The 56,047-nt window shown below is 71.6% G+C and carries 51 protein-coding genes, 1 tRNA gene and 1 pseudogene (2 of these 53 running past the window's edge); 28 read left to right on the top strand and 25 right to left on the bottom strand.

The window, feature by feature from the left end; all coding sequences use genetic code 11:
* Together ACFY3J_RS03520 and ACFY3J_RS03515 are read left to right on the top strand one after the other, a co-directional pair.
* On the top strand, positions 1–523 hold the 3' portion of the coding sequence (locus tag ACFY3J_RS03520) for a pseudouridine-5'-phosphate glycosidase (RefSeq protein ID WP_384180462.1). It extends 383 nt beyond the left edge of the window; the window shows 523 of its 906 coding nt (coding positions 384–906); its start codon lies beyond the left edge, outside the window; its stop codon occupies positions 521–523.
* Positions 520–1,476 carry a carbohydrate kinase family protein gene (locus tag ACFY3J_RS03515; RefSeq protein WP_384180459.1) on the top strand — a complete coding sequence of 319 codons (957 nt, stop codon included), beginning with the start codon at positions 520–522 and terminating at the stop codon, positions 1,474–1,476. The genes ACFY3J_RS03520 and ACFY3J_RS03515 overlap by 4 nt, the downstream gene beginning before the upstream one ends.
* A gap of 25 nt (positions 1,477–1,501) precedes the next feature.
* Here ACFY3J_RS03515 and ACFY3J_RS03510 read toward each other — a convergent pair whose 3' ends face one another.
* The gene (locus ACFY3J_RS03510) at positions 1,502–2,431 is read right to left on the bottom strand and encodes a methyltransferase domain-containing protein (protein WP_390840108.1); all 930 of its coding nucleotides are present in this window, start codon (positions 2,429–2,431) and stop codon (positions 1,502–1,504) included.
* A gap of 155 nt (positions 2,432–2,586) precedes the next feature.
* On the opposite strand from ACFY3J_RS03510, the gene ACFY3J_RS03505 reads away from it, so the two are divergent.
* Positions 2,587–3,678 (top strand): magnesium and cobalt transport protein CorA, encoded by a 1,092-nt coding sequence (locus ACFY3J_RS03505; RefSeq protein WP_390840106.1) that lies wholly within the window; start codon positions 2,587–2,589, stop codon positions 3,676–3,678.
* 137 nt (positions 3,679–3,815) lie between these two features.
* On the opposite strand, the gene ACFY3J_RS03500 is transcribed toward ACFY3J_RS03505, so the two are convergent.
* Complete coding sequence (locus ACFY3J_RS03500) at positions 3,816–4,457, bottom strand: uridine kinase (RefSeq protein ID WP_384180453.1); 642 nt, start codon at positions 4,455–4,457, stop codon at positions 3,816–3,818.
* 70 nt (positions 4,458–4,527) lie between these two features.
* Between ACFY3J_RS03500 and ACFY3J_RS03495 the strand changes: the two genes are divergently transcribed.
* The gene (locus ACFY3J_RS03495; RefSeq protein WP_390840104.1) at positions 4,528–5,232 is read left to right on the top strand and encodes a DUF2293 domain-containing protein; all 705 of its coding nucleotides are present in this window, start codon (positions 4,528–4,530) and stop codon (positions 5,230–5,232) included.
* Between the two features lie 246 nt (positions 5,233–5,478).
* Complete coding sequence (locus ACFY3J_RS03490; RefSeq protein WP_384180449.1) at positions 5,479–6,966, top strand: glutamate synthase subunit beta; 1,488 nt, start codon at positions 5,479–5,481, stop codon at positions 6,964–6,966.
* Between the two features lie 69 nt (positions 6,967–7,035).
* Here the strand turns inward: ACFY3J_RS03490 and ACFY3J_RS03485 are convergent, their stop codons facing one another.
* From ACFY3J_RS03485 to ACFY3J_RS03475, 3 genes are all read right to left on the bottom strand, one after another.
* Entirely contained in the window at positions 7,036–7,824 is a 789-nt protein-coding gene (locus ACFY3J_RS03485; protein ID WP_390840102.1) for an SAM-dependent methyltransferase, read from the bottom strand.
* A 91-nt stretch (positions 7,825–7,915) separates the two neighbouring features.
* Complete coding sequence (locus tag ACFY3J_RS03480; protein WP_141361951.1) at positions 7,916–8,188, bottom strand: DUF397 domain-containing protein; 273 nt, start codon at positions 8,186–8,188, stop codon at positions 7,916–7,918.
* Positions 8,189–9,049 (bottom strand): helix-turn-helix domain-containing protein, encoded by an 861-nt coding sequence (locus ACFY3J_RS03475; RefSeq protein ID WP_384180445.1) that lies wholly within the window; start codon positions 9,047–9,049, stop codon positions 8,189–8,191. It lies immediately after the preceding gene.
* Positions 9,050–9,295: 246 nt separating this feature from the next.
* On the opposite strand from ACFY3J_RS03475, the gene ACFY3J_RS03470 reads away from it, so the two are divergent.
* Positions 9,296–9,925: an ATP-binding protein gene (locus tag ACFY3J_RS03470; RefSeq protein WP_390840100.1), complete on the top strand. Its 630-nt coding sequence runs from the start codon at positions 9,296–9,298 to the stop codon at positions 9,923–9,925.
* On the top strand, positions 9,916–10,365 hold the full coding sequence (locus ACFY3J_RS03465) for a hypothetical protein (protein ID WP_384180441.1): 450 nt from the start codon (positions 9,916–9,918) through the stop codon (positions 10,363–10,365). Before ACFY3J_RS03470 ends, ACFY3J_RS03465 begins: the two co-directional genes overlap by 10 nt.
* Positions 10,366–10,398: 33 nt before the next feature.
* On the opposite strand, the gene ACFY3J_RS03460 is transcribed toward ACFY3J_RS03465, so the two are convergent.
* Positions 10,399–10,584, bottom strand: coding sequence for a hypothetical protein (locus ACFY3J_RS03460; RefSeq protein WP_141361935.1), 186 nt, complete (start codon positions 10,582–10,584; stop codon positions 10,399–10,401).
* 249 nt (positions 10,585–10,833) lie between these two features.
* Entirely contained in the window at positions 10,834–11,022 is a 189-nt protein-coding gene (locus ACFY3J_RS03455) for a DUF397 domain-containing protein (protein ID WP_225074183.1), read from the bottom strand.
* Between ACFY3J_RS03455 and ACFY3J_RS03450 the strand changes: the two genes are divergently transcribed.
* From ACFY3J_RS03450 to ACFY3J_RS03430, 5 genes are all read left to right on the top strand, one after another.
* Positions 11,021–11,227 carry an ATP-binding protein gene (locus ACFY3J_RS03450; protein ID WP_384180438.1) on the top strand — a complete coding sequence of 69 codons (207 nt, stop codon included), beginning with the start codon at positions 11,021–11,023 and terminating at the stop codon, positions 11,225–11,227. The two genes, ACFY3J_RS03455 and ACFY3J_RS03450, sit on opposite strands and share 2 nt — an antisense overlap.
* 164 nt (positions 11,228–11,391) lie before the next feature.
* Positions 11,392–12,333, top strand: a complete 942-nt coding sequence (locus ACFY3J_RS03445; protein WP_390840097.1) for an ABC transporter ATP-binding protein — start codon at positions 11,392–11,394, stop codon at positions 12,331–12,333.
* Positions 12,330–13,688, top strand: coding sequence for an ABC transporter permease (locus ACFY3J_RS03440; RefSeq protein WP_390840095.1), 1,359 nt, complete (start codon positions 12,330–12,332; stop codon positions 13,686–13,688). Before ACFY3J_RS03445 ends, ACFY3J_RS03440 begins: the two co-directional genes overlap by 4 nt.
* Before the next feature lie 3 nt (positions 13,689–13,691).
* Complete coding sequence (locus tag ACFY3J_RS03435; protein WP_390840093.1) at positions 13,692–16,451, top strand: alkaline phosphatase family protein; 2,760 nt, start codon at positions 13,692–13,694, stop codon at positions 16,449–16,451.
* Positions 16,452–16,710: 259 nt separating this feature from the next.
* Positions 16,711–17,169 (top strand): GNAT family N-acetyltransferase, encoded by a 459-nt coding sequence (locus ACFY3J_RS03430; protein ID WP_390840211.1) that lies wholly within the window; start codon positions 16,711–16,713, stop codon positions 17,167–17,169.
* 215 nt (positions 17,170–17,384) lie between these two features.
* On the opposite strand, the gene pip is transcribed toward ACFY3J_RS03430, so the two are convergent.
* Positions 17,385–18,347, bottom strand: coding sequence for a prolyl aminopeptidase (pip, locus tag ACFY3J_RS03425; RefSeq protein WP_384180430.1), 963 nt, complete (start codon positions 18,345–18,347; stop codon positions 17,385–17,387).
* A gap of 60 nt (positions 18,348–18,407) precedes the next feature.
* Positions 18,408–19,106 carry a uracil-DNA glycosylase gene (locus ACFY3J_RS03420; protein WP_390840091.1) on the bottom strand — a complete coding sequence of 233 codons (699 nt, stop codon included), beginning with the start codon at positions 19,104–19,106 and terminating at the stop codon, positions 18,408–18,410.
* Positions 19,107–19,161: 55 nt separating this feature from the next.
* On the opposite strand from ACFY3J_RS03420, the gene ACFY3J_RS03415 reads away from it, so the two are divergent.
* Positions 19,162–19,656: an RNA-binding S4 domain-containing protein gene (locus ACFY3J_RS03415; RefSeq protein ID WP_384180426.1), complete on the top strand. Its 495-nt coding sequence runs from the start codon at positions 19,162–19,164 to the stop codon at positions 19,654–19,656.
* A gap of 56 nt (positions 19,657–19,712) precedes the next feature.
* Here the strand turns inward: ACFY3J_RS03415 and ACFY3J_RS03410 are convergent, their stop codons facing one another.
* Positions 19,713–20,174: a DoxX family protein gene (locus ACFY3J_RS03410; RefSeq protein WP_390840089.1), complete on the bottom strand. Its 462-nt coding sequence runs from the start codon at positions 20,172–20,174 to the stop codon at positions 19,713–19,715.
* A gap of 96 nt (positions 20,175–20,270) precedes the next feature.
* Entirely contained in the window at positions 20,271–20,966 is a 696-nt protein-coding gene (locus ACFY3J_RS03405) for a class I SAM-dependent methyltransferase (RefSeq protein WP_390840088.1), read from the bottom strand.
* Positions 20,967–21,109: 143 nt separating this feature from the next.
* On the opposite strand from ACFY3J_RS03405, the gene ACFY3J_RS03400 reads away from it, so the two are divergent.
* Positions 21,110–21,376: a DUF6343 family protein gene (locus ACFY3J_RS03400; RefSeq protein WP_390840086.1), complete on the top strand. Its 267-nt coding sequence runs from the start codon at positions 21,110–21,112 to the stop codon at positions 21,374–21,376.
* Positions 21,377–21,422: 46 nt separating this feature from the next.
* Here the strand turns inward: ACFY3J_RS03400 and ACFY3J_RS03395 are convergent, their stop codons facing one another.
* From ACFY3J_RS03395 to rpsA, 4 genes are all read right to left on the bottom strand, one after another.
* The gene (locus ACFY3J_RS03395) at positions 21,423–21,785 is read right to left on the bottom strand and encodes a tetratricopeptide repeat protein (RefSeq protein WP_141361911.1); all 363 of its coding nucleotides are present in this window, start codon (positions 21,783–21,785) and stop codon (positions 21,423–21,425) included.
* 50 nt (positions 21,786–21,835) lie between these two features.
* Entirely contained in the window at positions 21,836–22,471 is a 636-nt protein-coding gene (gene coaE, locus ACFY3J_RS03390; protein WP_384180419.1) for a dephospho-CoA kinase, read from the bottom strand.
* An 88-nt stretch (positions 22,472–22,559) separates the two neighbouring features.
* Entirely contained in the window at positions 22,560–23,498 is a 939-nt protein-coding gene (locus ACFY3J_RS03385) for a PAC2 family protein (protein WP_141361907.1), read from the bottom strand.
* Positions 23,499–23,676: 178 nt separating this feature from the next.
* Positions 23,677–25,167: a 30S ribosomal protein S1 gene (gene rpsA, locus ACFY3J_RS03380; protein WP_384180416.1), complete on the bottom strand. Its 1,491-nt coding sequence runs from the start codon at positions 25,165–25,167 to the stop codon at positions 23,677–23,679.
* Between the two features lie 317 nt (positions 25,168–25,484).
* Here rpsA and ACFY3J_RS03375 point away from each other — a divergent pair, with 317 nt between their 5' ends.
* Together ACFY3J_RS03375 and ACFY3J_RS03370 are read left to right on the top strand one after the other, a co-directional pair.
* Positions 25,485–26,372, top strand: coding sequence for a class I SAM-dependent methyltransferase (locus tag ACFY3J_RS03375; protein ID WP_384180414.1), 888 nt, complete (start codon positions 25,485–25,487; stop codon positions 26,370–26,372).
* Positions 26,373–26,428: 56 nt separating this feature from the next.
* Positions 26,429–29,413, top strand: a complete 2,985-nt coding sequence (locus tag ACFY3J_RS03370) for an ATP-dependent RNA helicase (protein WP_390840083.1) — start codon at positions 26,429–26,431, stop codon at positions 29,411–29,413.
* A 120-nt stretch (positions 29,414–29,533) separates the two neighbouring features.
* On the opposite strand, the gene ACFY3J_RS03365 is transcribed toward ACFY3J_RS03370, so the two are convergent.
* The gene (locus ACFY3J_RS03365) at positions 29,534–31,300 is read right to left on the bottom strand and encodes a lytic transglycosylase domain-containing protein (protein ID WP_390840081.1); all 1,767 of its coding nucleotides are present in this window, start codon (positions 31,298–31,300) and stop codon (positions 29,534–29,536) included.
* A gap of 284 nt (positions 31,301–31,584) precedes the next feature.
* Here ACFY3J_RS03365 and ACFY3J_RS03360 point away from each other — a divergent pair, with 284 nt between their 5' ends.
* Positions 31,585–32,520 (top strand): DUF4184 family protein, encoded by a 936-nt coding sequence (locus tag ACFY3J_RS03360; protein WP_384180408.1) that lies wholly within the window; start codon positions 31,585–31,587, stop codon positions 32,518–32,520.
* A 30-nt stretch (positions 32,521–32,550) separates the two neighbouring features.
* Here the strand turns inward: ACFY3J_RS03360 and ACFY3J_RS03355 are convergent, their stop codons facing one another.
* Both ACFY3J_RS03355 and polA read right to left on the bottom strand, forming a co-directional pair.
* Positions 32,551–32,931, bottom strand: a complete 381-nt coding sequence (locus ACFY3J_RS03355) for a hypothetical protein (protein WP_384180406.1) — start codon at positions 32,929–32,931, stop codon at positions 32,551–32,553.
* A gap of 505 nt (positions 32,932–33,436) precedes the next feature.
* Complete coding sequence (gene polA, locus ACFY3J_RS03350) at positions 33,437–36,163, bottom strand: DNA polymerase I (protein WP_390840079.1); 2,727 nt, start codon at positions 36,161–36,163, stop codon at positions 33,437–33,439.
* A 201-nt stretch (positions 36,164–36,364) separates the two neighbouring features.
* Here polA and ACFY3J_RS03345 point away from each other — a divergent pair, with 201 nt between their 5' ends.
* From ACFY3J_RS03345 to ACFY3J_RS03310, 8 genes are all read left to right on the top strand, one after another.
* Positions 36,365–38,644 (top strand): FdhF/YdeP family oxidoreductase, encoded by a 2,280-nt coding sequence (locus ACFY3J_RS03345; protein WP_384180401.1) that lies wholly within the window; start codon positions 36,365–36,367, stop codon positions 38,642–38,644.
* Between the two features lie 84 nt (positions 38,645–38,728).
* On the top strand, positions 38,729–39,214 hold the full coding sequence (locus ACFY3J_RS03340; RefSeq protein WP_141361891.1) for a PaaI family thioesterase: 486 nt from the start codon (positions 38,729–38,731) through the stop codon (positions 39,212–39,214).
* A 463-nt stretch (positions 39,215–39,677) separates the two neighbouring features.
* Complete coding sequence (locus ACFY3J_RS03335; protein WP_384180399.1) at positions 39,678–40,310, top strand: Tat pathway signal sequence domain protein; 633 nt, start codon at positions 39,678–39,680, stop codon at positions 40,308–40,310.
* 287 nt (positions 40,311–40,597) lie between these two features.
* Positions 40,598–41,830: a branched-chain amino acid ABC transporter substrate-binding protein gene (locus tag ACFY3J_RS03330; protein WP_384180397.1), complete on the top strand. Its 1,233-nt coding sequence runs from the start codon at positions 40,598–40,600 to the stop codon at positions 41,828–41,830.
* A gap of 112 nt (positions 41,831–41,942) precedes the next feature.
* Entirely contained in the window at positions 41,943–42,872 is a 930-nt protein-coding gene (locus ACFY3J_RS03325) for a branched-chain amino acid ABC transporter permease (protein WP_225074208.1), read from the top strand.
* 5 nt (positions 42,873–42,877) lie between these two features.
* Positions 42,878–44,710: a branched-chain amino acid ABC transporter permease gene (locus ACFY3J_RS03320; protein ID WP_390840076.1), complete on the top strand. Its 1,833-nt coding sequence runs from the start codon at positions 42,878–42,880 to the stop codon at positions 44,708–44,710.
* Between the two features lie 3 nt (positions 44,711–44,713).
* Positions 44,714–45,652 carry an ABC transporter ATP-binding protein gene (locus tag ACFY3J_RS03315; RefSeq protein WP_384180392.1) on the top strand — a complete coding sequence of 313 codons (939 nt, stop codon included), beginning with the start codon at positions 44,714–44,716 and terminating at the stop codon, positions 45,650–45,652.
* A complete protein-coding gene (locus ACFY3J_RS03310) occupies positions 45,649–46,365 on the top strand; it encodes an ABC transporter ATP-binding protein (protein ID WP_384180390.1) in 717 nt (238 codons plus the stop codon). Before ACFY3J_RS03315 ends, ACFY3J_RS03310 begins: the two co-directional genes overlap by 4 nt.
* An 87-nt stretch (positions 46,366–46,452) precedes the next feature.
* On the opposite strand, the gene ACFY3J_RS03305 is transcribed toward ACFY3J_RS03310, so the two are convergent.
* The gene (locus ACFY3J_RS03305; RefSeq protein WP_384180388.1) at positions 46,453–47,124 is read right to left on the bottom strand and encodes an ANTAR domain-containing response regulator; all 672 of its coding nucleotides are present in this window, start codon (positions 47,122–47,124) and stop codon (positions 46,453–46,455) included.
* A 106-nt stretch (positions 47,125–47,230) separates the two neighbouring features.
* On the opposite strand from ACFY3J_RS03305, the gene ACFY3J_RS03300 reads away from it, so the two are divergent.
* Positions 47,231–47,303 (top strand) — tRNA-Leu (locus ACFY3J_RS03300).
* A 28-nt stretch (positions 47,304–47,331) separates the two neighbouring features.
* Here the strand turns inward: ACFY3J_RS03300 and pyk are convergent.
* Both pyk and ACFY3J_RS03290 read right to left on the bottom strand, forming a co-directional pair.
* The gene (gene pyk / locus ACFY3J_RS03295; RefSeq protein WP_384180386.1) at positions 47,332–48,768 is read right to left on the bottom strand and encodes a pyruvate kinase; all 1,437 of its coding nucleotides are present in this window, start codon (positions 48,766–48,768) and stop codon (positions 47,332–47,334) included.
* A gap of 158 nt (positions 48,769–48,926) precedes the next feature.
* Entirely contained in the window at positions 48,927–49,646 is a 720-nt protein-coding gene (locus ACFY3J_RS03290; protein ID WP_384180384.1) for an SIMPL domain-containing protein, read from the bottom strand.
* A 137-nt stretch (positions 49,647–49,783) separates the two neighbouring features.
* Here ACFY3J_RS03290 and ACFY3J_RS03285 point away from each other — a divergent pair, with 137 nt between their 5' ends.
* A complete protein-coding gene (locus ACFY3J_RS03285; RefSeq protein ID WP_384180382.1) occupies positions 49,784–51,607 on the top strand; it encodes a bifunctional metallophosphatase/5'-nucleotidase in 1,824 nt (607 codons plus the stop codon).
* Positions 51,608–51,642: 35 nt separating this feature from the next.
* Here ACFY3J_RS03285 and ACFY3J_RS03280 read toward each other — a convergent pair whose 3' ends face one another.
* From ACFY3J_RS03280 to ACFY3J_RS03270, 3 genes are all read right to left on the bottom strand, one after another.
* On the bottom strand, positions 51,643–53,061 hold the full coding sequence (locus tag ACFY3J_RS03280) for a lysine N(6)-hydroxylase/L-ornithine N(5)-oxygenase family protein (RefSeq protein WP_384180380.1): 1,419 nt from the start codon (positions 53,059–53,061) through the stop codon (positions 51,643–51,645).
* On the bottom strand, positions 53,058–54,446 hold the full coding sequence (locus ACFY3J_RS03275) for a pyridoxal phosphate-dependent decarboxylase family protein (protein WP_390840073.1): 1,389 nt from the start codon (positions 54,444–54,446) through the stop codon (positions 53,058–53,060). The genes ACFY3J_RS03280 and ACFY3J_RS03275 overlap by 4 nt, the downstream gene beginning before the upstream one ends.
* A 185-nt stretch (positions 54,447–54,631) precedes the next feature.
* Positions 54,632–55,462, bottom strand: coding sequence for an NAD(P)H-binding protein (locus tag ACFY3J_RS03270; protein ID WP_384180376.1), 831 nt, complete (start codon positions 55,460–55,462; stop codon positions 54,632–54,634).
* An 83-nt stretch (positions 55,463–55,545) separates the two neighbouring features.
* Between ACFY3J_RS03270 and ACFY3J_RS03265 the strand changes: the two are divergent.
* Positions 55,546–55,740: pseudogene (locus ACFY3J_RS03265) on the top strand (hypothetical protein); the annotation flags it as partial.
* Between the two features lie 49 nt (positions 55,741–55,789).
* Here ACFY3J_RS03265 and pepN read toward each other — a convergent pair.
* A protein-coding gene (gene pepN, locus ACFY3J_RS03260) for an aminopeptidase N (RefSeq protein WP_384180374.1) crosses the window boundary here: on the bottom strand, positions 55,790–56,047 show its end. The gene runs 2,256 nt beyond the window's last position; only the last 258 of its 2,514 coding nucleotides appear in the window; its start codon lies off the right edge, out of view; its stop codon occupies positions 55,790–55,792.

Here is a 56,047-nt window from a genome sequence, read left to right as displayed (position 1 = left end):
CGAGTGGACGGTGACGCAGGACGAGTCCGCCGACCTCGGACTGCTGGCGCGTACGCGGATCACGGTCGTGTGCGCGGGGGTCAAGTCGATCCTGGACGTGCCGGCGACGTTGCAGCGGCTCGAGACGCTGGGGGTCGCGGTGGCCGGGTACGGCACGGACCGCTTCCCCGGGTTCTACCTGTCCGACTCCGGTCATCCGGTGGACTGGACACTGCGGACACCGGAGGACGTGGCCGCGGTGATGCGGGCGCAGAACGCGCTGCGGGCGCCGGAGTCGGCGCTGATCGTCGCCAACCCGGTGCCGCGGCAGGAGCAGCTGGATCCCGAACTGCACGCGCGTGTGCTCGCCGACGCGCTGCACGCGTGCGAGGAGGAGGGCGTCACGGGGCAGGCGGTCACCCCGTTCCTGCTCGACTACCTGGTGCGGCACACCGACGGCGCCTCGCTGCGCGCCAATCTGGCGGCGGTGCGCGGCAACGTACGGCTGGCGGCGCTGATCGCGGCGGCGTGGGCCCTGCCGTGACGGGCCCCGCCGTGACGGACGGCGGGGGCGGGGCGCTGCTGGTGGTCGGGGACGTCGTGACGGATGTCGTCGTACGGCATCGCGGCCCCCTCGCGACCGGCACCGACACCTCCGCCGCGGTCCGGATGCTGCCCGGCGGGGCGGGGGCCAACGTGGCCTGCTGGGCGGCCCACAGCGGGTGCCGGGAGGTCCGGCTGCTGGGGCGGGTGGGCGCGGAATCGGCGGTCTGGCACGAACGGGCGCTGATCGCCTCGGGAGTGCGCCCCCACTTGGTCGTCGATCCCGGGGCGCCGACCGGAACGGTGGTCTGCCTCGTCGACTCCTCGGCGGCGGCCGAGCGCACGTTCCTCACGGACAGCGGGGCGTCGCTGCGCCTTGAGGCGGGTGACTGGTCCGACGCGCTGCTCGACGGGGTGGCCCGGCTGCATCTGTCGGGCTACCTGCTGTTCTCCGGTACGGGCCGGGCGCTGGTGGCGAGCGCCGTCGCGGCGGCCCGCGCGCGTGGCGTGCCGGTGAGCCTGGATCCCGCGTCGGCCGGGTTCCTCGTCACGCTGGGCGTGGACCGGTTCCTCGCGCTCATCGAGGGGGTGGACGTGCTGCTGCCGAGCCGCGACGAGGCCTGCCTGCTGACGGGCCTGCCCGACCCGGCGGACGCGGCGGCCGAGCTGAGCCGCCACGTCCCGCTGGTGGTCATGAAGCAGGGCGCCGCCGGGGCACGGGTGGCACACGCGGGTGCCGTCCGCGCCCACGTACCCGCGGTGCCTGCCACCGCGCGGGACACCACCGGCGCGGGCGACGCCTTCACCGGCGCCTTCCTCGCCGCCCTTCTGGCCGGCGCCGCCCCCGAGACCGCGGCAGCCCGGGGATGCGCGGCGGGCGCGCTCGCGGTGGCGCGGGTGGGCGGGAGGCCTCCGAGAGCCCGGTGGCGTTCCGATGCCTCCGAGAGCCGGTGACCTCACGGTCGGCGGCCCCCAGGTGCTACGGCTTGGTGCCCCAGGCGGAGATCATCGGTGCTGTGGTCAGGTCCATGGTGCCGGAGGCCACGTTGGCCAGGTGCTGGTCGATCTCCTCGTCGGTGGCCAGGCCCGCGGTGACGAGGCGGCTACGGATCTGCCGGACCGTGGCCGACTCCAGGGCGGTGCAGGCCGGGGAGGCGACCGGGAAGTAGGCGTCGGCCTCCACCTGGCGCAGGCCGGCCTCGCGCAGCAGGCGCGGGAGTCTGCGGCCGTAGGACAGGTCGGCGCCGCGGTCGGCCAGCAGGCGGCGGAAGCCGCGGCGCAGCCGGTTGGCCAGTTCCTCCGCCGGGCCGTGTTCGTCCGGGCAGAGCAGGGGCTGGAGGGCGGGGTCGGCGTCCTCCAGCAGCAGCCGTCCGCCGGGGCGCAGTGCCTTGATCATCGACCGCAGTGCCCGTTCCCGGTCCGGCACGTGGACCAGGACGAGCCGGGCGTGCACGAGGTCGAAGCCCTCACCCGGCGGCTCCTCGGCGCCCACGTCGTGCACCCTCACCTCCACCGGCGGGCGGGCGGCCTTGGCGACCAGTGAGGTGTCGATGTCGGTCGCGACGACCGTGCCGGTGGGGCCGACCCGCTCGGCCAGCCAGGAGACGACGGAGGTGCCGCCGGCGCCGACCTCCCAGCAGCGCCACCCTGGTCCGACGCCGAGTCCTTCGAAGTGACGGAACGTCGTGGGATCGAAGAGGGTCGCGAAGGCGTCGAAGCGCTCGCCGGCCTCGGTCTGCCGGTTCTCGAGCAGATATCGGCCTCCCCCCGGGCCCTCGCCCCGGCTCTCCGGCTGACCCGCGTCCCGGCTCTCGGGCTGACCCGCGTCGCGGCCGCCCTCGTTCCCGTCCTTGTCCTGGTCGGTGTCCGCGCCCCAATGCCCGTCCGGATGCCCGTCGCTGTGCGTCATACCGGGATCATCCCAGCCTCCCCCGGCGCCTGCCGTGCCCGTCCACAGGCGGGAACAAAGCGGAATGTGCGGTTTCCACAGGCTTACCCGGCGCTCACGTGAGCCTGGCAGACTGGCTCGACCAGGCGGCAAAAGGTGCACGCAAGGAGATCCGGATGTCCATGGCGGGGAATCTGCGGAAGGTGGCTCGGCTGGCCCGAGGGCGGCGCCGGGTCGACCTGAGCCATCCCGCCCGGTCGCCGCTGGGCTCCTCCGTGGTGAACTGCGTGGCCTACCAGGACGGCGAGCGGGTTCCGGAGGCCGGTGATCTGGTGGAGGCCGTGACGCGGGTGCGCAAGGCCCGTGACGGTTTCGTCTGGCTGGGACTGCACGAACCGACGGACGTGGAGTTCGCGGGCATCGCGGACCTCTTCGACCTGCACCCGCTGGCGGTGGAGGACACGGTCAAGGCGCATCAGCGCCCGAAGGTGGAGCGGTACGGCGAGACGCTGTTCGCGGTGTTCAAGACGGTGTGCTACCTCGAGCACGAGAAGCTGACGGCGACCAGCGAGGTGGTCAGCACCGGCGAGATCATGGTGTTCACCGGGGAGGACTTCGTGATCACCGTGCGGCACGGCCGGCACGGCTCGCTCGGTCCGCTGCGCGAGGAGCTGGAGTCCGATCCGGGGCAGCTCGCCAAGGGGCCGGCGGCGGTGCTGCACGCGATCGCGGACCATGTGGTCGACGACTACCTGAGCGTCACCGACTCGTTCCAGGAGGACATCGACGAGGTGGAGGCCGAGGTGTTCGCGGAGGACGGCGCGCGGGTCGATCCGGGGCGGATCTACCAGCTCAAGCGGGAGCTGCTGGAGCTGAAGAGGGCCGTCGTGCCGCTGGGCCGCCCGCTGGAGGAGCTCTCCGCCCGGCCGATGAAGGTGATCGACGCCGAGATACAGGCGTACTTCAGGGACGTCCTCGACCACCAGACCCGGGCCAAGGAGCAGATAGCCGCCTTCGACGAACTGCTGAACTCGATTCTCCAGGCCCACCTCGCGCAGGTGACGGTGGCGCAGAACGAGGACATGCGCAAGATCACGGCATGGGCCGCGGTGATCGCCGTGCCGACCATGGTGTGCGGGGTGTACGGCATGAACTTCCGCGTGATGCCTGAGCTTCACTGGCGGTTCGGCTATCCGCTGGTCATCTGCCTGATATCGGCCGTGTGCGTGTCGCTGTACCGCGGCTTCCGCCGCAACGGCTGGCTCTGAGCCGCCGGCCCGCCCCGACAGACGGCTGACTCGGGAACTGGGTGGCGTCGCAGGGACCCGCCGCCGGGACCGGGAGCCACGACCGGGACCGGGTGCCGCAGGGACCGACGGCCCGCGGTGATCAGGGGCGCCGGGGCTCAGCCGTTCCAGGCCGGGTGCCGAGGGTCGTCGGCGCGTACCAGGACATCGGCGGTGCCGGCCGGGTCGGTCTCGGCGTCGTAGCGCTCGAAGGCGGGCAGCGTCCAGTGCTCGGCCTCCGGGGTACGGCGGCGCAGGGCGCCCGGGGAGAGGAGGACGTGGACGGTCAGGTCGAAGGGGAACCAGTGACGCAGCAGGAGGGGGCCGTGCAGCAACAACAGGGCGCCGGGCGGGAGCTGGACGTAGGCACTGCGGGTGGCGCGGTCGGTGACCGGGTCCCGCAGGTCGGGCAGGACGCGTCCGTCACCGCCGGGTTCGAGCGGGCCGAAGACCTCGCGCCACAGGGCGCCGGTGTCGAGCCAGCCGTTGTAATAGGACTCCTCGTCCCGGTGGCCGTGTTCCAGCCGGAGGGAGGCCGGGCGCAGGAAGCCCTCGGTGCCCACGACCAGCGCGGGGCGGCCGAGCGGCCGCAACGCCTCGGCGACGCGGTGCGCCAGGTCGCCCGGGAGGGCGGCGGGGGCACCGTCGAAGGCGATGCGAGGCCAGGGGCTGCCGTCGGCGGGCTTCAGGCCGAGCAGGCGCTCGGCGAGGAGGTCGCCGAGCCGTTCCCAGGTGATCGCTTGAAGACGCACACGGCCCATGATGCGTCAGGGCGGAAGCGGGGTGCGGCGGGAGGAGCGTCCGGGTACGCGCCCAGGGAATGTACGTCGTATGGCCCCGCGTACGGCCGCGCTCCCGGTCCCCCGGCCGGCCGACGGCCTCCTCGTCCTCCAGCCGCTGCGGCGCAAGCACTGTGCCACGTGCCGGCGCGGCCCGCTGCCGCTGCTCGTGCTGGAGGAGGGGGTGCCGCGGTGCCTGGACTGCGCCGACCTGGGGCACCTCGTCTTCCTGCCGCGCGGCGACACCGCGCTGACGCGCCGGTCGCGGGAGGAGAGCGCGCTGTCGGCGGTGGTGGTGCGGTTCAACCGGCGCAGAAGCCGGTACGAACGGCAGGGCGTCCTCGTCGAGGAGGCGGCACTCGCCCGCGCGGAGCTGCGGTGCCTGGCGGATGCCGAGGCGCGGCGCCGTCGCCGCGCGCGCGACGCACGGCGGCGGGCGGCCGAGGACATACGGTTCGCGGACGCGTTCGCGGCGGAGATCCTGCGGCTCTTTCCCGCCTGCCCTCCGGACCGAGCGCGGGCCATCGCCGGGCACGCCTCCCTGCGCGGCAGCGGAAGGGTCGGTCGCAGCGCGTCGGGGCGTGCCCTGTCCGAGACCGCGGTCACCTCGGCGGTCGCGGCCTCCGTACGCCACCTGGACACGCCCTACGACCGGCTGCTGATGAGCGGGGTGGCGCGGCCCCAGGCTCGGCAGCGGATCAGGGCCGACGTGGACTCGGTGCTGGGGGCCTGGCGGGAGCAGAACCCGAGCGCGTAGCACCCGCCCGAGCCGGCGGCTCCGCACGTACCGCACCACGGACAAACCCAGCTCCGCGCCCCGCACCACGGACAAGCCCAGCCACACACACCGGCACCACGGACAAGCCCAGCCACACACACCCCGCAGCACGGACATACCCGGCTCCGCGCGCCCCTCGCGACGGGCATACCGGGCTCGGCACCTGGGGCCCGGCGGTCGTATCGTGGCCGGAAAGAGGTGGTGCCCGAGGCAAGGGGGACGGCCATGGCCGATCCCAAGGGTTTCATGACCACACCCCGCCAGGAGTGGCCCCGCAGGCCGGTCGAGGAGCGGGTGCGGGACTGGCACGAGGTGTACGTGCCGGGCGGGCTGCTTCCGATCATCAGCAAGCAGGCCGACCGGTGCATGGACTGCGGGGTGCCGTTCTGCCACGAGGCCTGTCCGCTGGGCAATCTGATCCCCGAGTGGAACGACCTGGTGTCCCGGGAGGACTGGCGGGCGGCCGCCGACCGGTTGCACGCGACGAACAACTTCCCCGAGTTCACCGGGCGGTTGTGTCCGGCGCCGTGCGAGGCGGGGTGCGTGCTGGCGATCAACCAGCCCGCGGTCACCATCAAGAACGTCGAATGCGCGATCGCCGACCGGGCCTGGGAAGAGGGGTTCTCTCCGCCGCGCCCGCCGGACCGGCTGTCCGGGCGGACCGTCGCGGTGGTCGGATCGGGGCCGACCGGGCTCGCCGCGGCCCAGCAGCTGACACGCGCGGGACACACGGTCGCCCTGTACGAGCGGGACGACCGGCTCGGCGGGCTGATGCGGTACGGCATCCCCGCGTTCAAGATGGAGAAGCACCATCTGGAGCGGCGGTTGGAGCAGATGCTGGCCGAGGGGACGAAGTTCCGGACGTCGACGGAGGTCGGGCGGGACGTCGGGGCCGGGGAGCTGCGGGCGCGCTACGACGCCGTGGTGATCGCCACGGGTGCCACGGCCTGGCGTGAACTACCGGTACCAGGGCGAGAGTTGGCCGGAATCCATCAGGCGATGGAATACCTGCCGCTGGCCAACCGGGTGTGTGAGGGCGACGTGGAGACCTCACCGGTGTCCGCGGCCGGCCGGCACGTCGTGATCGTCGGCGGCGGAGACACGGGAGCCGACTGCCTGGGCACGGCGGTGCGGCAGGGCGCCGCGTCCGTGACCCAGCTGGACATCTACGCCCAGCCGGGCGCGGAGCGCGACGACGACCTCGAGCCGTGGCCGACCTACCCGAAGATCTACCGGCTGTCGCCCGCGCACCAGGAGGCGGGCGACCTGGGCACGGCGCCGGTCGCGGACGCCGACGCGCGGCTGTTCGCCGCGTCGACGCTCCGCTTCGCCGGTGACGCCGACGGGCATGTCCACGAGCTGCACCTGACCGAGGTGGACGCGGCACGGCGCCCCCTGCCGGGCACCGAGCGCACGCTCCCGGCCGATCTGGTGCTGCTCGCACTGGGTTTCTCCGGCCCGTCCCAGGAGGACGGCCTCATCGACCAGTTGGGCCTGCGGCTCACCCCGCGTGGCACGATCGCCCGCGACCCCGCCTTCGCGACCAACGTCCCGGGCGTGTTCGCCGCCGGGGACGCCGCCCGCGGCCAGTCGCTGATCGTCTGGGCCATCGCCGAGGGCCGCGCGGTCGCGGCGGCCGTGGACCACCACCTGACGGGCGTCTGGAGCCTCCCGTCCCCGATCGGCCCGTACGACCGTCCGATGCGGGTGTGATGCCGGCGGCGCCCCACCCCGGCCGACGGCGCCCCACCTGGTCGGCGGGGCGCCGCGGACGTCACTCCGTCATGGCTTCCGAGCCACCGCCCCGTAACCCGGGATGACTCCGTCGTCCTGGCCCGGGACCGGTTCGCCCAGCTCCGGGTGCCACTTGTGGACGACCTCCACGCCGGGTTCGACGAGTTCCAGGCCGTCGAAGAAGCGGGTGAACTCCTCGCGGGTGCGGAGGGCGAGGGTGACGCCTCCCGCCTTCAGTTTGGCCGTGGCCGCCGCCGACTCCTCCGGGGTGAAGTCCGAGGTGGCGTGGGTCATCATCAGGTAGCTGCCGGAGGGCAGTTCGGCGAGGAGACGCGCGACCAGGTCGTGGGCGCCGTCCTCGTCGGTGATGAAGTGGAGCAGCGCCACCAGGGACAGGGCCACGGGTTGGCCGAAGTCCAGGACCTTCCCGGCGCCCTCCAGGATCGTGGCCGGGTCACGGACGTCGGCCTGCACGTACTCGGTGATGCCCCCCGGGGCGCTGCGCAGCAGGGCCGCCGCGTGGGCCAGCACGATCGGATCGTTGTCGCAGTAGACGACACGCGCGTCGGGCGCGACCGACTGGGCTACCTGGTGCAGGTTCGGCTCGGTGGGTATGCCCGTGCCGATGTCCAGGAACTGCCGTACGCCCTGGCCGGCCAGCCACCGCGTCGCCCGGTGCATGAACGCGCGGTTGACCCTGGCCATCACCGGCACCCGCGGGTCGAGTGCCAGCATCTGCCGGCCCAGTTCCTCGTCGACCGGGTAGTTGTCCTTGCCGCCGAGGTACCAGTCGTACATCCGCGCGGGGTGCGGCTTGCTGGTGTCGATCTCGGTCATACGGCACCTCGTAAGCATCTGGAATGAGCAGTGGTCATGATCAAGTCAGTACCAAGATTAGGGAGTTGAGTTAGCCAACAGACAGGGTTGTTCAGGTCAGCAGGAAGTCCGCCTCTCCGGCCTTCGCGCCCTCGATGAATGCCGTCATCTCGTCGGTCGTGTAGATGAGGGCCGGTCCGTCCGGGTCGGTGGACTGACGGACCGCGATCCGGCCGTCGTCCAGCTTCATGGCCTCCAGGCAGTTGCCTCCATTGCCCCCGCTCCACGGCTTGTGCCAGCCCTCGCTGCCGAGTTCACCGGCGGGCATGCCGTTGTAGATCCCGCGGCGCAGCCGCGGCTTGGGCTGGGACGTGATGCGTTCCATTCACAGCTCCTTGCGGAAATCCCGGAGGATCTCCTTCGTGCGATGTGCAGTAGCGGCCTGCGCCGCCATGCGGTCCATGACCTCGAGGTGGCTCGCCACCTCCTGACGCGCGTCCAGGTAGACCGCGCCGGTCAGGTACTCGCTGTAGACCATGTCCGGCAGTTCGGGCATGGCGAATCGGAACAGCACGAAGGGCCCGTACGTGCCGGCGTGCGGCCCCGCGGAGAACGGGGCGACCTGCAACGTCACGTTGGGCAGTTTCGCGGCTTCCAGCAGCCTGTCGATCTGAGCACGCATCACCTCGGAGCCGCCGACCTGCCGGCGCAGCGCGGTCTCGTCCATCACCACCCAGACCCTGGGGGCGTCCGGACGGGTGAGCAGATCCTGGCGTTGCATGCGCAGCGCGACATGGCGCTCTATGTCCTCGGGGCTGGTCTGGCCGACGGCGCCGGACTTGAGCACTCCGCGCGCGTAGTCCTCGGTCTGGAGCAGTCCGGGGACGAAGTGCGGCTCGTAGGACCGGATGAGGGCGGCGGCACCCTCCAGGCTGACGTACATCGAGAACCAGCCCGGCAGGATGTCGTGGAACCGCTGCCACCAGCCCGGCTGGTTGGCGTCCTCGGCCAGCCGCATGAAGGCCTCGGCCTCCTCGTCGGAGACGCCGTACGCCTTCAGCAGCAGTTGGAGGTACGGGATTTTGAGGGCGACCTCGGCCATCTCCATCCGGCGCACGGTGGCGGGGGCCACGTGCAGGATGCGGGCGGCCTCCTCACGCTTGAGCCCCGCGCTCTCCCGCAGGTCCAACAGGCGCCGGCCGAGCACGACCTGCCCAACTGTGGGCGCGGACCGCGGCTCGCTCACACTCCACCTCCACTGACCCAAGAGCGAACTGTAAGGACGGACGTGAGGATTCAGGAGGTTCCCGTCATGAATCCCGCACATCCCTCGGAAACCGTTCGAAAATCCGGCGGACCCGGCGCTCTCAACTGGCGCCGCTCGACGTGCTGTTGCGAGCAGTGTGCCATGGCCTCCGAGCGCGTCACCAACACTCTGCAATTTTCAGAGTGCCACTTGCCAAGTGTTCACGGCGGGGCGATAGTGGCAAGCGTGATTCCGTCTCCGCCCTTAGGAACAGACGCCGCCGCGAGCCCGCTGAGCCGCGGCGCGAGTACGGGAGCGGGCCCCGGCGGGGCCGTTGCCGAGCGCCGGTTCCGTTTCGAGCTGGCCGCGCATCCCGGTTCCCCCGCGCGGGCCAGGCGCCTGACCCGGACCCGGCTGACCGGCTGGTCCGTGTGCGAGGACACCTGCGACGCGGCGGCCCTGGTCGTCTCCGAGCTGGTCACCAACGCCATCGTGCACACCGCCAGCAGGCAGATCGTGTGCGAGCTGCAGGACGAGGACGAGCTGGTGCGCATAGCCGTGCGCGACGAGGGATGCGCGCCGGGTGAGCCGCAGCCGTCGCCGCGGCAGCCCGAGGAGGAGCACGGGAGGGGGCTGCTCCTCGTCGACGCCATGTGCCTGGCCTGGGGAGCCCATGAGCAGGGCACCGGCCTGGTGGTGTGGGCAGAGCTGCCGCGCCGTTCCGCGCCAGCCCGGAGCGACCTGGGCTGGGGCGCCCGCCCCAAGCCGGCCCCTGCCCGCGACACGGACGACAAGAACGGAGCGCAGGCTCACGGCCAGGCGTACCGGCAGACGCATCGGCAGGCACATCACGGAACGGGGACCGCATGGCTGTGACCGGCGCCGGCTCCTTGGGCGGCTCGGGCCAGTCGCTCAACCTGGACACGCTCGTACGCCTGGGGCGCCTGCGCACCCACGGCGCACCCCGGCGGCTGTCCGTACCCGAGGGCATGACCGTCCCCCTGGGCTGCGACGCGGTCGCGATCCCCGCCCGCCTCGGCCCGAAGCTCATGCCCCGGCTGCCCCGCGTGGGCTGCGTCTTCGCCGACCGAGCGCACTGGTGGTGGATCGTCCCCGCGGACTCCGACTACGCACTGCGCTGGCCCGCCCCGGCCCACTACTCCCCGGGCGCGACGCTCCCCGCCTCGCCGACGCCGCCCATGCTCGTGCACCGCCCGGCGGGCACGATCCCCTACACCCCGCCGATCCCCCTCTATCTGGCCCTGTGCCGGATCACCGGGACGACACCGGCCTGGTCCCGCACGGTCAGCGCGTAACCGACAGGACCGATCCGGTCGCCGGCTGCCGGGTCACGCCTTGGCGCCACCGCCGGACTCTCCGCCCCGGACGATCACCAGGAACGTGTCTGTCGCGAGGTCCATGACAACCTCGGCGGGCAGGCCTTCCAGACGCCGCGCATGCGCGAACTCCTCCGCCGGCCACGACCCGCGCGGACCGCCGGCGGGAAAGCGCTCGAGCACCGTTCGCCCGTTCACCCTGCACCTCCACGTTCAATGCTGTACTTGCAGATTTAAACGCCTCGCAGGGGGCGAACGCCTCTCCTGGTGACCCTACTGAGACGTACGTGACATCAGTTCACCACCAAGGGTGCGTCCCACTTCACATTTCCGGGCGGTACGAGCACCATCCGCGCCGATCCGCGTACACCCCGTGTTCACCCTTGCGCCACGCGGACACGCCAGTGCCCCGTGACCCAAGGCGAGGGTCACGGGGCACCGCCACCCTCAGTGCCGAGCGGCGAACCCGACGAATTCGGCCCAGGCCTCCGGCTCGACGATCACCGCAGGACCGGCCTTGTCCTTCGAGTCGCGCACGTGCGTGGCGCCCGACCAGGAGGCGACCTCGACGCACTCGCCGCCTTCGCCGCTGCTGTAGCTGCTCTTGACCCAGGCCGACTCGGGTACAGCGTTCATGTCTCTCCCAGCAACTTCTCACCTGCGCGTCGAGGTCACGGACACCCGCACCGAGCGACTGCCCACGCGCGGGGAGCCGTGTCCTGACGGGGAGTCGGGCCGCGGCCTGCTGCTCGTCGAGGCGCTGTCGGACGACTGGGGTGTGGCTCCACGGCCCGCCGGTCCGGGCAAGACCGTATGGGCGGAGTGTGCCTGCCCCGTATGACCGGCATGCCGTGCGGGCCCCAAGTGGACCCCATACGTGCCGACTTGGCGGACGTTGTCGTGGGCACGATCTCTGCATTCCGTTCCATGAGCGTTCAACTCGTCGTCCCCGCACGGGTCGTGTGCCGTCCCTACGGTCCTTGAGGCCTGTGAAGGAAGGGACTCATGGACACACTCCTCGCGATCCGGGCGCGTGGGACGACCAAGTGTTTCGGCGATGTCGTCGCGCTCGACGGCGTCGATCTGACCGTGGAGCGGGGAAAGATCCACGGCTTGGTCGGACCGAACGGCGCCGGCAAGACGACACTGCTCGGCCTGCTGCTGGGTCTGGCCGTCGCCGACAGCGGGTCCCTCGAAATCCTGGGGACGCCGGTCGGGCGGGCGCTCGCGGCCCCCGACGGTGTCGCCGGGTTCGTGGACGGGCCCGGCCTCTACCCCTCGCTCACCGCACGGCAGAACCTCGCCGCGCTGGCCGCTCTGCGCGGCCTCGACGCGCGGACGGCGGGGATCGACGACGTGCTCGACCAGGTCGGGCTCACCGATGTCGCCGACGACCCGGCCCGCGGCTTCTCCCTCGGGATGCGTCAACGGCTGGGACTCGCCGCGGCCCTGCTCACCAAGCCCCGGCTGCTCGTGCTCGACGAACCCGCCAACGGCCTCGACCCGGCCGGCAAGAAGCACGTGCACGGTGTCCTCACCCGGCTCGCGGCGGACGGGACCTGCGTCGTGCTGTCGAGCCACCGCATGGAGGACCTGGAGGCGCTGTGTTCCGAGGTCACCATCCTGGCCACCGGCCGGGTCGTCTTCTCCGGCCCGCTGAGCAAGCTGGCCGCCGAGAACCGTGAACTCGACTACCGGCTGCTCACCTCCGATCCCCGGACCGCCCGCCGACTGGCCGCCGGCACGGCCGGGATCCGCGTCGCCGATGGCGCCGGGGCACGGCACGGCGCCGAGACGCTCGTCGTACGCGCGCCGGTGCCCGCTCTCGACGAACTGGTGGTGCGGCTCGTGGGCGCGGGCATCGCGTTGCGCGAACTCGCCCCCGTGGTGTCGCCGTTGGAGGCCGCGTTCCTCGCCCTGACCGAGCAGCAGGAGGCCGGCCGATGACCGCGACCGCCACGCACGAGCACGTCGCCGGTGCCCGCCACGTCCCGGTGGCCCGCGCCTACCGCTTCGAACTGGTCAAGCTGGTCTCGCAATGGCGGATCCGCCTGCTGGTCCTCGCCTGCTGGATCGTGCCGGGACTCTTCGTCGCCGCGGTGAGCCTGCAGAGCACGCTCCCCTCCGACACACTCTTCGGCCGCTGGATGCACGCCACCGGATGGGCCGGACCGCTGGTGATGCTCGGTTTCGCGGGTACCTGGGCACTCCCGATCCTGACCTCGGTGGTCGCCGGGGACGTGTTCGCCGCCGAGGACCGGCTCGGCACCTGGCGCCATCTGCTCGTGGCCGTCCGTTCGCCCCGGCGGATCTTCGCGGCGAAGGCTCTGGCGGGTCTCACCGTCATCCTGCTGCTCGTCGCCGGACTGGCCTGTTCCAGCACGGCCGGGGGCGTCCTCGCGGTCGGCAACCAGCCGTTGGTCGGCCTCGACGGCCACCTGCTGACGCCGGCGGACGCCGCCGGCAAGGTCCTCCTCGCCTGGCTCTGCGTGCTCGCCCCCACCCTGGCTCTCGCCGCGATCGGACTGCTCGGGTCCGTCGCGCTGGGGCGGTCCCCGATGGGACTGCTGCTGCCCGCGCTCGCCGCGCTCGCGATGCAGCTCGCCCAGATGCTGCCGCTGCCGGTCGCCGTGCGCCTCGCCCTGCCCGGCTACGCCTTCATCGCCTGGAACGGCCTGTTCACCAGCCCGGCGCAGCTCGGCCCGCTCCTGATCGGCACCGTGGTCGCCCTGGTGTGGGCGGTGGCCGCCACGGCCCTGGCGTATCTGCTCTTCCTGCGGCGCGACTTCACCAACCCGGCCTACGACGGCTCCGGGCGGCGCGCGATCACCACCGGACTCCTGCCGCCGGCCGGGCTGACCGCCCTCACGGTCGCGGTCGTCGCCGTGGCGACACCGTCGGCGGGCTCCGGAATCGAGCAGGACAAGGTGCAGCGGTCGGTCGCCACGGCGTTCGCGCACCTCTACCGCATGCAGACCGAACAGCTCAACCGCCCAGCCGTCACCGAGGCGCAACTGCGGGTCTCGGCGGCGTGCGACAAGGGCGGCGGCCAGGTCGCCGCACGGGGGCCGGGCAACGACTGGCGCTGCGTCGTCACCTGGCATCTCCCCGGCGTCGAGGCCCCGGGGACAGCCATCTACCAGCTCGACGTCACCGCGGACGGCCGGTTCGTGGCCGACGGCGACGGACCGAAGGAAGTGAACGGCTACTTCCTGGTGCGGACCCCGACCGGGGACACACCGAACCCGCTCTGGCAGTTCGACGGCAGCGTCGAGCTGCTCAAGACCACTTCGAAGGGATGATCCATGCAGGTAACTCGGCGCCGCCGGCATGTCGGGGAGAAGCAGGTCGGCTTGCTCGGCAGACACTTCAACCGCCGGACCTCGCTGGTGACGGCGTGCATCGCCACGGCCGCGCTGGTCGTCTCCGGTACCGCTTTCGCCGAGACGCACCAGTTCGGCACCCAGCAGGTCGGCCAGATGACCGATCAGGGCCTGGTCGTCTCCAGTGACCAGTACATCGCCCCGTACGGCGACCGCCTCGTCATCGACAACGGCAAGATCATGTCGTCCTCGGTCAGTCCGGACGGCACCCACGTCGCGGCCTCGGTCACCGACGGTGGAATGGCGCTCGCCATCGTGGACCTGAAGAACTGGAAAGTGCAGCAGCTCGTCGGCAACAACGCGTCGGCGAATCCGCGCATCAGCGGCAACGACGTGGGCCAGGAAGGCCCCACGTACTCGCCCGACGGCTCGCAGCTGTGGCTGGGCCAGGCCGACGGCTACACCAGGTTCACCGTGAACCCGGACGGCAGCGTCGCCAACCCGACGTCCGTCAAGATCCCGGCGGACGGGTCCAAGCGCGCGCTGGTGGGTGCGGCGGTGTTCTCGGCCGACGGCTCCACCGTGTATTCCGCGGTCAACGGCCAGAACCGGGTGGTCGCCATCAACGCGGCTACCGGGGCCATCGAGCGGAGCTGGGCCGTGGGCAACGCCCCGCGTGGCATGGTCCAGGTCGGCACCAAGCTCTACGTCAGCAACGAGGGCGGGCGTCCGGCGAAGCCCGGCGACACCACGATCAACTCGTACGGCACCCAGGTGCCGGCCGACCCGAAGACCGGTGCCACCACCACGGGCACGGTCAGCGTCATCGACCTGGCGGACCCGACTGCCGCCGTCGGAAGCGTGGACGTCGGTCTGCACCCGACCGCCATGTACGCCAAGAAGGGGGCGGTGTTCGTCACCAACACCGCCACCAACGACGTGTCGGTCATCGACACGCGCCGCAACAAGGTCGTGCAGACCATCGCCACCCAGCCGTGGCCGGAGGCGTCGGTGGGCTACCACCCCAACGCGGTGACGCTCACCGACGACGGTCATCTGCTGGTGACGCTCGGCGGCGCCAACGCGGTCGCCGTCTACCGGTACACGTCCGCGCAGGAGCCGGTCAGCTACGTCGGATTGCTCCCGACGGACTACGTCCCCGCGGAGATCGCCACCGTCGGCAACGAGGTGGTGGTCTCCAACACCCGTGGTATCGACGCCCGCCGCCCCACCAACAGCGCCGGGCACGGCACCCACGACACGACGTCGAGCGTGCAGCGGTTCACGCTGCCGGACGACCACGTCATCAAGTCCGAGACGGCCAAGATCTTCAAGCGGAACGGCTGGACCAACGGCTCGGTCAAGCTGGCCCGGGGCAAGGGCCTGGGCCGGACCCCGGTGCCGGTCCCGACGAAGCTCGGCGACCCCTCGACGATCAAGCACGTCTTCATGATCGTCAAGGAGAACCGGACCTACGACCAGGTCTTCGGCGACATTCCGCAGGGCAACGGCGACCCCTCACTGACGCAGTTCGGCGAGAACGTGACGCCGAACCAGCACGCGCTGGCCAAGCAGTTCGGGCTGTACGACAACACGTACGACATCGGCACCAACTCGGCCGAGGGTCACAACTGGCTGATGCAGGCCGACAACCCGGAGTACACCGAGTCCTCGGCCGGTGAGTACGTGCGCAGCTACGACACCGAGGACGACGCTCTCGGCCACCAGCGGACCGGCTTCCTCTGGAGCGGTGCGCAGGCGGCGGGCAGGACCGTACGAAACTTCGGCGAGTTCCACCAGTTCCTGACCAAGCCGGCGGACGCGACCTGGCAGAACCTGTACTGCGACAGCAAGAACATGGAGGCGACCGGTCAGGACACCGCCTACACCCTGAAGTCGTCCTCCCCGATCCCGTCGCTCAACGACGTGTCGGTACCCGGCTTCCCGAAGTACGACCTCAGCGTCCCGGACGTCTACCGGGCCCAGATCTGGAAGCGTGACTTCGAGAAGAACGGGCCGGCGAACCTGAACATGTTCTGGCTCTCCAGCGACCACACCGGCGGTCCGGCGAGCGCGGCCGCTCAGGTCGCGGACAACGACCTCGCGGTCGGCAAGATCGTCGACACGATCTCGCACAGCAAGTACTGGAAGGACTCGGCGATCTTCGTTGTCGAGGACGACTCCCAGGCCGGCCTCGACCACGTCGACGGCCACCGGGCCCCGATCCAGATCATCAGCCCCTGGGCCCAGCACGGCACCGTCGACAGCCGCTACTACTCACAGATCACGATGATCCGCACCATCGAGCAAATCCTCGGGATCCACCCGATGAACCAGAAGGACAGCGCGGCCAGCCCGATGCGTGGGGCGTTCACCGAGCAGCCGGACTTCACGCCGTTCACCGCTCTGCCCAACCGGACCCCGCTCACCGATGGTGTGAAGACCGCGCCTTCCTGCGGTCTGGACACCCCGGCGCCGCAGAACCCCAAGGCAGCGGCCGTGGCGCCGGCGACGGTGCCGGCGGACCAGCAGGCGGTCGCGGCGAAGTGGGACAACTGGAAGTCGAAGCAGCGGCTGACCGGTCCCAACGCCAAGCCCGACTTCGCGAACCCCGCCCAGATGAACCACTTCACCTGGTACGAGACGCACGGGTGGAGCAAGCCGTACCCCGGCGAGAAGAAGATCTTCGCGCCGGAGGACGTGCCGGGCGCGTACATCCCGTCGCCGGAGTCGGACGGCTGACGGCTGACGGCTGACGGCTGACGGCTGACGGCTGACGGCTGACGGCTGACGGCTGACGGCTGACGGCTGACGGCCGCATGATCGCGTGATCGCGTGAAGGGGCCCCTGACCGGCGGCGATGCCGGTCAGGGGCCTTTGCGGCTCCGCTGAACCACGTCCAGGTGCCGGTGATAATTCGGCTGCGCCGTCGAGGGCGGGGGCGCATGATCGGGAAGTCGGCGGTCGTGCCGGAGGCAGAAGAAGGTGACGGGGCGTGGGTGTGGTGAGTGGTGTCGTGCTGCGGCGGGCCGGTGCGGCGGATGCGCGGGACGCCGCCGACGTGTGGCTGCGGTCCTTCGCCGCCGCGCTGCCGGGCGTTGTGAGGCCGCACTCCGACGACTCGGTGCGCGCCTGGTTCCGGGAGGTGGTGGTGCCGCGACAGGAGACCTGGGTCGCCGAGGCCGGCGGTGGCAGCGGCGTCGTGGGGGTCATGGTGCTCGACGACGACATGCTGGAGCAGTTGTACCTCGACCCGGACTGGCGTGGACGCGGCCTCGGCGACCGTTTCGTCGCCCTCGCCAAGGAGCGCGGTCCGCGGGGCCTTTCCCTGTGGACCTTCCAGGTCAACCGGCCCGCCCACCGCTTCTACGAGCGCCACGGCTTCGTGGCCGTCGAGTTCACCGACGGCAGCGGGAACGAGGAGCGGGAGCCGGACGTGCGGTACGTGTGGCGGCCGTGAGACCGGGCCGGGCCGCCTAGTGCCGCGGCAGGCAACGTTTGCCCGTAAAGGAGCGGTGTCCGGTGCGTGCTCTGGGGGTTCCCCTGCTCGAAGAGCTTGGGGGAGTGCCGGCCGGAAGTCCTCGTACTGGACGTACTTGGGCTTCCGGCCGGTGCGGCGAGAGGGCGTGCCGGGCGTCGCGACGGGGCAAACGTTGCCTGTCGGGGCACTAGAAACTAGGTCCTGGCGTACTTGTCCGTCGCGGCCACCAGGGCCTCCACCACGCCCGGTGCTCCCGAGTCGTGGCCGGCCTCGTTCACGACGGTCAACTCGCTGTCCGGCCAGGCCCGGTGGAGGCGCCAGGCGGTGCCGAGGAGGTTGCCGAAGTCGAGGCTGCCCTGGACGAGGGTCCCGGGGACGCCCTTGAGCCGATGGGCGTCGCCCAGCACCACGCCCTCGTCATTGCCCTCGCCGAGGAAGTGGTCGTTGCCGAAGTAGTGCGTGACCGTACGGGCGAAGCCCCTGCGGAACGCGGGGTCCTCGTAGCGCTCGACGGAGCGGGGCGGAGCGGGGACGATCGCCGTCTCCCAGTCGGTCCAGGCGCGCGCGGCCCGCTCGCGCACCGCCGGATCGGGCGACTCGATCAGCCGGTTGAAGGCGGCCGCGAGGTTTCCGGCGCGGTCCGGCTCGGGCAGCTCGGTGAGGAACCGCTCGAAGGCCTCGGGGAAGACCCTCCCCAGGCCGTGGGTCAGCAGGGTCACCTCGGGGTTGGAGCCGGTCGCGATCCCCGTCAGCACCAGCTCGGAGACCACGCCGGGACGCGTCTGCGCGTAACGCAGCGCCAGCACCGATCCCCACGAAGCGCCCCACACCAGCCACCGCTCGACGCCCAGGTGGCGCCGGAGCAGCTCCAGGTCGGCCATCAGGTGCTCGGTCGTGTTGACGCTCATGTCGGTGCCGTACACGCTCGCGTGCGGTGTGGAACGGCCGCAGCCACGCTGGTCGAGCAGCACGATCCGGTACGCGGCCGGGTCGCAGTAGCGCCGGTGGCCCGGCGTGCACCCGGAGCCCGGCCCGCCGTGCAGCATCACCGCCGGCTTGCCACGGGGGTTGCCGCAGACCTCCCAGTAGACGCGGTTGCCGTCGCCGACGTCGAGCATGCCCTGGTCGTACGGTTCGATCTCCGGATACAGGCCCATCGGGGCACCGTAACGGGCGTACGGCGGCCGCGTCGTCTCATTTCCCCAGGTGACAGGGGGCTACCGCACCGGAAGCCCTGCCACTTGGGCCGCCGTCCGCAGGACGTCCCGGAGCATGCCGGGGGTGAGTCTTCCGGTGAAGGTGTTGCGCTGGCTGACGTGGAAGCAGCCGAAGAGGTCGAGGCCGTCGAGGGACACCCGGGTGCCATGGGCGAAGGGCGGGCGGGGGCGGGGTACGGGCCAGCCGGCTTCGGTGAAGGCCGGGAGGGCCGCCTGCCAGCCGAAGGCGCCCAGGACGACCGCGGCGCGGAGGGTGGGGCGCAGCAGGGTCAGTTCCTGCACCAGCCAGGGGCGGCAGGTGTCGCGTTCGCCGGGGGTGGGTTTGTTGGCGGGGGGCGCGCAGTGCACGGGAGAGGTGACGCGTACCCCGTACAGCTCCAGGCCGTCGTCTGCGGAGGTGGAGGTGGGCTGGGAGGCCAGGCCCAGCTCGTACAACGCCTCGTACAGCACGTCGCCGGAGCGGTCGCCGGTGAACATGCGGCCGGTGCGGTTGCCGCCGTGCGCCGCCGGGGCCAGTCCGACGATCAGCAGGCGGGCGTCCGCCGGTCCGTAGCCCGGCACCGGACGGCCCCAGTACGTCCAGTCGGCGAACGCGGCCCGCTTGGTGCGGGCCACTTCCTCCCGCCAGGCGACCAGCCGCGGGCAGGCCCGGCAGCCGGCGATCCGCTCGTCGAGGGCGGCGAGGCTGCTGCTGTCCATGGCTCCACGGTAATTACCTCCGGGCCGGAGCGGTCGGACCGCTAAGGTCGGATGCATGGCTTCGCAGGACGACCGAGACGTGGATCCGAAGACCGCCGCCGCCGTCGCCGCCGCCGAGGCGGCCGGGCCGGCGAGCGGGGAGAACGTGCGGATCGACAGCTGGATCTGGGCCGTCCGGCTGGTCAAGACCCGCTCCGTAGGCGCCACCGCGTGCCGGGGCGGGCATGTCCGGGTGAACGGGGAGCGGGTGAAGCCCGCCCACTCGGTGCGCGTCGGCGACGAGGTGCGGCTGCGGCACGAGGGCCGCGAGCGGATCGTCGTCGTCAAGCGGCTGATCCGCAAGCGCGTGGGCGCTCCCATCGCCGTCCAGTGCTACGTCGACAACTCCCCGCCGCCCCCGCCCCGCGAGGCCGTCGCCCCGATCGGCATCCGCGACCGCGGCACCGGCCGCCCGACCAAGCGTGACCGCCGCGAGCTGGAACGCCTGCGGGACCCGGGGGGTCCGGGTGGTTCCGGAGCCAGCCCGGGGAGCCGTCCCAAGGGGCGGTGACGCCGTTCCGCGCGCGCCGCAGTCCGGGCGCGCCGCGGTCCGGACGGTCGTGCCCGTCACGCCTGCCGCCGCACCAGCCGCAGCAGCCGCGCGTTGTGGTCCCGACGGGCCCAGGCGATGACCGCCAGCGGAACGATCAGGACGATCGGGGTCGCCGCGTTCTGCCCGTCGAAGGCGGTCAGCTGCACGATGAACGCCCCCACCATCAGCGCGCTCAGCGCCACCGCCGAAACCGACTGGAGCACCGGAACCAGCAGCGCCACGCCCCCGGCCAGCTCCAGCACCCCGATGCTGTACATCCCCGCGCTGCCCCAGCCCATCTCGTCGAAGATCTCGACCGCCGTCGGGTGCGCGATGAGCTTGGGCAGCGCGCTGGCGAACACGAAGAACAGCCCGAGCAGCACCTGCACGGCCCGCAGCGTGACACGGGCTGCGCGGCGGCCGGAGACGGGCGTCTCGGCGGCGACGGACGCCGGGACTGACGTGGTGGGTGCGATGGGCGCGGTGCGCTCGGACATGTGGGTCTCCCTGTGTGCGGCGATGAGCAACGGCTGTCGTGCTTTCGCAGGGATAGACCGGCCCGCGCCCCGGAACTCATCGCTGTCCGGGCTCCGTCAAGGACACTCCTTCCGCACCTCCGGCACCGCCCGCACCCACGTCCCGTCCTCGGTCAGATACCTGTCCACCCTCAGGCCCGCCTCCGCCAGCGCCTCCTCGAACTCCTCCTCGGTCAGCGGCCGGGACCTGAAGGTCTGGGTCCAGGTCGCGTCCGGGAACACGTACTCCGCGCGCACCGTGTTCACCCCGTCCCCGACCGGCTCGGCCGACAGGATCCGCACCGTGAAACCCGCCGGGTCCATCCGCTCACGCGGCACATTGATGTGGTAATCGCCGCCCTCCCTCTGGATCAGTACGCAGCCGTCCTCCGCGACATGCCGTGCGCAGGTGCGCAGCAGCCCTCGCCGTACCTCGGGGTCGCCCGTGTGCACCAGGAACGACGCGAGCACCACGGCGTCGAAGGTCTCCCCCACGTCCAGACGCTCGATGGGGCTGCATATGGTCCGTGCCCCGCGCACCCGCTCCAGCATGTCCGGTGACTCGTCCACCGCCGTGACGGTGAAACCGCGCTCCAGCAGCGGACGGGTCACGCGGCCCACACCGCAGCCCAGCTCCAGGATGTGCGCGCCCGCGGGCACGGCCGCGGCGATGACGTCCGGCTCGCTCCCCACGGGCAGCCGCGCGTACAACTCCACCGCGCAGCCGTCCGGCGTGATCGCTCCCGGTCCCGTCCCCTGATGGCCCTCGCGCATTCTCAGCTCCATACCCGGACAACGGCCCGCCTCCGTACGGCCGTTCCCCTCCCAGCCTGGTTCACCCGTCCGAGTGAGGCCGGCACGGCTTTGGAGTGCGGACCGGGCGAGAGTTACGTTGCAAGGAGGAGTGGAGATCGGCGATGCGTACAGGCAGTGAACCCGCCACCGCGCGCAGTGCCCTGCGGGCGCGGTTCTGGCTGAGTGTGTGGGGGCTGGTCTGGGCGGGCTTCGGCACGGTGATCTTCGTGCTGGTCGGACGGCCCGGTTGGGCGGCGGCCTGCGGGGTGCTGTGGCTGGTGATGGCCGTCGACCTCACGGTGGTCGTCCGGCACCTGCGACAGGGTCGGCACTACCAGCCGGGGCGGGACGTACCGCCGTACTGGCCGCCGGACGACCGACAGCGGTAGCCGCCGGCCGCCGGCCACGCGAAGGATGGCCGGCCGCGGGCGGCCGTCAGGTGTCGAACCGCGCCCGTTGCAGGTACTCCGGGTTCGGGTCGAGCGCGGCGGCCAGCCGGAAGTGGCGTCTGGCCTCGTCGGGGCGGCCCTGTCGCTCGTAGGTGCGGGCGAGCGCGAAGTGCGCGTACGCGTTGTCCGGTTCACGCTCCAGCACGATGGTGAACTCCAGCTCCGCGGGCCGGAGCTGGGCGGCAGCGAAGAAGGCGCGGGCACGCAGCAGCCGGGCCGAGGTGTTCTCTGGATGGGCGGCTATGACCCGGTCGAGCAGCTTGACCGCGCCCCGCGGGTCCCGCGCGGCGAGCAGCTTCTCGGCGGCGCGGTAGTCGATGACGTGGGTCTCCGGAGTACGTTCGGGCACGACTGCTTCCTTCCCTCGCCGAGCTGGTTCAACGCCCCGGCCGGGCAGCCCTATTCCTGGGATCCCTGTTCCCGGTACGCCCGACGGGGTGTGTGCGCCCTGCGGACCAGCTCCGCCCAGACCTCCCGCACCCGCCGCTCGAGCCGCTCCAACGGTACGTCGTTGTCGATGACGATGTCCGCGATCTCCAGGCGCTTCTCACGGGCCGCCTGCGCGGCCATGCGCGCGCGTGCGTCCTCCTCGGCCATCCCGCGCAGCCGCAGGAGCCGGTCGAGCTGGGTCGCCGGGCTCACGTCCACGACGATCACAAGGTCGTAGAGCGGGGCCAGGCCGTTCTCCGTGAGGAGCGGGACGTCGTGAACCACGACGGCGTCCTCGGCGGCGGCCTCCTCCAGTTCGCGGGAGCGGGCGCGCACCAGGGGGTGCACGATCGAGTTCAGGACGGCCAGCTTCCCGGAGTCGGCGAAGACGACGGAACCCAGCCTGGGCCGGTCCAGGCTCCCGTCCTCGGTCAGCACGTCCGGGCCGAAGGCATCGACGACCGCCGCGAGGCCGGGCGTGCCCGGATCGACGACCTCGCGCGCGATGCGGTCGGCGTCGATCAGCACCGCCCCGCACTCCACGAGCAGCCGCGACACCTCGCTCTTACCGGCACCGATGCCCCCGGTGAGGCCCACTCTCAGCATGGGCGGCAGCTTAGGCCCTGTCCCCGGCGGCCCGCCCGCCGGGCGGGCGCCACCTCTTGCCCTCCCCCGCCGGCTCACGCACCCCGCGTCAGTTCTCGCCCTCCCGCTCCGCCAGGAAGCGTTCGAACTCGCGGCCGATCTCGTCCGCCGACGGGATCTCGACGGGCTCGGCGAGCATGTTGCCCCGGGTCTCCGCGCCCGCGGCGGCGTCGTACTGGTGCTCGAGGCCCTGGACGAGGGAGGTGAGCTCCTCGTCGCCCTCGCGGATCTGCCGGTCGATCTCGGTCTGGGTGCGGTGGGCCTCGTTGCGCAGGGCGTGGGCGACGTTCGGCAGGACCAGCCCGGTGGCCGAGGTGATGGCCTCCAGGGCCGTCAGCGCCGCGTCCGGGTACGGGGAGCGCGCGATGTAGTGCGGCACGTGCGCGGCCACGCCCAGCACGTCGTGCCCGGCCTGCATCAGGCGGTACTCCAGCAGCGCCTCCGCGCTGCCCGGCACCTGCGCCTCCTCGAACGGGCTGCGGTGGCCCGGTACCAGGTCACTGCGGTTGCCGTGCGGGGTCAGGCCCACCGGGCGGGTGTGCGGGACGCCCATGGGGATGCCGTGGAAGTTCACCGACAGGCGTACGCCGAGACGCTCGACGATCTGCCGTACGGCCGCCGCGAAACGCTCCCACTCCACGTCGGGCTCGGGCCCGGACAGCAGCAGGAACGGCGCGCCGGTGGCGTCCTGGACGAGACGCACCTCGATGCCCGGCACCTCGTACTCGGTCCAGCGGTCCCGCTGGAACGTCAGCAGCGGGCGGCGGGCCCGGTAGTCCACGAGCCGGTCGTGGTCGAAGCGCGCCACGACCTGGTGGGGCTGCGAGTCCAGCAGCCGATCGACGATCTGGTCGCCGGTCTCCCCCGCGTCGATGTATCCGTCGAAGTGGTAGAGCAGGACAAGACCGGCCGACTCCTGGGCGAGCGCCATGTCGACGACGGCCAGACCCTTCGGCTCCCATGCGTACAAACCCTGCGGATCAAGCACTGTGTGACCGCCCCTCCTCGTATTCGTAGGTTCACAACGAGCTGTGGGACGTTCGCATTCCCCGTCGGCCGCAAGTGGCCGCGAGGTACTCCGAACAGCCCGAAGGGCCGCACCCGGAACGGGTGCGGCCCTTCAAGTCATCGGCTGAGCCTCAGCGGCTGGGCCCCTGTGCGGGAGCTCAGCTCTGGCCGCCGGCCAGCTTCTCGCGAAGCGCGGCCAGCGCCTCGTCCGACGCCAGGGCGCCGGAGCTGTCGCCGCCCTCGGAGGAGTACGAACCGCCGGACGCGGCCGGAGCGGCGGCCTCGCCACCCTCGGCAGCGGCAGCGGCGTCCGCCTCGCGGGACTTGATGACCTGCTGCTGGTGCTGCTCGAAGCGGGACTGCGCCTCGGCGTACTGGCGCTCCCACTCCTCGCGCTGCTTCTCGTAGCCCTCGAGCCAGTCGTTGGTCTCGGGGTCGAAGCCCTCGGGGTAGATGTAGTTGCCCTGGTCGTCGTAGGACGCGGCCATGCCGTACAGGGTCGGGTCGAACTCGACCGCGGACGGGTCGGCACCGAAGGACTCGTTGGCCTGCTTCAGCGAGAGGCTGATGCGGCGACGCTCGAGGTCGATGTCGATGACCTTGACGAAGATCTCGTCGTTGACCTGGACGACCTGCTCCGGGATCTCCACGTGGCGCTCGGCCAGCTCGGAGATGTGGACCAGACCCTCGATGCCCTCGTCCACGCGGACGAACGCACCGAACGGAACCAGCTTCGTGACCTTGCCGGGCACGACCTGGCCGATCTGGTGGGTGCGGGCGAACTGCTGCCACGGGTCTTCCTGGGTCGCCTTCAGCGACAGGGAGACGCGCTCGCGGTCCATGTCGACGTCGAGGACCTCGACGGTGACCTCCTGGCCGACCTCGACGACCTCGGACGGGTGGTCGATGTGCTTCCAGGACAGCTCGGAGACGTGGACCAGACCGTCGACGCCACCCAGGTCCACGAAGGCACCGAAGTTGACGATCGAGGAGACCACACCGGAGCGGACCTGACCCTTCTGGAGGGTCGTGAGGAACGTCTGGCGGACCTCGGACTGGGTCTGCTCCAGCCAGGCACGGCGGGACAGGACCACGTTGTTGCGGTTCTTGTCCAGCTCGATGATCTTGGCCTCGAGCTCCTTGCCGACGTACGGCTGGAGGTCGCGGACACGGCGCATCTCGACGAGGGAGGCCGGGAGGAAGCCACGGAGGCCGATGTCGAGGATGAGACCACCCTTGACGACCTCGATGACGGTACCGGTGACGATGCCGTCCTCTTCCTTGATCTTCTCGATGGTGCCCCAGGCACGCTCGTACTGGGCGCGCTTCTTCGAGAGGATCAGGCGGCCTTCCTTGTCCTCCTTCTGGAGGACCAGGGCCTCGATCTCGTCGCCGACGGCCACGACCTCGTTCGGGTCGACGTCGTGCTTGATCGAGAGCTCGCGGCTCGGGATGACACCTTCGGTCTTGTAACCGATGTCGAGCAGGACCTCGTCCCGGTCGACCTTCACGATGACGCCGTCGACGATGTCGCCGTCGTTGAAGTACTTGATCGTCTCGTCGATCGCGGCGAGGAAAGCTTCCTCGTTACCGATGTCGTTGACCGCTACCTGCGGGGTGGTGGCGGTGGTCTCGGTGCTGCTCGTCATGTGGGAAAGGGCTCCGGTACGGACATTGAAGTCGTAGGCACTGCTTACGCCGGGAGCCCGTTTCGCTCTGTAGAAGCCGGACAGCCAAGGAAGCGCCACATGAAACCGCTGGTGGCGCCTCGACAACCGAGGGGACATACAACAGATGCGAGCGCAGCCTGCTCCGTCTGAGGCGCGCAGGCCCGCAGCGCAACTTGTAGCATACGGGGGCAGCCGGACAGGGTCAATGCGCGAAGCCGCACAGCCGGGGCAGATCACCCCATATCCGGCAGAAAACCCGTCTCCCGAGGCCACGCAGACCCGAGTCGGTCCCTCTGTTGACAGTGCCGGGACCGGTCGGACGGGAGAGCCCGCAGATTAGTACGAGGGAGCCGATCATCCAAGAGTCAGCACCGTCCGAACAGTTCGAACCGGCCGAACCGGAGGCCACCCGGCGCGAGGCCGGTGCCGCGGAGAGCTCCCGGGCCAACCGGGGCTGGTGGGACCGCAACGCGGACGAGTACCAGATCGAGCACGGCACGTTCCTCGGCGACGACCGTTTCGTGTGGGGCCCGGAGGGCCTGGACGAGGTGGAGGCGGGGCTGCTCGGCGACCCCGAGGACCTCAAGGACAAGGACGTCCTGGAGATCGGGGCCGGCGCGGCGCAGTGCTCGCGCTGGCTGGCCGGGCAGGGCGCGCGCCCGGTCGCCCTGGACCTGTCGCACCGCCAGCTCCAGCACGCGCTGCGCATCGGCGGAGCGTTGCCGCTGGTGTGCGCGGACGCGGGCGCGCTGCCGTTCGCGGACAGCTCCTTCGATCTGGCGTGCTCGGCGTACGGGGCGCTGCCGTTCGTCGCCGACCCGCGCGCGGTGCTGCGGGAGGTGCGCCGGGTGCTGCGGCCGGGCGGGCGGCTCGTGTTCTCGGTGACGCATCCGATCCGCTGGGCGTTCCCGGACGAGCCCGGCCCGGAGGGGCTGTCGGTGTCCGGCTCCTACTTCGACCGCACGCCGTACGTCGAGCAGGACGAGGACGGCCGCGCGGTTTACGTCGAGCACCACCGGACCATCGGGGACCGGGTGCGCGATGTGGTGGCGTCGGGCTTCCGGCTGGTGGACCTGGTCGAGCCGGAGTGGCCGGCCTGGAACACCTCCGAGTGGGGCGGCTGGTCGCCGCTGCGCGGGAACCTGATCCCGGGAACGGCGATCTTCGTCTGCGTACGGGACTGAACGCGGGAGTGAGTGCGGGACCGAGTGACCGGGTGCGGGAGTACGGGACTGAGCGCGTGATCCGCCACGACGAGCTGGGCGCGCTGCCGGTGCGCGGCGCGCTGCCGTCCCTTCACGAGGCCCTGAACGGTCACGGGACCGCGGTCCTGGTGGCGCCGCCCGGCACGGGCAAGACCACGCTGGTGCCTCTGGCGCTGGCCGGGCTGCTGGGTGAGGGGCCCGCGCGGCGGGTGGTCGTGGCCGAGCCGCGGCGGATCGCGGCGCGTGCGGCGGCCCGGCGGATGGCGTGGCTGCTGGGCGAGAAGGTCGGCGAGAGCGTCGGCTACACCGTGCGCGGGGAACGTGTCGTCGGGCGCCACGCGCGCGTGGAGGTCGTCACGACCGGTGTGCTGCTCCAGCGGCTCCAGCGGGACCAGGAGCTGGCGGGCGTCGACGTGGTGGTGCTCGACGAGTGCCACGAGCGGCATCTGGACGCGGACACGGTGGCGGCGTTCCTGTGGGACGTGCGCGAGGCACTGCGGCCGGAGCTGCGTCTTGTGGCCGCCTCGGCCACCACGGACGCGCGCGTGTGGGCGCGGCTGCTGGGCGGGGCGCCGGTGGTCGAGGCGCACGGCGTGTCGCATCCGGTCGAGGTGGTGTGGGCGCCTCCGGCCCGGCCGGTACGGCCGTCGCACGGGATGCGGGTGGACCCCGCGCTGCTGACGCATGTGGCGTCGGTGGTGCGGCGGGCGCTGGCCGAGCGTGCGGGGGACGTGCTGTGCTTTCTGCCGGGCGTGGGCGAGATCGGGCGTGTCGCGGGTCTGCTGGGGGATCTCGGGGACGTGGACGTGCTCCAGGTGCACGGGCGGGCGCCGGCGGACGTGCAGGACGCGGTGCTGGTGCCGGGGCGGCGGCGCCGCGTGGTGCTCGCGACCTCGGTCGCCGAGTCGTCGCTGACGGTGCCCGGGGTGCGCGTGGTCGTCGACTCCGGGCTCGCGCGGGAGCCCCGCGTGGACCACGCGCGCGGGCTGAGCGCGCTGACGACGGTACGGGCCTCGCGGGCCTCCGGGCGGCAGCGGGCGGGACGTGCCGGACGCGAGGCGCCGGGCGCGGTGTACCGGTGCTGGGCGGAGGCCGAGGAGGCACGTCTGCCCGCCTTTCCCGCGCCGGAGATCAAGGTGGCCGATCTGACGGCGTTCGCCCTTCAGGCGGCCTGCTGGGGCGATCCGGACGCCTCCGGCCTCGCGTTGCCGGACCCGCCGCCGGTCGGGGCGATGGCGGCGGCCCGGGAGGTGCTGACGGCCGTGGGCGCGGTGGACTCCGCCGGACGGGCCACGGACCGGGGGCGGTCGCTGGCGCGGCTGGGGGTGCATCCACGGCTGGGGCGGGCCCTGCTGGACGCGTCCGCCGTCGCCGGGGCCGAGCGGGCCGCGGAGGTCGTCGCACTGCTGAGCGAGGAGCTGCCGCGGGAGTACGGGGACGATCTCGCCGCGGCTCTGCGGGCCGCCCGGCGCGGCGGTGACGCGTACGCGGCACGGTGGCGAGCGGAGGTCCGGCGACTGCGTGCCGCCGTGGCGGAGGTCTCCGGCAGGTCCACCGGAACGGCCCGCACACGGACGAACCGCCAGGTCGAGGCGGTGGGCCCGGAGGGGATGGACGCGGAAGCGCTGCCCGGCGCCGGGCGCGGGGGCCGAGCGGGGGCCGCAGGGGATACGGACCTCGCCGAGCTCCGACCCGCACACTCACGGTCCGACCGCGAAGCGTGGGCGGGGGGCCTGGAGGGGAAGGACGCGGAAGCGCCGGCCGGTGGCGGGGACAGGAGCGGGGGACGAGCGGCGGACGCCGGGGATACAGGCCTCACCGGGCTCCGACCCGGGCACTCACGGACCGACCGCGAAGCGAAGGCAATGGCCCCGGAGGAGAAGAAAGCGGAAGCACTGCCCGGCGCCAGGCGCGGGGGCCGAGCAGGGACCGCCGGGGAAACAGGCCTCGCCGAGCCCCCACCCGCACACTCACGGACCGACCGCGAAGCGCAGGCGGTGGGCCCGGAAGGGAAGAACGCGGACGCGTCGGCCGGTAGCGGGAGCGGGGACGTGGGGCTCGTTGGGCTTGTTGCCGCTCTTGCCTTTCCGGAGCGGGTGGCCCGGCTCGACGGCGGCTCGTATCTCATGATCTCCGGGACCCGGGCGGAGCTCACGGACGGGTCCCCGCTGTGGGGCACGCCCTGGATCGCCGTCGCGGTGGCCGATCGGCCGGTGGGCAGGCGGCACGCGCGCGTGCAGCTCGCAGCGGTCGTCGACGAGGACGTCGCCCGGCTCGCCGCCGGGGCACTCCACGCGGAACAGGACGAGGTGCGCTGGGGCGACGGGGACGTCGTCGCGCGGCGGGTCGAGCGGCTGGGGGCCGTGGAGCTGGCGGTGCGGCCCCTGGCGGACGCCGAGCCCGGTCTCGTACGGGCGGCGCTGCTCGACGGGTTGCGGCAGGAAGGATTCGGGCCGCTGCGCTGGTCGGCGGAGGCGGAGGTGCTGCGGCAGCGGCTCGCCTTCCTGCGCCGGCACCTCGGTGAGCCCTGGCCCGACGTGTCCGACGACGCGCTGCACGCGCGCGTGGACGAGTGGCTGGAACCGGAACTCGGGCGGGCCCGGCGGCGCGCGGACCTGGCGCGGATCGACGCCGGGCAGGCGCTGACCCGGCTGCTGCCCTGGGCCTCCGGTGACGCCGTCCGGCTGGACGAGCTGGCCCCGGAACGGCTCACGGTGCCCAGCGGGTCCCGGATCCGGGTCGACTACGTGGATCCCGAACGGCCCGTGCTCGCCGTGAAGCTCCAGGAGATGTTCGGCCTGGACGACTCGCCCACGGTCGCCGGGGTCCCGGTCCTGGTGCACCTCCTCTCCCCGGCCGGGCGTCCGGCCGCCGTCACCGCCGACCTCGCCTCCTTCTGGCGGACCGGCTACCGGGACGTACGGGCGGAGCTGCGCGGGCGGTATCCGAAGCACCCCTGGCCCGAGGACCCTGCGTCCGCGGAGCCGACCCGGCACACCAACACCCGGCTCAGGCGCTGACCGGTACGGGATTCCGTTCGGCTTCCGTCCTCCGGACGGGGTCGAGCGGGGACGGCCGCCGGACATCACGAGGGCGCCCCGCCGCTGTGGCGGGGCGCCCTCATGGTGTCCGTGCCGGTGCTACGAGGATGCCGACGGGCTGGGGGACGGCTCGGCCGAGGTGTCGGCCGCCGCCACCTTCAGCTCCACGGTCAGCGTCGCGCCACCGGCCGTGGTGATGCGCAGCAGGAACGTGCCGGTGGTGTCGTCCGCGTACAGCTTCGGCAGCTTCAGCAGGCCGTTGGCGTCCGTCTGAAGGTCCTTCAGGGTGCGTACCGGCTTGCCGTCGGCGTCCTTGAAGTAGGGGCCCTTGTCGTTCTGGGCGGGGTCGTCGGCCGACTTGATGAGGGTTGCGGTGGCCGCGACCCGGTCCGCGACGGCGCCCTTGTAGGTGGCCTTGACCTCGACCTGGTCGGCGAACTCGCCGCCCGGGGTGCAGACCGGCGCGGTGCCGGTGGTGCGGGTGAGGGCGTCGGCGGCGCGCTCGGTGACCGTGGCCGTGTAGTCGACGCCGGGGAGCATACGGCCGACGACCGCCGCCTGGACGGTGAAGTCGCCCGTCTTCTCGCCGGCCCGGAGCGCGGGTGCGACGGCCACGCCGGAGGCGTCGGTGGCGACGGTGGCGACCTTCTCGCCGCCGGTGAAGGCGGCGTCGGTGTCGCCGGTGATCGTGAACCGGATCCGCACCTTGCCGACGGCCTTGTCCTCCCTGGTCACGGCACGGGTGCTGATCTTCTCCGCGAACGCGTCGCCGGCCATGGCGGTGAGCTTGCCCGTGCCCGCGTCCTGGAGGTGGTGCACGGTGTCGGTCGCGGTGGGCGGGGCGGTGGGCGTGCCCGGGGTGGACGGCGGAGTCGGCTCAGACGGCGGGGACGGCGGGGACGGTTTCGGGCTCGCGGAGCCGCCGTCCTGCTTGCCGGGCGTGGCGGGCTTGCCGGAGCTGCCGGAGCCGCCGGGCCTGTCGCTCGCCCGCGGGGCGGGCGGCTGCGGGGTCGGACCGGGGTCCGCGCCGGGCGTGTGGTCGCTGCGGTGGGACGGCAGGGGGCCGGTCCCGTCCGGGACGGAGTGGCTGCCCTTGCGGTAGAACTCCAGCCAGGTCAGGACGGTGTTCAGATAGTCCGTCGAGTTGTTGTAGCTGAGGATCGCGCTCCGGAGGTCGGCGTCGGTGGACAGGTCCCAGCCGTTGCGGCACAGGTAGTGGCCGGCGGCGAGGGCGGCGTCGTAGATGTTGTTGGGGTCCTTCTTGCCGTCGCCGTTGCCGTCGCGGCCCGCCCAGTCCCAGGTGGAGGGGATGAACTGCATGGGCCCGACCGCGCGGTCGTACCTGCTGTCCCCGTCGTACAGGCCGTGGTCGGTGTCGCTGATGTGGGCGAAGCCGTTGCCGTCGAGGACCGGGCCGAGGATCGGGGACACCGTGGTGCCGTCGGCGCCGACGTTGCCGCCGCGGGCGTGTCCGGACTCGACCTTGCCTATGGCGGCGAGCAGTTGCCAGGGCAGGTTGCAGCCCGGCTTGGACGCGCGCAGTTCGGCCTCGGCCTTCTTGTAGGCGTCGAGCACGGTGGCGGGTATGCCGGCCTCGGCCGGGCCCTTGGAGATCGGGGTGCCGACGACGGGCGCCGGGCTGGGGCTGTTGAGGGGCGGCAGGTCCGTGTAGTACGGCGAGTCGCCGGTCGCGCTGCCGTCGGTGTTCCCGTCGGGCTGGGGCGTCGCCTCGGCGGCGGACTGTCTGCCGTGGTCGTCGACGGTGACGCCGGGAGCCTGCGAGGCGGCCAGAGCCGCGACCGCCGCTGCGGCCACGGCCGTGGTTGCCGCTCCCTTGCGCAGCCTGCTGCCGAAATGCGCCGCCATAGAGTGAGCCCCTCCTGTGGACGCCCGGGCGTCCGTCTCTGTCTGTCCGTTCGCCCTGTTGTGACGATCGACCCGTGTGACTGGTTGCCCTCGCGGAGCCGCACGGTCGACGAATCCAGGTGACCCTACGACAACTTCCTTCGCATAGGGACCCGTTCGCGTCCGATTTTCACCGGTTGGCCACGACTGGTTAACGGGTGCGTCCCCCGCGTGACGCGCATACTGGACGGCGATGATCACACGGGCCCGCCGGCCCGGTCGACGCGTGCCAGGAGGAGCCCCCGTTGCCGTTCACTCTGAGCCATGCGGCGGCCGTACTGCCCGCGGTGCGCGGCGACGGAACGGGGCGGGGCCGGCTGGTCCCGTCGGTGCTCGTGGCGGGCTCCTTCGCGCCCGATCTGACCTATTACACGGCGGGAGTTGTGCCCGGGGCGATGGAGTTCGGCGCGGTCACGCACTCCTTCGCCGGGGTCTTCACCCTCGATGTGCTCGTCGCCTGGCTGCTGGTCATCGTGTGGCTGCTGCTGCGCGAGCCGCTCGTCGCGCTGCTGCCGCGCGCCCGGCAGGGGCGGGCGGCGGCGCTGACGCGGTGCGGTATGCCCTGGGCGCGACCGCGCCCGGCGTCGGTGCCGTGGTGGTACGCCTCCGCCGCGCTGGGCGCGCTGACGCACGTGGTGTGGGACGCGTTCACCCACCACGACCGGTGGGGGATGCGGCTGTTCCCTGTGCTGGGCCGACAGTTGGCCGGGACACCCGTCTACTGGTACTTGCAGTACGGCAGCTCGGCGGTGGCGGCCGTCGTGATCGCCGGGTTCCTGGTGTACGCGCTGAGGCGGGCCCCTGCGGGCGAGCCGGTGGGGGTCCCCGAGTTGTCGGTACGGGACCGGCGGCGGGCCTTCGCCGTGATCGCGGTCTGCGCGGTCGCCGGTGCCGTGCAGCGGACCTGGCACTGGTGGACGGGCCGGGGGTCGACGGCCGCTCTCTGGGAACTGATTCCGACCCTGTGCTTCGGCGCGGGCGCGGGCCTGGCCGTGGGTCTGCCCCTGTACGCCCTGGACGTCAGGCTCCGGCGCGGTGTCCGGGCTCCGGGCGGCGGGGATGGTGCGACGGGGCCGGACGGATCGATCGGTTCCAGCCATGAGGGGAGCTGTGCCGGTGCTGCTGGTGCCGGTGCCTCTGGCGGTCGCGGCGGTGGGAGCCGTTCGGCGTCCGCAGGTTAGCCGGTCCCGTCATTTGGAGGCCGATCGGTCTCAGTGGCTCCGGCGGTCCTGACGGGAGCGGTGTGCGGGCGGGCCACCCGGCCGGTCGCCGGTGCTGGTGGCGACGAAGACGGTGACGATGCGTACGGGGCGAGGTCGGTGCAGCGGGGAGAGGAGCAGCGCGAGGTAGCCGCGCGCGGTGTCCGCCCACAAGCACCAGGGGGGTGTCTCCCCCAGGACGGGATCGCCGGGACCGCACCGGTCGCGGAGCCCTCTCGCGGCACGGCGCAGGGTCGCCGTCAGATCCGCGGGAACGCGGGCCGTACTGGCGTCGGCCGCGACGGGCCGGACCGACGGAGGTGGTCCTGCCGGAACCTCGTCCATGTCCGCCCGTACCACCGCCGGTCGGCGGTTGAGCATGCGTATACCCATGCCCGCATCCTGTCGGCCGCGGCGCACGGCTGCGCCTCCGCGGGGTCCACGTGAGTGACGATCCCTGCCCCGCGTGCGCCACAGGAGGGAAGACCCCGCCGTGACCGTGCCAAAGCCCGCTGAGCCGCCCCCAGGGACCGACGCGCGGTACGCATGGAACGCACGGAACCCACGGGGCTCCAGCCCCAGAACAGGACCTCCCCAGCCACACAGCACGCCCCCGCAGGCCGCCCCGGGCCGGCGGGCCTTCCGGGCCGGACGGTGCGCCGTGCGCCCCCGCGGGCCGCGCTGCGGGACCGCCGTGAAAGGCATGGCAGGCCGAGCCACCGTCACGGGGCACCGCGTCGCCCGGGCATCCCCGCCGCCAAACCGCGGACCGGCGCGGCTCCCAAGCCGGACGGTGCACCCCGCAGGCCGCGCTGCGGGGCCGCCCACGAAGGGCACGGCCGCCCCGAGCCGCAGTCGAGGGGGATTCCGGAGCACCCGGCCACGCCCCCGCCGCAGGTCAGTGCGCCGCCGATTCCCAGTCCGGGCCCACGCCGACCGAGACGTCCAGGGGGGCCCTGAGCTGTACCGCGCCGGCCATCTCGTGGCGGACGATCCGCTCCACGGTCTCGCGTTCGCCGGGGGCGATCTCCAGGACGATTTCGTCGTGGACCTGGAGGAGCATGCGGGAGGCGAGGCCCGCCTCGCGCAGGGCGCGGCCCACGTGCAGCATGGCGATCTTGACGATGTCGGCCGCCGTGCCCTGGATCGGCGCGTTGAGGGCCATGCGCTCGGCCATCTCGCGGCGCTGGCGGTTGTCGCTGTTGAGGTCGGGCAGATAGCGGCGGCGGCCGAAGAGGGTCTCGGTGTAGCCGGTCGCCCGCGCCTCGTCGACCACGCGGCGCAGATAGTCCCGTACGCCGCCGAAACGCTCGAAGTAGGCGTCCATCAGGCCGCGCGCCTCGGCCGCCTCGATGTTCAGCTGCTGGGAGAGGCCGAAGGCCGACAGCCCGTAGGCCAGGCCGTAGGACATCGCCTTGATCTTGCGCCGCATCTCCGCGTCCACCGCCGAACGGTCGACGCCGAAGACCTGCGAGGCCGCCGTGGTGTGCAGGTCCTCGCCGGACGTGAACGCCTCGATCAGGCCCGCGTCCTCGGACAGGTGGGCCATCACGCGCAGCTCGATCTGGCTGTAGTCGGCCGTCATCAGCGACTCGAAGCCCTCGCCGACCACGAAGCCGCGCCGGATGGCCCGGCCCTCGTCGGTGCGGACGGGGATGTTCTGAAGGTTCGGGTCCGTCGACGACAGACGGCCGGTCGCGGCGACCGTCTGGTTGAACGTGGTGTGGATCCGGCCGTCGGCCGCGATCGTCTTGATCAGGCCCTCGACGGTGACGCGCAGCTTCGCCTGCTCGCGGTGGCGGAGCATGATGACCGGCAGTTCGTTGTCCGTCTGGGTGGCCAGCCATGCCAGGGCGTCGGCGTCGGTGGTGTAGCCCGTCTTCGTCTTCTTCGTCTTCGGCAGGGCCAGTTCACCGAAGAGGACTTCCTGGAGCTGCTTGGGCGAGCCGAGGTTGAACTCGTGCCCGGCCGCCGCGTGCGCCTCCTTCACGGCCTGCTGCACCGCGCCCGCGAACATCTGCTCCATCGCCTCGAGGTGGGAGCGGTCCGCCGCGATGCCGTGCCGCTCCATGCGGGCCAGCAGCGCGGACGTCGGCAGTTCCACGTCGCGCAGCAGGTCGGCCGCGCCGACCTCCGGAAGGCGTGCCTCGAAGGCCTCGCCGAGGTCGAGGACGGCCCGGGCCTGGATCATCAGGGCCTCGGCCTCGGCGCCCTCGTCCGCGCCGAAGGCGAGCTGACCGTCGGCCGCGGCGGCGGGGGCCAGCTCCCGGTGCAGGTACTCCAGGGACAGCGCGTCCAGGTCGAAGGAGCGGCGGCCCGGCTTGACCAGGTAGGCGGCGAGCGCGGTGTCCATGGCGGCGCCCTCGATGATCCAGCCGTGCTCGGCGAAGACCCGCATGGCGCCCTTGGCGCTGTGGAAGACCTTGGGCCGGTCCGCGTCGGCCAGCCAGGCCGCGAACGCGCTCTCGTCCGCCTCGTCCAGCTGCGACGGGTCGAACCACGCCGCCGCTCCCCCGGGCGCGGCGAGCGCGATCTCGGCGACCGAGCCCGCGCCCAGCGCCCAGGTGTCGACGGTGGCGACACCGAGCACCTGCGTGCCGTGCTCGGCGAGCCAGCCGGCCAGCTCGCCGGTGCCGAGCACGGTGCCGTCCAGCTGCACCCCGTCCGTCGTGATCGGGGTGGTCTCGGCCTCCTCGGCGCCCGGGTCCACGGCGAAGAGCCGCTCACGCAGGGAGGGGTTGCGGATCTCCAGGGTGTCCAGGACCATCGCGACGGCCTTGCGGTCGTACGGCGTGCGGGCGAGGTCGGTGACCGCCTTGGGCAGCTCCACGCTCCGCTCCAGCTCGGTGAGCCGGCGGTTGAGCTTGACGGACTCCAAGTGGTCGCGCAGGTTCTGGCCGGCCTTGCCCTTGACCTCCTCGACCCGCTCCACGAGCTGGGCGAACGAACCGAACTGGTTGATCCACTTCGCGGCCGTCTTCTCACCGACGCCGGGGATGCCCGGCAGGTTGTCCGACGGGTCGCCGCGCAGCGCCGCGAAGTCCGGGTACTGGGCCGGCGTCAGTCCGTACTTCTCGATCACCTTCTCCGGGGTGAACCGGGTCAGCTCGGAGACGCCCTTGGTGGGGTAGAGCACCGTCGTGTGCTCGGAGACCAGCTGGAAGGAGTCACGGTCGCCGGTGACGATCAGCACCTCGAAGCCCTCGGCCTCGGCCTGGGTGGCGAGGGTGGCGATCACGTCGTCCGCCTCGTACCCCTCGACGGCGAAGCGGGAGGCGTTCATCGCGTCGAGCAGCTCACCGATCAGCTCGACCTGACCCTTGAACTCGTCCGGGGTCTTGGAGCGGTTCGCCTTGTACTCGGTGAACTCCGCCGAGCGCCAGGTCTTGCGGGAGACGTCGAAGGCGACCGCGAAGTGCGTCGGCTCCTCGTCACGCAGGGTGTTGGCCAGCATCGACGCGAAGCCGTAGATGGCGTTCGTCGGCTGGCCCGTCGCGGTCGTGAAGTTCTCCGCGGGCAGCGCGAAGAACGCGCGGTAGGCCAGCGAGTGCCCGTCCATGAGCATCAGCCGCGGCCGGGCGCCGCCGGGGGTGGTGTCGGTCTTCTTCGATGCTGTCTCTGCCACGTCCCCGATCCTGCCACGTGCCACTGACAGCCGGGCCCGCCGCCCGCCTCCGCGACCCGCGGGACGGGCCGCCCCGGGTCCGGCCGGCCCGGCCTTCGCGCGGGGCCTTCGCGGTCGGCGTCCCCGGCCGTAAACCCTGTCAGGGGGCCGTGCGAGGATCGGAGACATTCTTCACACACCGCAGTCGAAGGAGAGCGTGCGATGGCAACGAAGCCGCCCATGGGTGATCCGGTTCAGGACGCGCCGCAGGTAGCCGAGCCGCAGCACGCGGCGGCCGGGCTGCCGGCCATCGGGCACACGCTGCGGATCGCCCAGCAGCAGATGGGGGTGAGGCGCACCGCGCTGACCCTGCTGCGGGTCAACCAGAAGGACGGCTTCGACTGCCCGGGCTGTGCCTGGCCGGAGCCGGAGCACCGGCACACGGCGGAGTTCTGCGAGAACGGCGCGAAGGCGGTCGCCGAGGAGGCCACCCTGCGCCGGGTCACCCCGGAGTTCTTCGCCGCGCACTCCGTTTCCGACCTGGCGGACCGGAGCGGGTACTGGCTGGGCCAGCAGGGGCGGCTCACCCACCCCATGTACCTGCCCGAGGGCGCCGATCACTACGAACCGGTCACCTGGGAGCGCGCCTTCGACATCGTCGCCGAGGAGATCGGCGCCCTCGGCTCCCCCGACGAGGCCCTCTTCTACACCTCCGGCCGCACCAGCAACGAGGCCGCCTTCCTCTACCAGCTCTTCGCGCGCGAGCTGGGCACCAACAACCTGCCCGACTGCTCCAACATGTGCCACGAGTCCTCCGGCTCGGCCCTGTCGGAGACGATCGGGGTCGGCAAGGGCAGTGTGCTCCTGGAGGACCTCTACAAGGCCGACCTGATCATCGTCGCCGGGCAGAACCCGGGGACGAACCACCCCCGCATGCTCTCCGCCCTGGAGAAGGCCAAGGCGGGCGGCGCGAAGATCATCAGCGTCAATCCGCTGCCCGAGGCCGGTCTGGAGCGGTTCAAGAACCCGCAGACCCCGCAGGGCATGCTCAAGGGCGCCGCGCTCACCGATCTGTTCCTCCAGATCCGCATCGGCGGCGACCAGGCCCTCTTCCGCCTCCTCAACAAGCTGATCCTCGACACCGAGGGCGCGGTGGACGAGCAGTTCGTCCGCGAACACACCCACGGCTACGAGGAGTTCGCGCAGGCCGCCCGCGCCGCCGACTGGGACGAGACGCTCACCGCGACCGGGCTCACGCGCGCGGAGATCGACCGCGCGCTGGAGATGGTCCTCGCCTCCGAGCGCACCATCGTGTGCTGGGCGATGGGCCTGACCCAGCACAAGCACTCGGTGCCGACCATCCGCGAGGTGGTCAACTTCCTGCTGCTGCGCGGCAACATCGGCCGCCCGGGCGCGGGCGTGTGCCCGGTGCGCGGCCACTCCAACGTGCAGGGCGACCGCACGATGGGCATCTTCGAGCGCCCCGACCCCGACTTCCTGGACGCCCTGGAGAAGGAGTTCGGCTTCGCGCCGCCGCGCGAGCACGGCTACGACGTCGTACGGGCCATCCGCGCCCTGCGCGACGGTGAGGCGAAGGTGTTCTTCGCCATGGGCGGCAACTTCGTCTCCGCGTCCCCCGACACCGACGTCACCGAGGCCGCCATGCGCCGGGCCCGGCTGACGGTGCACGTGTCGACCAAGCTCAACCGCTCCCACGTGGTCACGGGCGCGCGTGCGCTGATCCTGCCCACCCTCGGCCGTACCGAGCGGGACGTGCAGGACGGCGGCGAGCAGTTCGTCACCGTCGAGGACTCCATGGGCATGGTGCACGCCTCCCGGGGCCGGCTGCGGCCCGCGGGCGCGCAGCTGAAGTCGGAGCCGGCCATCGTGTGCGGGCTGGCCCGCCGGGTGCTGGGCGAGAAGACCGTGGTGCCGTGGGAGGAGTTCGAGAAGGACTACGCCGCGATCCGCGACCGGATCGCCCGGGTCGTTCCCGGCTTCGAGGACTTCAACGCGCGCGTGGCCCGCCCCGGCGGCTTCACGCTGCCGCACGCCCCGCGCGACGAGCGCCGCTTCCCGACGGCCACCGGCAAGGCCAACTTCACCGCCGCGCCGGTGGAGTACCCCGAACTGCCCGAGGGCCGGCTGCTGTTGCAGACGCTGCGCTCGCACGACCAGTACAACACCACGGTGTACGGCCTCGACGACCGCTACCGGGGGATCAAGAACGGCCGGCGGGTGGTGCTGGTCAACCCGGAGGACGCCCGGGCGCTCGGGGTGGCCGACGGGTCGTACGTGGACCTGGTCGGCGAGTGGAAGGACGGCGTGGAGCGGCGGGCGCCGGGCTTCCGGGTCGTGCACTATCCGACGGCCCGGGGCTGTGCCGCGTCGTACTACCCGGAGACCAACGTGCTGGTGCCGCTGGACGCCACCGCCGATACCAGCAACACCCCGGCCAGCAAGTCCGTCGTGGTGCGTCTGGAACAATCGGCGGCCGACTGAGCGTTCGCTCAGTGAATGCGGTGGCCGGTCGACGCCGAACCGGTCGACGCCGAGCCGATCAAGGACGAAACGGAGCCGGACCCCATGGGCGAGCAGCAGAACGTGAAGTTCCCGCAGGAAGTCCTCGACGAGTACGCCGCGCTCGGCGTCGACCTGCCCGCCCTCTTCTCCGCCGGACACCTCGGCACCCGCATGGGCGTGCAGATCCTGGAGGCGTCCGCCGAGCGTGTCGTCGGCACCATGCCGGTGGAGGGCAACACCCAGCCCTACGGGCTGCTGCACGGCGGCGCCTCCGCCGTCCTCGCCGAGACCCTCGGCTCGGTCGGCGCGATGCTGCACGGCGGCAGCTCCAAGATCGCGGTCGGTGTCGACCTGAACTGCACCCATCACCGCGGGGCGCGCTCCGGTCTGGTCACCGGTGTGGCCACACCCGTCCACCGGGGACGCTCGACGGCGACGTACGAGGTCGTGATCAGCGACGAGGAGGGCCGGCGGGTGTGCAGCGCCCGCCTGACCTGCCTGCTGCGCGACGCGAAGCCGGGCGACGGTCCCGCCGGCGCGGCCGGCTGAGCCGGCTGCGCCGCGAAGACGCCTGCGCGACCGTTGCCCCCGGACACCGGGCCGCCTAGCTTCTTGCCATGACAACGGGAGGAGCCCCCCGGCCGGGGGCGCGGTCGAGCCGGTCCCGCCGCCAACTGCCGCCCCTGCCGCACGCGTCGGCGGCCACCCCGCGCGGGTGGACGCCCGGCCAACTCACACCCACCGGACCTGCCCACGCCAAGCCGACACCCACCGGGCCTGCCCACGCCAAGCCCACACCCGCCGGACACGGCACCGCACCCCCGACACCACCCCGGATCCCGCCCGGACACGGCGCCCCGCCCCCGGCACCACCCCGGCTCGCCCCGCGCTGGTCGGGCCCCGAGAAGGAGCGCCAAGCCGCCTGTCCCGTCGGCGCGCTGACTCGCCGTCAACCAACAGGAGACCGCCCCTGCCGACACCAAGTCGGCGCGCCCGGCGGGAGGCCGTTGCCGTGAGCGGTGTCGGGCCGCTCGAACCGGGCGAGGGCACGCGCGCGTGGGGTACTCCCGACCCGGACGACCCACCCCGCACCGGCGGCCTCGCGCACACCCCTCTCGCGCGGCTGTACCGGCGGCACCGCCGCGCCGCCCTCACGGCCCTGACGCTCGCTCTTCTCCTCGCGGGCGGCGGCTACCTGTTCGCCACCCGCCAGGACGCGCCGCAGCCCCGGCCCCAGCCGTCGGCGCCGCCCTACCCCTCCCTGGTGACCGACGTGTCCTACCTGGACGCGGTCACCGCACCCGGCGACGCCGGAACCAGGACATTCAGCTTCGCGGTGCTGGTCAGCGTGCAGTCCGGCCCGCCCGTGACCGTCACCGGCATCGCCCAGCCGTACGCGGGACTCTCCCTCACCTCCGAGCCCCACACCCCATTCCGCACAAGGGCGGGATCCGCCCATAAAGTTGTGATCACCATGCATGTGAAGGAATGCGGGAAAGTGCCGGGGAACGCCGGACTCCCTTTCCTGGACGTGACACTGCGTAATAAGCGTGCAATCCAGGTGCACAGTTTCATCCTCGGACCACGCTACGCACAGAGCCTCTCCCAGGCCCTGCAAGTCGCCTGCGGCAACGGTTCGTTGTAATCACCAAAACTGGCGAGACGCCTGAACGCGGCGCTGCGCGTCCTGCGAGTTCTCAGAATCCGGACCGGGCAATTCAGCCTGAATTCCGCTGTTCGACCCTCCGTGTACCGCTCTGCAATACGTCGCGTCATAACAAGAGCGTCACAGCCTTGGCCAAGCCCTCCTCGACGTTCCCTGGGCACGCCTAGAGTCACCGCCAGTCACGGCGCGTCGGATTACCTCTTCGACTCCGCGCTCGACTCGACCTCTTCCAGGGGGGAGGGGCCGTGCCAGGGAAAGGACTGATCGTGCGTCAACGTTCACTCATCGCCGTTACCGCAGCACTGGCAGCGGGAGCACTCACCCTCACCGCCTGCGGGTCGCGGGGTGGCGGAGACAAGGGTTCGGACTCCGGCAACGGTGGCACCACCGTGGTCATCGGCGTCGACGCCCCGCTGACCGGCGACCTGTCCGCAATGGGTCTCGGCATCAAGAACTCCGCCGACCTGGCTGCCAAGACGGCCAACAAGCAGAAGTTCGTCAAGGGCGTCACCTTCAAGATCCAGGCCCTGGACGACCAGGCCCAGCCCTCCTCGGGCCAGCAGAACGCCGTGAAGCTCGTCGCCAACAAGGACGTCCTCGGCGCCGTCGGCCCCCTCAACTCCTCCGTCTCGGAGTCCATGCAGAAGGTCTTCGACGACGCCAAGCTGGTCCAGGTCTCCCCCGCCAACACCGGCCCCTCCCTCAGCCAGGGCCCCGACTGGCGGACCAAGAAGGTGCGCCAGTACAAGTCGTACTTCCGCACCGCGACCACGGACGCCATCCAGGGCCCGTTCGCCGCCCAGTACGTCTACAACATGGCGAAGAAGACGAAGGTCTTCGTCATCGACGACAAGAAGACCTACGGCGCCGGCCTGGCCGCCACCTTCACCGACGAGTTCAAGAAGCTCGGCGGCAAGGTCGTCGGCACCGAGCACATCAACCCCGACACCAAGGACTTCTCCGCGGTCGCCACCAAGGTCAAGAAGTCCGGCGCGGACATCGTCTACTACGGCGGCGAGTACCCGCAGGCCGGCCCGCTCAGCAAGCAGATCAAGGCCGCCGGCGCCAAGATCCCGCTCATCGGCGGCGACGGCATCAACGACGGCAAGTTCATCGAGCTGGCCGGCCCCGACAGCGGCGGCGACCTCGCCACCTCCGTCGGCACCCCGGTCGAGGAACTCGACTCCGCCAAGCAGTTCACGGCCGACTACAAGGCCGCCGGCTACAAGGAGGAGTACTCCGCCTACGGCGGCTACTCCTACGACTCCGCCTGGGCGATCATCGAGGCCGTCAAGAAGGTCGTCGACGACAACGGCGGCAAGCTGCCGGACGACGCCCGCGCCAAGGTCACCGAGGCCATGCAGAACGTCTCCTTCGACGGAGTGACCGGCAAGGTCTCCTTCGACGAGTTCGGCGACGCCACCAACAAGCAGCTCACCGTCTACGCCGTCAAGAACGGCGCCTGGGAGTCGGTCCACTCCGGGACCTACACGGGCTGAGTCACAACCAGCACCGCTCAACCGTCGCGCGGGGCGCTGTTCCACTGGCGCCCCGCGCGACGCGCATCCGGCCCCAATCCGTCGAATATCCGAAAGTCTCGGAGGACATGCGGTGAACGAACTGCCGCAGCAGCTGGTCAACGGCCTGCTACTGGGATCCATGTACGGGCTCGTCGCCATCGGCTACACGATGGTCTATGGCATCGTCCAGCTCATCAACTTCGCCCACGGCGAGATCTTCATGACCGGCGCCTTCGGGGCACTCTCGGTCTACCTGTGGCTGCCGGGCGGCACCACCATGTGGATCACGCTGCCGCTCATGCTCGTCGGCGCCATCATCGTCGCCGTCCTCGTCGCCATCGGGGCGGAACGGTTCGCCTACCGTCCGCTGCGCGGCGGCCCGCGCCTGGCGCCCCTGATCACCGCGATCGGTCTCTCCCTGGCGCTCCAGCAGGCGGTGTGGGCCTGGTACCCGGACGCCAAGTCCGCGCGCACCTTTCCGCAGATCGCCGGGGGCCCCTTCGAGATCGGCAGCGTCACCATCCAGACCGGTGACATCTTCCTCATCTGCGCCGCCCCCCTCAGCATGGCCATCCTCGCGTACTTCGTCATGAAGACCCGTACCGGACGAGGCATGCAGGCCACCGCGCAGGACCCGGACACCGCCAAGCTGATGGGCGTCAACACCGACCGCATCATCGTGGTCGCCTTCGCCCTCGGCGCCACGTTCGCCGCCGTCGGATCCGTCGCCTACGGCCTGAAGTACGGCGAGATCCAGTTCCGGATGGGCTTCATCCTCGGCCTGAAGGCGTTCACCGCGGCCGTCCTCGGCGGCATCGGCAACATCTACGGCGCCATGATCGGCGGCATCGTCCTCGGCGTCGCCGAGACCCTCGCCACCGCCTACATCTCCGACATCCCCGGCATGCACCAGTTCGGCAGCCAGTCCTGGGCCGACGTCTGGGCGTTCGTACTCCTCATCCTCGTGCTGCTGTTCAGGCCCCAGGGCCTGCTCGGCGAGCGCGTGGCGGACAGGGCGTGACACCGATGACCACACAGACCACCGCACCCGACGCCGCCGACGCGCCCGACGCCGGCAGCGCAGCGGCCACCGGCATCATCCGTCTGCCGGAGCACATCGGCCTGGCCCTGGCCACCGGCGGCTCCGTCCTGACCGTCGTCTCCGCCTTCCTCGCCTGGACCTGGACCTCCGAGTTCCCCGGCGACCTCACCGTCTACGGCTACCCGGGCGGCCTCCAGGTCCTCGTCCTCATCGGCGGACTCCTCACCGTCCTCCTGGGCCTCGCCGCCTACGGAGTCAAGGGCCTCGGCTGGCTCGTGCCCGCCGGCGGCACCGGCGCGCTCACCCTGGCCGCACTCGGCACCTTCGGCACCGCCTGGTACACCATCCTCGCGATCAGCGGCAAGCTCGGCGGACTGGTCAACCTCGAACCGGGCGCCTGGATCCTCGCCGTGGCCACCGTCCTCACCGTGATCGGTGTGCTCTCCCTGCCGTTCGAGCGGCCTGCGACCGAGCCCGCCGACCCCGAGGACAGCACCTGGGACCGGATACGCCACAACACGCGCAACCGGATCGCCGTGGCCCGTGCCGCAATCTCCTCCGGCACCCCCGCCCCGGCCCGCGCCCTGCCGGTCTACGCCGAGATCCTCGTCATCATCGTGGCCATGGCCATCGGCCTCACCGTCTTCACGTACGGCATCAGCACCTCGTACGACGAGCTCTTCATCGGCTTCCTCATCACTGTCGGCTTCGGCTTCGCCGCGATCTTCAAGTCCGGGCTCGTGGCCCGTGTCTCGGCGATCACCGCCAAGCACCGCAACGTCACCATGCTCAGCGCCTTCGTGGCCGCCGCCGCCTTCCCCTTCACCCAGTCCGACGACCAGTACGCGGCGATCGGCGTCTACATCCTGATCTTCGCCACCGTCGCACTCGGCCTGAACATCGTCGTCGGCCTCGCCGGTCTGCTCGACCTCGGTTACGTCGCCTTCCTCGGTGTCGGCGCCTACACCGCGGCCCTGGTCTCCGGCTCGCCGTCCTCGCCCCTGAACCTCCATCTGCCGTTCTGGGCCTCGGCGTTGCTCGGTGGTGTGGTCGCCATGATCTTCGGCGTCCTCATCGGCGCCCCCACCCTGCGGCTGCGCGGCGACTACCTCGCCATCGTCACCCTCGGCTTCGGAGAGATCTTCCGGATCGGCGTCCTCAACATGGACGGCACCTCCGGACCCGACGTCACCAACGGCTCCAACGGCATCTCGTCGGTCCCGAACCTGAACATCCTCGGCTTCGACTTCGGCCAGGAGCACACCTTCCTCGGGTTCACCATCGCCCGGTTCGCCAACTACTTCCTGCTGATGCTCCTCATCACGCTGATCGTCGTGGTGGTCTTCCGGCGCAGCAGCGACTCCCGCATCGGCCGTGCCTGGATCGCCATCCGCGAGGACGAGACCGCCGCGCGCGCCATGGGCATCAACGGCTTCCGCGTCAAGCTCGTCGCCTTCGCCCTCGGCGCCACGCTGGCCGGCCTCGCCGGCGCCGTCCAGGCCCACGTCACCTACACCGTGACCCCCGAGCAGTACCAGTTCGCCCACGTCGTGCCGCCCAACTCCGCCTTCCTGCTCGCCGCGGTCGTCCTCGGCGGCATGGGCACCATCAGCGGCCCGCTCGTCGGCGCGGCCCTGCTCTACCTCATCCCGGCCAAGCTCCAGTTCCTCGGCGACTACCAGCTCCTGGCCTTCGGTCTCGCACTCGTACTGCTGATGCGCTTCCGCCCGGAAGGCCTCATCCCCAACCGGCGCCGCCAGCTCGAGTTCCACGAGCAGACGGAGGCACCCGCGGTCCTCAGCAAGGCAGGGGTCTGACCCATGACTACCGACACCACCACCAGGGACACCACGCCCACCGCGGCCGCGCCGGGCGAGACCGTCCTCGACGCACGCGGCGTCACCATGCGCTTCGGCGGCCTGACCGCCGTACGCGGAGTCGACCTCACCGTCCACAGCGGCGAGATCGTGGGGCTCATCGGCCCCAACGGCGCCGGCAAGACCACCTTCTTCAACTGCCTCACCGGCCTCTACATCCCCACCGAGGGCGAGGTCCGCTACAAGGGCAACGTCCTGCCGCCCAAGTCCTTCAAGGTCACCGCCGCCGGCATCGCCCGCACCTTCCAGAACATCCGTCTGTTCGCCAACATGACGGTCCTGGAGAACGTGCTCGTCGGCCGGCACACCCGCACCAAGGAAGGACTCTGGTCCGCCCTGCTGCGCGGCCCCGGATTCCACCGGGCCGAAGCCGCCTCCCGGGCACGGGCCATGGAGCTCCTGGAGTTCGTGGGCCTCTCCCACAAGGCCGAGCACCTCTCGCGCAACCTGCCCTACGGCGAACAGCGCAAGCTGGAGATCGCCCGCGCCCTGGCCAGTGAGCCGGGCCTGCTGCTCCTGGACGAGCCCACCGCCGGCATGAACCCGCAGGAGACCCGGGCCACCGAGGAACTGGTCTTCGCCATCCGGGACATGGGCATCGCGGTACTCGTCATCGAGCACGACATGCGGTTCATCATGAACCTCTGCGACCGCGTCGCCGTGCTCGTCCAGGGCGAGAAGCTGATCGAGGGCGACAGCGCCACCGTCCAGGGCGACGAGCGCGTCATCGCCGCCTACCTCGGCGAACCCTTCGAAGGCGCGCCCGGCGCCGAGGAGGCCGCCGAGGTCGAGAACGCCGAGATACAAGCCGCGGCGGCCGAGGCGCAGGCAGAGGACGACACCCCGCAGGACGCCGCGCCCGGCAAGGAGAACGACCGATGACCGCACTGCTCGAAGTCGAGGACCTCCGCGTCGCCTACGGCAAGATCGAGGCCGTCAAGGGCATCTCCTTCACGGTCGAGGCCGGTCAGGTCGTCACCCTCATCGGCACCAACGGCGCCGGCAAGACCACCACGCTGCGCACCCTGTCCGGGCTGCTCAAGCCGGTCGGCGGGCACATCAGGTTCAACGGCAAGTCGCTGAAGAAGGTCCCCGCCCACCAGATCGTCTCGCTGGGACTCGCCCACTCCCCCGAGGGGCGGCACATCTTCCCGCGGATGACGATCGAGGACAATCTCCGGCTCGGCGCCTTCCTGCGCAAGGACAGGGAAGGCATCGAAAAGGACATTCAGCGCGCCTACGATCTCTTCCCCATCCTGGGCGAACGCAGAAAGCAGGCGGCGGGCACCCTCTCCGGCGGCGAACAGCAAATGCTCGCCATGGGCCGGGCACTGATGTCCCAGCCGAAACTGCTCATGCTCGACGAGCCCTCCATGGGCCTTTCGCCGATCATGATGCAGAAGATCATGGCGACCATCGCCGAGCTGAAATCCCAGGGCACGACGATTCTGCTCGTCGAGCAGAACGCCCAGGCGGCGCTTTCCCTCGCCGACCAGGGGCACGTCATGGAAGTCGGCAACATCGTGCTGTCCGGCACCGGCCAGGACCTGCTGCACGACGAATCGGTCCGCAAGGCGTACCTGGGCGAGGACTGACCCGCCCGGTGCCCACCGGAACGAGAATGGGCCCGCGTCCCGTGAGGGGACGCGGGCCCGTTCCCTGTGGGTGCCGGCCCACCCGGCTCAGTCCTTGTCGGGCTTGGCGCCCTTCGCGGCCTTCTTCTCCTCGCTGTCCTGGATGACCGCTTCCGCGACCTGCTGCATCGACATGCGGCGGTCCATCGAGGTCTTCTGGATCCAGCGGAACGCGGCCGGCTCGGTCAGCCCGTACTCCGTCTGAAGAATCGACTTGGCACGGTCGACCAGCTTGCGGGTCTCCAGCCGCTGGGCGAGGTCCGCGACCTCCTTCTCCAGCTCCTTCAGTTCGGTGAACCGCGAGACGGCCATCTCGATGGCGGGAACGACGTCGCTCTTGCTGAACGGCTTCACCAGGTACGCCATCGCCCCGGCGTCCCGGGCGCGCTCCACCAGGTCGCGCTGCGAGAAGGCGGTGAGCATGAGCACGGGCGCGATCCGCTCCTCGGCGATCCGCTCCGCCGCCGAGATGCCGTCGAGCTTGGGCATCTTCACATCGAGGATCACCAGGTCCGGGCGGTGCTCGCGGGCCAGCTCCACGGCCCGCTCGCCGTCCCCGGCCTCACCGACGACCTGGTAGCCCTCTTCCTCCAGCATCTCTTTGAGGTCGAGCCGGATCAGCGCCTCGTCCTCGGCGATGACGACGCGGGTCGTCAGCGGAGGCACGTGCGACTTGTCGTCGTCGGACACGTCTACGGGCTCGGGCGACTCGGCGGTCACGGGGGCGCTCCTTGTTCCGGGGCGGGCGGGTACTGCTCCAAGAGCGTACCCAGCTGCGGTAAGGTGGGGGGACGGCGGGTGACCGTCGATCTTTGTTTCAAAGGGGGCCCCGGTAGCCCAGCGGTAGAGGCAATGGTCTCAAACACCATCCAGCGTCGGTTCGAATCCGACCCGGGGTACGTTCCTCCGAATCCAAGGTCGCAAGTTCTACTTGGGAGTGTCGTCCTCCCCGATGTGGTGAACCCTGACCAGGTTCGTCGAGCCCGGCACCCCCGGGGGCGAGCCCGCTGTGATCACCACCACGTCGCCCTTCTCGCAACGGCCGTACCGCAGCAGCAGTTCGTCGACCTGGTCGACCATGGCGTCGGTCGAGTCGACGCGCGGCCCCAGGAACGTCTCCACGCCCCAGGTCGCACTGAGTTGGGAACGAGTGGCCGGCTCCGTGGTGAAGGCCAGCAGCGGGATGGGTGAGCGGTAGCGGGAGAGGCGGCGGGCGGTGTCGCCCGACTGCGTGAAGGCGACCAGGAACCTGGCGCCGAGGAAGTCGCCGATCTCCGCCGCCGCGCGGGCGACGGCGCCGCCCTGGGTACGGGGCTTGTCTCGGTCGGTCAGCGGCGGCAGGCCCTGGGTGAGGAGGTCCTCCTCGGCCGCCGCGACGATGCGGGCCATCGTCCGCACCGCCTCCACCGGGTGCTTGCCCACACTGGTCTCGCCCGACAGCATCACCGCGTCCGTGCCGTCGAGCACCGCGTTGGCCACGTCCGAGGCCTCCGCGCGGGTCGGGCGGGAGTTGCCGATCATCGAGTCGAGCATCTGGGTGGCGACGATCACCGGCTTGGCGTTCCGCCGGGCCAGCTTGATCGCCCGCTTCTGGACGATGGGGACCTGCTCCAGCGGCATTTCCACGCCCAGGTCGCCGCGGGCGACCATGATGCCGTCGAAGGCGGCCACGATGTCGTCGACCGCCTCCACCGCCTGCGGTTTCTCGATCTTGGCGATGACGGGGAGGCGGCGGCCCTCGTCGTCCATGACGCGGTGGACCTCGTGGATGTCCCGGCCACCGCGGACGAAGGACAGCGCGACGACGTCGAAGCCGGTGCGCAGCGCCCAGCGCAGGTCGTCCTCGTCCTTCTTGGACAGGGCGGGGACCGAGACGGCGACGCCCGGCAGATTGAGCCCCTTGTGGTCGGAGATCACGCCGCCTTCGATCACCCGGGTGCGCACGCGGGGGCCCTCGACGGCGGTGACCTCGAGGCCCACCTTGCCGTCGTCGACGAGGATGCGCTCGCCGGGGGTGACGTCCTCGGCGAGCCCGGCGTGGGTGGTGCCGCAGATGTGGCGGTCGCCCTCGACGCCCTCCTCGACGGTGATGGTGAAGGTGTCGCCGCGTTCGAGGAGTACGGGTCCTTCGCGGAAGCGGCCGAGCCGGATCTTCGGGCCCTGAAGGTCGGCGAGTATTCCGACACTGCGTCCGGTCTCGTCGGCGGCCCGGCGTACGTGCCGGTAGCGCTCCTCGTGTTCGGCGTGGCCGCCGTGGCTGAGGTTGAGTCGGGCGACGTCCATTCCGGCGTCGACCAGTGCCCTGATCTGGTCGTACGTGTCGGTGGCGGGCCCCAGAGTACAGACGATCTTTGCTCGGCGCATGATGTGAGCCTAGGCCTTACCAGTGGGTAGACGATTGGTACGACGTGACTACTCAACAACCTTTGAATGAAGGAGTATTGACAACTGTTGAACTGTGCGGGGCGGCGCCCCGGAGAGCGTTCGCCCCGTTCGCGGACCGGAAGAGGCAACTGACGTAATCACAGTCTGGGCGGTGCCATGGTGAACCGCGCGTCGAGTTGCGCGTGAACGTGCTGCCGCTCGGGTTCGAGGTCCAGGGGCGCGGCCTCGTCCTGCGGCGCCGGACCTCCGTAGGCCGCCGTCGCCCGCATCCGTCCGGGGGCCTGCGGCCGGAACGGGGCGCTCTCCACTCCGATGTCGGCGATCTCGACGAGGGCGGTGAGCGAGGTGCCGAGCGCCTCGGCGTACTCCCTGGCCCGCTGGACGGCCTCCTGCACGGCCTGCCGGCGTGCCTCCCGGTGGGCCGGTGAGCCGGGGCGCAGCGACCACCAGGGACCATCCACCCGGGTGAGTTCCAAGTCGGCCAGTCGGGTGGCGAGTTCGCCGAGGGCGGTGAAGTCGGAGAGTTCGGCGGTGAGGCGGACGGCGCCGTGGTAGGTGCGGACGCGCTCGCCGCGGCCGTGCCGGGCCGGTTCGGGGGCGAGGGAGAAGGCGCCGGTCTCCAGGTGTTCGACCGCCTGGCCGTAGGACTTGACGAGGTCGAGGACGCGGGCGTTGCGCCGGGTGAGGTCGTCCAGGGCGGAACGGCGGTCCTTGCCGCGGGCGGTGACGGTGATGCCGATACGGGCGATCTCGGGGTCGACTTCGAGGTGTGCCTCACCGCGGACGGCGATCCGGGGTGCGTCGGGGGTGCCGTAGGGGACGGCGGGGACGGGTTCCGGTGCGGGGGCTGAGGTCATACGTCCCACTCTGTCACCAGTGCCCGGTTCTCCGCGCCCGCCGGTCATCAGATCGCAACCTTCCGGGGGTGTTGCGGTTCGTCCCGGGCCGCCAGAATCTACGCGCGTCATCGACCTGTTCACGAGGAGAACCAGACATGCCGTTGAACCGCCGGAAGTTTCTGACGAAGTCCGCCGCCACCGGGGCGGGGGTGGCGCTGGCCGGCGCCGTGGCGGCTCCGGCGGCCCAGGCCGCGCCCGCCGACGCTGCCGCGGCGGGCAAGAAGCCCGAGAAGCCGGGCAAGCGTTACTCCCTCACCGTCATGGGCACGACCGACCTGCACGGGCACGTGTTCAACTGGGACTACTTCAAGGACGGCGAGTACAGCGACGCGGCGGGCAACGCCCAGGGCCTGGCCCGGGTCTCCACGCTGGTGGACCAGGTCCGCAAGGAGAAGGGCCGTGAGAACACGCTGCTCCTGGACGCCGGTGACACGATTCAGGGCACCCCGCTGACGTACTACTACGCGAAGGTCGACCCGATCACCGCCAAGCGCGGTCCGGTGCACCCGATGGCCAAGGCCATGAACGCCATCGGGTACGACGCGGTGGCGCTCGGCAACCACGAGTTCAACTACGGCATCGAGACGCTGCGCAAGTTCGAGGAGCAGTGCGACTTCCCGCTGCTCGGCGCGAACGCGGTGGACCACAAGACCCAGAAGCCGGCCTTCCCGCCGTACTTCATGAAGAAGTTCCACGCGCCGGGTGCCGCCCCGGTGACGGTGGCCGTGCTGGGTCTGACCAACCCGGGCATCGCGATCTGGGACAAGGCCTACGTCCAGGGCAAGTTGGACTTCCCGGGTCTGGAGGAGCAGGCCGCGAAGTGGGTGCCCAAGCTGCGTTCGATGGGCGCGGACGTGGTCATCGTCTCGGCGCACTCGGGCACGTCCGGCAGCTCGTCGTACGGCGACCAGCTGCCGTACGTGGAGGACGCCGCCGCGAACATCGCCCGGCAGGTGCCCGGCATCGACGCGATCCTGGTGGGCCACGCGCACAAGGAGATCGCGGAGCTGAAGGTCGTCAACGACAAGACCGGCAAGACGGTCGTCCTGTCGGAGCCGCTGTGCTACGCCGAGCGGCTCTCCCTCTTCGACATCGAGCTGGTGTTCGTCAAGGGCAAGTGGGAGGTGGAGTCGGTCTCCGCCTCGCTGCGCAACGCCAACACCGTCGCCGACGACCCGAAGATCACCAAGCTGCTGTCGGACCAGCACGCGGAGGTCGTGAAGTACGTCAACCAGGTGGTCGGCCAGGCGACGGTGACCCTCACCACCGTCGACGCCCGCTACAAGGACGCCCCGATCATCGACCTGATCAACAAGGTGCAGGAGGACGTGGTGAAGGCCGCGCTGGCGGGCACGCAGTACGCCGCGCTGCCGGTCGTCTCGCAGGCCTCCCCCTTCTCGCGCACCTCCGAGATCCCGGCCGGCAACGTCACGATCCGGGACCTGTCGAGCCTGTACGTGTACGACAACACGCTGGTCGCCAAGTTGATGACGGGTGCCCAGCTGCGGGCGTACCTGGAGTACTCGGCGGAGTACTTCGTGCAGACGGCCGCCGGCGCGCCGGTCGACGTGGACAGGCTGACGAACGCGGGCGGCCGCCCGGACTACAACTACGACTACGTGTCGGGGCTTCAGTACGACATCGACATCGCCCAGCCGGTCGGTTCGCGGATCAAGAACCTGACGTTCGATGGTGCGGCGCTGGGCGACACCCAGGAGTTCGTGATGGCGGTGAACAACTACCGTGCCAACGGCGGTGGCGCGTTCCCGCACGTGGCCTCGGCGAAGGAGCTGTGGGCGGAGTCGACCGAGATCCGCACCCGGATCGCGGAGTGGGCCACGGCGAAGGGCGTGCTGGACCCGAAGGACTTCGCGTCGCTGGACTGGAAGCTGACGCGTAACGGCACGCCGGTGTTCTGATCGGTTCGACCGGTTTCCTTCTCCACGGGACGGCCTCAGATTCCGTCCGCCAGGGGCGTCAGCGCCCTGACCTGGCGGGACGGCGGGATCTGGGGCCGCCGCCGTTCCAGGCCGAAGGTGGTGAAGGCGGTGCGGGCGGGCAGCGGGTAGGCCTGTGTTCCGGTCACCGCGTTGAGGATGGTGGCGCTGCGCCAGGCGGCGAGGCCCAGGTCGGGGGCGCCGACGCCGTGGGTGTGGCGTTCGGCGTTCTGCACGTAGACATGGCAGCCGGTGGCGGTGATGGCCGGGTCGAGGGCGAGGCGGAACTGCTCGTCGACACGGAGGCGTTCCTTGCCGTCGCGGCGCAGATAGGGGTCGAGACCGGTGAGCAGGGGCGTGACGGGGCGTTCGCGGTAGCCGGTGGCGAGGACGACGGCGTCGGTGGTGAGGCGGGTGCGGGTGCCCTGCTGCACGTGTTCGAGGTGGAGTTCGATCCGGGAGCCGGCGACCCGGCCGGCGGTGCGGACCCGGACGCCGGGGGTCAGGACGGCGTCGGGCCAGCCGCCGTCCAGCGTGCGGCGGTAGAGCTCGTCGTGGATGGCGGCGAGGGTGTCGGCGTCGATGCCCTTGTGGAGCTGCCACTGGCCGGCGACGAGCCGGTCGCGCACGGGTTCGGCCAGGGCGTGGAAGTAGCGCATGTAGTCGGGGGTGAAGTGCTCCAGGCCGAGCTTGGAGTATTCCATCGGGGCGAAGGCCTCGGTGCGGCCGATCCAGTGCAGCCGCTCGCCGCCCACCCGGCGGTGGCGCAGCAGGTCGAGGAACACCTCGGCGCCGGACTGTCCGGAGCCTACGACGGTGATGTGGCCGGCCGCGAGGAGGGTGTCGCGGTGGCCGAGGTAGTCGGCGGCGTGGACGACAGGGACGCCGGGGGCACCGGCGAGGGGCCTGAGCGGGGCGGGCACATGGCGTTCGGTGCCGATGCCGAGGACGACGTTGCGGGTGTGGGCGCGGCCGACGGCCTCCGCTTCGCCGTCGGCGTCGAGCTGGGTGAAGTCGACCTCGAAGAGGGCGAGTTCGGGGTTCCAGCGGACGGCGTCGACCTGGTGGCCACAGCGCACCGCGGGCAGGTTCTCGGAGACCCAGCGGCAGTAGGCGTCGTATTCGGCGCGCTGGATGTGGAAGCGCTCGGAGAAGTAGAACGGGAAGAGCCGGTCGCGGGTCTTGAGGTAGTTGAGGAAGGACCACGTGCTGGCCGGGTCGGCGAGGGTGACCAGGTCGGCGAGGAAGGGCACCTGGACGCGGGCGCCCTCGATGAGCAGGCCGGGGTGCCAGTGGAAGCGGGGGCGCCGTTCGTAGAAGACGGTGTCGAGCCCGGTGAGCGGGTGGGCGAGCGCGGCCAGGGACAGGTTGAACGGCCCGATGCCGATGCCGACCAGGTCGCGGGCCTGGGAGGTGTGGTGCGCGGGATGGTTCATCGGGGGGTGCTTCCTTCCACCAGCTTCAGCAGGGCGGCCAGGTCTTCGGTCCGGGTGTCCGGGTTGAGCAGGGTGGCCTTGAGCCAGAGCCGGTCGTCGAGGCGGGCGCGGCCGAGGACGGCGCGGCCTTCGGTGAGGAGTCGGCGGCGTACGGTGGCGACGGCGTCGTCGGTGACGCCGTCGGGCCGGAACAGGACGGTGCTGATGGTGGGCCGGTCGTGGAGCTCGAAGCCGGGGTGGTCGTGGATGAGGTCGGCGAACTCGCGGGCGCGGGCGCAGACCTGGTCGACGAGGGCGCCGAGGCCGCGGCGGCCGAGGGCCTTGAGGGTGACGGCGATCTTGAGGACGTCGGGGCGGCGCGTGGTGCGCAGGGAGCGGCCGAGCAGGTCGGGCAGGCCGGCCTCGGTGTCGTCCCCGGCGTTGAGGTAGTCGGCGCGCTGGTGCAGGACGGCGAGGTCGCGGGGGTGGCGCACGGCGAGGAGTCCGGCGGCGACCGGCTGCCAGCCGAGTTTGTGCAGGTCGAGGGTGACGGTGTGGGCGGCTTCGAGCCCGGTCAGCTTGTCCCGGTGGCGTTCGCTGAACAGCAGTCCCCCGCCGTGGGCGGCGTCGATGTGCAGCCGGGCGCCGTGGGCGGCGCACAGTCCGGCGATCTCCGGGAGGGGGTCGATGAGGCCGGCGTCGGTGGTGCCTGCGGTGGCGGCCACGAGGAGGGAGCCGCGCGGTCCGCCGAGGTCGGTGAGGGCGCTGTGCAGCGCGGCGGGGTCGAGGGTGCCGGAGGGGGCGGGCACGATCACGGGTTCGGGCAGGCCGAGCAGCCAGGCGGCACGGGGCAGGGAGTGGTGCGCGTTGGCGCCGCAGACCAGGCGGATACCGCCGCCGTGGGACTCGCGGGCGAGCAGCAGGGCGAGTTGGTTGGACTCGGTGCCGCCGGTGGTGACGACGGAGTCGGCGAGGCCGGTCTCGTGGGCGAGCGCGCGGGTGACGAGGGCTTCGAGTGCGGAGGCGGCGGGTGCCTGGTCCCAGGAGTCCAGGGAGGGGTTGAGGGCGCTGACGGCGAGGTCGGCGGCGGTGGCCACGGCGAGCGGCGGGCAGTGCAGGTGGGCCGCGCACAGCGGGTCGGCGGGGTCGGCGGCGCCTTCGGCGAGGACGTGCACGAGGCCGCGCAGGGCGTCCGGGTCGCCGTGCTCGGGCAGGACCTCGCCCATGGCGTCGCGCACCCGGGCGGCGACCGCCTCGGGCCCGCCCGCGGGCAGGGGGCCGCCGCGGGCACGGCGGCCGGTGTCGAGGGCGTCGAGCACGGTGTCGAGCAGGGGCCGCAGGGCGTGCGGGCCGTCGGGACCGGAGGCGAGGCGGGCGGGGTGGTCCGGGGGCGGCGGGGTGCTCATGGGACTGTCCTCCGGGGCGCGGGGGCAGGGACTTCCAGCTTGTACGCAGTAAAGCCGGATGCGCCCGAAAGATCGACGATCGGAACCCGAAAGTGGGTACTGCCGTACGGGGAAAACGTGTTGGGGTCCCGTGGGTCCGCCGTCGCCCGACGATCCCGTGAGCCCGCCGTCGCCCCGGGAAGCCGTCAGCCGAGGAAGTCGGCCCGGTGGTCCTCGGCCCAGCGGGCGAAGGGGCGGGCCGGGGTGCCGGTGATCTCCTCGACGGTGTGCGTGATCTCCGGGCGGACGCCGACGGTGGACTCGAAGGTCTTCAGCAGGCCCTGGAGCAGGGGCGGCGGCACGTGCGGGTAGAGCTCGGGCCCGGCCTGTCCCGGCGGGATCTCGACGAAGGCCAGGTCACGGCCGAGGGCGCGGCCGATCGCGGCGACCTGCTCGGCGTTGGTGACGGCCTCCGGGCCGGTGAGGCGGTGGACGGCGCCCTCGTGGCCGGGGTCGAGGAGGGCGCGCTCGGCCACGGCGGCGATGTCGTCCTCGTGGATGGGCGCGGTCAGCGCGTCGGCGAAGACACCGCGGACGGCGTTCCCGGCGCGGATCTGCGGCGCCCACTGCAGAGCGTTGGCGGCGAAGGCGTTGGGCCGAAGGAAGGTCCACGCGAGGCCGCTGTCACGGATCCGCCGCTCGGCTCCGGCGTGCATGACGTGGATGGGATGGGTCTCGTCGGCGCCGTCGCGGACGATCCCGGAGGAGAGCAGTACGACGTGCCGGACGCCGGCCTCGCGGGCCGCCCGCAGCAGGGCGCCGCTCTCGCCGGCGGCCTGGACGTACAGGAAGAGTCGGGTCGCGCCCGTGAACAGGGCGGCCGGGTCGTCGGGCCTGAACCGCACGACCTCGGCGCCGGCGGGCAGCGCGGCCCGTTCCGGGTCGCGGGTCAGCGCCCGCACGGGCCGGCCGGCGGCGACGAGACGCTCGACGAGGGCACGGCCGACGTTGCCGGTCGCTCCGGTCACTGCGATCACGGGTCTGCCTCCGGGGGCTCTGGCCGGTCGTCCTGACTCCAGCAGCCTAGGAGTGGACGACCGGCCCCGCGCGGCATCAGCGGCGGCCGGCCCGCCTGGACGGCACCGCCGCCTCCACGCCGCGCCCCGGCGTCACCGACTGCGTCGCCCGCGTCCAGCGGCTCGCCGCCACGGCCGCCGCGGGCACCGTCCGGGACGTCGGCCGGGCGGTGGCGGCCGTGCCGCGCACACCGCCGCGGGCCGACCGGACCGCCCTGGCCGGGCCGGCGAACGACCGGCCCGGAACGACCGGCCCCCGCACGGCAGGCGGGAATGTGACGACAGGGCCTAGGCCTCCCGGACGCGCAGTGCGCGGGACAGGTCGTCGAGCTGGTCGACGAGCTTGCGGCGGAGCGCCGGGGTGGGGGCGCCGTCGTGCAGGCAGGCCTCGCCCAGTCGCAGGTGGTCGGCGTCGACGGCGTGCACCGGGAACGCCCAGCGTCCCGCGGCCTCGGCGATGGCGGGGCCGCGGCGGTCGGCGAGGGCAACCGCGTCCTGGTAGAAGCGGGGGACGTAGTCCCGTACGAGATCGGCCTGTTCGGGCTG

The sequence above is a fragment of the Streptomyces sp. NPDC001231 genome, from assembly GCF_042896885.1.
Classification (GTDB): domain Bacteria; phylum Actinomycetota; class Actinomycetes; order Streptomycetales; family Streptomycetaceae; genus Streptomyces.
Note: the sequence above shows the minus strand (reverse complement) of the source record. Positions and strands in the feature narration are given on the sequence as shown.

Bases quoted from the DNA above. Each gene is read 5' to 3' on its own strand.
- ACFY3J_RS03510 (WP_390840108.1), bottom strand. From the start codon at position 2,431: ATGACGCACAGCGACGGGCATCCGGACGGGCATTGGGGCGCGGACACC.
- ACFY3J_RS03505 (WP_390840106.1), top strand. From the start codon at position 2,587: ATGTCCATGGCGGGGAATCTGCGGAAGGTGGCTCGGCTGGCCCGAGGG.
- ACFY3J_RS03500 (WP_384180453.1), bottom strand. From the start codon at position 4,457: ATGGGCCGTGTGCGTCTTCAAGCGATCACCTGGGAACGGCTCGGCGAC.
- ACFY3J_RS03495 (WP_390840104.1), top strand. From the start codon at position 4,528: ATGGCCCCGCGTACGGCCGCGCTCCCGGTCCCCCGGCCGGCCGACGGC.
- ACFY3J_RS03490 (WP_384180449.1), top strand. From the start codon at position 5,479: ATGGCCGATCCCAAGGGTTTCATGACCACACCCCGCCAGGAGTGGCCC.
- ACFY3J_RS03485 (WP_390840102.1), bottom strand. From the start codon at position 7,824: ATGACCGAGATCGACACCAGCAAGCCGCACCCCGCGCGGATGTACGAC.
- ACFY3J_RS03480 (WP_141361951.1), bottom strand. From the start codon at position 8,188: ATGGAACGCATCACGTCCCAGCCCAAGCCGCGGCTGCGCCGCGGGATC.
- ACFY3J_RS03465 (WP_384180441.1), top strand. From the start codon at position 9,916: ATGGCTGTGACCGGCGCCGGCTCCTTGGGCGGCTCGGGCCAGTCGCTC.
- ACFY3J_RS03450 (WP_384180438.1), top strand. From the start codon at position 11,021: ATGTCTCTCCCAGCAACTTCTCACCTGCGCGTCGAGGTCACGGACACC.
- ACFY3J_RS03455 (WP_225074183.1), bottom strand. From the start codon at position 11,022: ATGAACGCTGTACCCGAGTCGGCCTGGGTCAAGAGCAGCTACAGCAGC.
- ACFY3J_RS03445 (WP_390840097.1), top strand. From the start codon at position 11,392: ATGGACACACTCCTCGCGATCCGGGCGCGTGGGACGACCAAGTGTTTC.
- ACFY3J_RS03440 (WP_390840095.1), top strand. From the start codon at position 12,330: ATGACCGCGACCGCCACGCACGAGCACGTCGCCGGTGCCCGCCACGTC.
- ACFY3J_RS03435 (WP_390840093.1), top strand. From the start codon at position 13,692: ATGCAGGTAACTCGGCGCCGCCGGCATGTCGGGGAGAAGCAGGTCGGC.
- pip (WP_384180430.1), bottom strand. From the start codon at position 18,347: ATGGGCCTGTATCCGGAGATCGAACCGTACGACCAGGGCATGCTCGAC.
- ACFY3J_RS03420 (WP_390840091.1), bottom strand. From the start codon at position 19,106: ATGGACAGCAGCAGCCTCGCCGCCCTCGACGAGCGGATCGCCGGCTGC.
- ACFY3J_RS03415 (WP_384180426.1), top strand. From the start codon at position 19,162: ATGGCTTCGCAGGACGACCGAGACGTGGATCCGAAGACCGCCGCCGCC.
- ACFY3J_RS03410 (WP_390840089.1), bottom strand. From the start codon at position 20,174: ATGTCCGAGCGCACCGCGCCCATCGCACCCACCACGTCAGTCCCGGCG.
- ACFY3J_RS03405 (WP_390840088.1), bottom strand. From the start codon at position 20,966: ATGCGCGAGGGCCATCAGGGGACGGGACCGGGAGCGATCACGCCGGAC.
- ACFY3J_RS03400 (WP_390840086.1), top strand. From the start codon at position 21,110: ATGCGTACAGGCAGTGAACCCGCCACCGCGCGCAGTGCCCTGCGGGCG.
- coaE (WP_384180419.1), bottom strand. From the start codon at position 22,471: ATGCTGAGAGTGGGCCTCACCGGGGGCATCGGTGCCGGTAAGAGCGAG.
- rpsA (WP_384180416.1), bottom strand. From the start codon at position 25,167: ATGACGAGCAGCACCGAGACCACCGCCACCACCCCGCAGGTAGCGGTC.
- ACFY3J_RS03365 (WP_390840081.1), bottom strand. From the start codon at position 31,300: ATGGCGGCGCATTTCGGCAGCAGGCTGCGCAAGGGAGCGGCAACCACG.
- ACFY3J_RS03355 (WP_384180406.1), bottom strand. From the start codon at position 32,931: ATGGGTATACGCATGCTCAACCGCCGACCGGCGGTGGTACGGGCGGAC.
- ACFY3J_RS03345 (WP_384180401.1), top strand. From the start codon at position 36,365: ATGGCAACGAAGCCGCCCATGGGTGATCCGGTTCAGGACGCGCCGCAG.
- ACFY3J_RS03340 (WP_141361891.1), top strand. From the start codon at position 38,729: ATGGGCGAGCAGCAGAACGTGAAGTTCCCGCAGGAAGTCCTCGACGAG.
- ACFY3J_RS03320 (WP_390840076.1), top strand. From the start codon at position 42,878: ATGACCACACAGACCACCGCACCCGACGCCGCCGACGCGCCCGACGCC.
- ACFY3J_RS03315 (WP_384180392.1), top strand. From the start codon at position 44,714: ATGACTACCGACACCACCACCAGGGACACCACGCCCACCGCGGCCGCG.
- ACFY3J_RS03310 (WP_384180390.1), top strand. From the start codon at position 45,649: ATGACCGCACTGCTCGAAGTCGAGGACCTCCGCGTCGCCTACGGCAAG.
- pyk (WP_384180386.1), bottom strand. From the start codon at position 48,768: ATGCGCCGAGCAAAGATCGTCTGTACTCTGGGGCCCGCCACCGACACG.
- ACFY3J_RS03290 (WP_384180384.1), bottom strand. From the start codon at position 49,646: ATGACCTCAGCCCCCGCACCGGAACCCGTCCCCGCCGTCCCCTACGGC.
- ACFY3J_RS03285 (WP_384180382.1), top strand. From the start codon at position 49,784: ATGCCGTTGAACCGCCGGAAGTTTCTGACGAAGTCCGCCGCCACCGGG.
- ACFY3J_RS03280 (WP_384180380.1), bottom strand. From the start codon at position 53,061: ATGAACCATCCCGCGCACCACACCTCCCAGGCCCGCGACCTGGTCGGC.
- ACFY3J_RS03275 (WP_390840073.1), bottom strand. From the start codon at position 54,446: ATGAGCACCCCGCCGCCCCCGGACCACCCCGCCCGCCTCGCCTCCGGT.